Raw genomic sequence first — 56,414 nt, 5'->3', positions numbered from 1 at the left:
GCGCGCTGTGCACGCTACCCTCTCCGCGCCCCGGGGCCCACACGGACGTCCCCCACTCCCCCGTTCGCGCCCCCTCCGCCACTCCCCGCACACGCCCGGCGACCCGCCGCCGTACGGGTCGTACAGGGCGTCCCGGGCTCGCTCGTACGTCTCCTTCCCGCACAGGAGACGCACTAGGCGGCGCACTTCGGGGCAGGATGACGACGTGACCGCTTCCACGTCGTCGGGTGAGCAGCGTACGGAGCGCGGGGGTCCCCGGCTCCGGCGGACGCGTGCCGCCGGACGGGTCGCCGCGGCGCCCTTCGCCTCGACGGGCCGCCTCGTGCGGCGCGTGACGCACGCGCACGGCGCGGGCGAGTCGGGGCTCGGCAAGCTCATCGAACTGCACGGGGTCAACGGCGCGGGCGACGTGATGATCACGGTCTCGCTCGCCTCGACGGTGTTCTTCGCCGTCCCGACGGACGAGGCCCGCGGGCGCGTCGCGCTCTACCTGGCGATCACGATGGCGCCCTTCACGGTCCTCGCCCCGGTGATCGGCCCGCTCCTGGACCGGCTGCCGCACGGGCGGCGCGCCGCGATGGCGACCTCGATGCTCGCGCGCGCCGTCCTCGCGCTCGTCCTGTCGCACGCGGTGGTGAGCGGGAGCCTGGAGCTGTACCCGGCGGCGCTCGGGGTGCTGGTCGCCTCGAAGGCGTACGGGGTGGTGCGCAGCGCGGTCGTGCCGAGGCTGCTGCCGCCGCGGTTCTCGCTGGTCAAGGCGAACTCGCGGGTCACCCTCGGCGGGCTGCTCGCGACGGGCGCGGCGGCCCCCGTGGGCGCCGGTCTGCAACTGCTCGGGCCGCGGTGGCCGCTGTACGGGGCGTGTGCGCTGTTCGTGCTCGGCGCGTTCCTGTCGTTCCGGCTGCCGCCGAAGGTGGACTCGGCGAAGGGGGAGCGCAGGGCGCGACTGGTCCCGGACGAGCCGCTGCGGCTGGAGCCCGGCGTGCCGGTGCGGCTGGAGAAGGACGAGGGCGCGGGGGAGGTGCGGTACGAGGCCGCGCGGGGTGCCCCGGGAAGTGGGGCCGGGCGGGTGAAGGGGCTGCGGGCCGTCGGCTCGACCGTGCTCCTCGCCCTCGGCGCGAACGCCGCGCTGCGCGGCCTCTCGGGCTTCCTGATCTTCTTCCTCGCCTTCCTGCTCCGCGATCAGCCGCTCGGCGGACGGAGCGCGGCGGTCTCGCTGGGGATGGTCGGCGTCGCGGCCGGGGCGGGGAACGCGCTCGGCACGGCGGTCGGGGCGTGGCTGCGCACGCGTACGCCCGAGCTGATCATCGTGACGGTCGTGGGCGGGGTGCTCGGCGTCGCGGTCGCGGCGGCGTGCCTGTTCGGCCAGTTCTCGGTGGCGCTGCTCACGGCGTGCGCGGGCTTCGCGCAGGCGCTCGCGAAGCTCTCGCTGGACGCGCTCATCCAGCGGGAGGTGCCCGAGCAGGTCCGTACGTCCGCGTTCGCGCGCTCGGAGACGATGCTGCAGATGGCGTGGGTGCTCGGCGGCGCGATCGGCATCGCGCTGCCGCTGAACGGCGTACTGGGCCTCGCCGTCGCCGCGGCGATCGTCGCGACGGGCTGGCTGGGCACGCTGCGGGGCCTGCTGCGCTCCGGCCGGAGCAGGCACGGGGGCGCGCGGGTCGTGTGAAGGCGCCGGGGCCCTGGACGATCCGGGCTCGCGGAGGGCCGCGGCCTCGCGGAGGGCCGGGCTTCGCGGATGCCGTTGCCCGTGAGCCTGTGCCCCGTCCGCGGACGGGCCGCGCGTGTGCCGCCCGGCAGGCGGGTGATCTGTACGGGTTCGGTACGAGGCGTACGGCGACCTCCGCGCGCGGGGCCCGCTCCACCCCGTACCGCCAGGGCTTTCGCGGTCCCCTGACGGCGCGTCGGCGCGCACGGCACGCCGTACCCCCGCGCGGGTGCGCACGGCGGGAGCCATATAGCCTGCCCCCCATGACCTCCCCGCGTTTCCCGGCCAACCGCCGCCGCGCCGTGGCCGCCATCGGCGCCGTGTCCGCCGGTCTCCTCGCCCTGTCGGCCTGCGACAAGCCGACCCCGCTGGCCACCGTGACGATCGGTACGACCTCGGTGAACTCGGAGGCCACCTGCTACGACGACGGGCACGCCCTCGACACCTCGGCGCTCCAGAAGTGCCTCAAGGACACGAGCGACGCCAAGACGGTGAAGGTGGACCCGGACGCGACGGTCCGCTTCGGCGTCGACCCGGCCGTGGCCGACAAGGGCTGGACCTTCCTGCTCAACGGTCAGCAGATCACCGAGAGCAGCAAGAAGACCTACACGACCATCCCGGGCAACGTGTTCTTCAACGAGCAGTACGGCGGCCAGTCCTCGACCGGCACCGTCACGATCGTCGAGGGCGACGGCAAGAAGGCGTACGGCCTGTGGACGTTCAAGGTGAAGAAGGACGACTGAGCCACGTGACGACGAAGGACGACTGAGCCTCCCCATGCGCGTACTCATCGCCACCGCGGTCCCCGCCGAACGGGACGCGGTGGCGCGCGCGTTCCCGGGCCGACCGGTGCCGCGCACGCTGCCCGGCGGTCTCGAACTGCTCGCCGTACCCGATCCGCTGCCGAGCGATCACCTCTTCTTCGACCCGCTGCTCGCGGGCCCGCTGCCCGTCGCGCCGCCGCTCCCCGAGCGCGGCGCCGAGGCACCGGGCGCGGCGCAGGCCGTGCACCTCCTCGCGACGGGCGCGGGCCCCGCGGCAGCCGCGGCGGGCACGGCGGCGGCACTCGCGGTGGCGGCGCTCGACGAGCGCCCCTACGACCTCGTGCTGTCGGCGGGCATCGGCGGCGGTTTCGCTCCGCTCGCGCCGCTCGGGACGCTCGTGGTCGCCGAGGCGATGGTCGCGGCCGACCTCGGGGCGCAGACGGCGGAGGGCTTCGTGCCCGTCACGGACCTCGGCTTCGGGCGCGCCGTGCACCTGCCGCCCGCGGCGCTGCTCCGCGACGTGACGCGCGCGCTGAGCCCGGACGACGCGGCGGACGCCGAGGGCGCGCCCGAACTGCCGCCCGTCGTGGTGGGCGAGGCGCTGACCGTCTCGACCGTGACCGGGACGGCGGAGCGCGCGGCGGAACTGCGGGGACTGCGCCCGCGCGCGGCGAGCGAGGGCATGGAGGGCTTCGCGGTCGCCGAGGCCGCGTACGGGTACGGCATCCCGGCGCTCGAACTGCGCGCGGTCTCGAACCCGGTCGGCCCGCGCGACCGCGAGGCGTGGCGCATCCCGGAGGCGCTCGCGGTCCTGACCTCGGCCTTCGCGGCGCTGGCGCCGGTGCTCCAGGAGGCACGGCGGTACGTATGAGGGACGCCCGCCGCCTCGCGCGCCGCCCGGTGGGTGCACCATGAAGGGGTACGTGACGGGGGCGGACGAGCAGGAGGCGGCGGGATGACGGTGACGGAGACGGGCACGGGCGCGGACGGGACGGCGCCGGGCGGTGGACTGCCGGAGACGCTGCGCATCGCGTTCTCGCCGTGCCCCAACGACACCTTCGTCTTCGACGCGTGGGCGCACGGCCGGGTGCCCGGCGCCGCCGCGCCCGAGGTGACGTTCGCGGACATCGACATCACGAACGGGATCGCGGAGCGCGGCGGAGACGCCTCGCCGGAGGTCCTGAAGGTCTCGTACGCGGTGCTGCCGTGGATCCTCGACGAGTACACGCTGCTGCCCTGCGGCGGGGCCCTCGGTCGCGGCTGCGGGCCGCTCGTGCTGACGCGCGAGGCGGGGCAGGACCTGAGCGGCGCGAAGGTCGCGGTGCCGAGCGAGCGCTCGACGGCGTACCTGCTCTTCCGGCTGTGGGCGGCGGACACGGTGCCCGGCGGGGTCGGCGAGATCGTCGTCCTGCCCTTCGACCAGATCATGCCGGCGGTGCGGGACGGCCGCGTCGACGCCGGGCTCGTGATCCACGAGGCCCGCTTCACGTACCAGAACTACGGGCTCCACAAGGCCGCCGACATGGGCGAGCACTGGGAGTCCACGACGGGCCTGCCGATCCCGCTCGGCGCGATCGTCGCGAAGCGCTCCCTCGGCACCGAGCGCCTGCGCGCACTGGCCGACACGATCCGCACCTCGGTCCGCATGGCCTGGGCCGACCCGGAGGCGTCCCGCCCGTACGTCGCCGCGCACGCGCAGGAGATGGACCCGGCGGTGGCGGAGCAGCACATCGGGCTCTACGTCAACGAGTTCACGGAGGACTTGGGCGAGGACGGGTACGGAGCGGTACGGGGACTGCTCGGGCGCGCGGCGGAACAGGGGCTGGTGCCGGGGGTGGCGGGGGAGTCGCTGGACTTCGGGTGACTTGGGGGACCTCGGGGGGACCTCGGTGAAGGAGGGGCGGTTGGCCGGCTTCGGGTGACGGACGGGGCGGTCGGCCCGCTTCGGGTGAGGGCGAGGCGGTCGGCGGTCCGGGGGCGCGGGTCTGTGCGGTGCGTGCCGTTCCGCGCTCGCGGGGTGGGCGCCGGGCCTGGAGCGGGGTGCTGAGCTTGCCGCGCGGGGGCAGGGTGTTGGGCCCGCTGTTCCGGGGCGGGGCGCCGAGCCTGCCCGCTGTCCTGCAGCGGGCCCGCCGAGGCGGCACGTGTAGGGGGGCGCCCCGGTGCCGTACCGCCTCCGCGAGGGACCCGGTCAGACGTCGAGCTGGTCGGCGACCGCTCGGAGGAGGTTGGCGGTCTTGGCGCCGCTCGCGCGGTCGGGGTAGCGGCCCCGTTCGAGCTGCTGGGCGACGCCTTCCAGGAGGGTCGTCAGGTCCTGGACGATCGAGGCCAGCTCATCGGGTTTGCGGCGCTGGGCCGCCGCGACGGAGGGGGTCGGGTCGAGGACCGTCACCGTGAGCGCCTGATCGCCCCGCTGGCCCGCCACGACACCGAACTCGACGCGCTGGCCCGGCTTGAGCGTCTCCACGTCCTGTGGCAACGCCGAGGAATGGACGAAGACGTCACCGCCGTCGTCGCGGGAGAGGAAGCCGAAGCCCTTCTCGCTGTTGAACCACTTGACCTTGCCGGTAGGCACCTGCTCGTCCTCGTCCTCGCTCGTCCACGGCGGCCCACCACAGCGGGAGCCGCCCCTGTCTCCGCCCTCGCCCGCCACCGTGACCCCGCGCGCCCCGGACAGGGACCGGCGGGAGCCGCAGGTGGTGCGCGGGGCGGACCCCGGGCACCACGACGGCCCGCCGGCACGGCCCGAGGGCCCGTCAGCGGCTCTGCGTGGCCTGGAGAGCACAGCAGCGGGCCATCGGGACCCGCCGCCGTCCAGGCTAGGGGGTGTCCGGCGATTCCGTGCGGTCCGCCGGGTACTGCGCCGGGCAGTGCCCCGGGGCGCGCGCGATCGTCGGACGCCCCCTCGGGCGGGCCGCCCGGCGAGACGTCCCGGGTTCTTCCCCGGGCCTTGGAACTACCCTGGTGCGGTGCCTGACAAAACCCCTGCCCAGGAGCCCGGCCCCGGCGACCGCCTGGTCGTCGCCGGCGGAATCGTCTTCGCCATCGGCGCCGTCGCGACCCTCGTCACCCTCGCGCCCCTCTTCCTGCACACCGACCCCTTCCCGACGGTCGCGTACGCGGTGTGCATGTTGATGGGGGTGGGACTGCTGCTCGCGGGGGCGGGAGTGGTGCGGGGGATCATGGCGGGGAGGAAGGCGGCGGGGGTGTAGGGCGGGGTGGGGAGGGAAACCCGCACAACGCCTCACTCCTCCGAGTGAGACGCGTGCCGGTGACACGCGAGTTGTCCACAGGCGCTCAGCCGACGATCACACCGCAGCGCCGCCCGCACGGTCCGCGGCACCCGTACCGCCCGCAACGCCCTCACCCGCCCCGCCCACGTACTCCCCCAGCCACCCCGCGAACGCGTCGAGCGTCCCGAGGACCACGTCCGCCCCCGCCGCCCGCAGTTCCTCCTCGTCGCACGGCCCCGTCGCCACCGCGACCGACACCGCGTCCGCCGTACGGGCCCCGCGCACGTCCCCGATGTGGTCCCCCACGTACACCGAGGCGCCCTGCGCGCGCAGCGCCGTCCCCTTCGCCTCCGCCCACAGCCCGCCGATCAGCAGGTCGGGCTCCAGGCCGAGGTGGCTGAGGTGCAGCGCGGCGTGCGCGCGGTTCTTCGCGGTGACGACGAGTACGCGCCCGCCCGCGGCCCGTACCGCCGCGATCGCCTCGCGCGCGCCCGGCATCGCCGTCGTGTCGGCGATCGCGTGCTCGGGATAGAGCGCGCGGTAGCGGTCGCTCATGGCGACGACCTGCTCCGGCGGGAACCAGTTCGCCATCTCGTGCTCCAGCGGCGGCCCGAGCCGGCTCGTCACGAGGTCCACGTCGATGTCCGCGCCGGTCTCCGCCGCGAGCGCCCGGTAGACCGCGCCGATCCCGCGCCGCGAGTCGACGAGCGTCATGTCGAGGTCGAACCCGACGACCGGACCGCCGTCGGTGGTCTCGGAGAGCGGCACGGCGGAGGCGTCCGCTGCGAGGTCCTGGCTGGTCGCAAGGTCACTGGGGGCTATGTCCTGGGGCATGGTCCCAGTCTCTCAGGCGGTACGGGCACGCCGCCCGTCCAGCGCCTCCCCCCGCCCGGCGGACGGCCGCAGAGACCGTTGTCAGTGGCGGGTGCCATGATCGACGACAGCTCGCGGCCCCCGGGGGGCCATGGCAGAGAGGGCGGGGGCATGGGGAGGAAGAAGGCGTCTCCCGACGTCTGGGGGAGCCACGAGGCGCGGCGTCGCCGGGGCGGTCAGGGCTGGTGGTACGTGGTGGGGCTGCTCGCCCTCGCGGCCGTGCTCGTGGTCGCGGTGGGGCCGGGCAGGGTCGCGGCCTGGTTCGGCACCGAGGACACCTCCGCGCTCCCGGCCGAGACGGCCCGCCCCGAGAACGCCCCGGCGACGCCGCTCGCCAAGGGCCCGACCGGTGCCCATCCCTTCCGCGGCTCCCCGGCGGCGCGCTGGGCGGACGGCCGCGACGGCATCACCGTGCCCGGCGCGCGCGCCACGGGCTGGATGAGCAAGGCACAGGTCGCCGACGCGCTCGCCGACACGGTCGACTTCCTCGCCGCGTCGAACCTGGACCCCGCCGTGCTGCGCGGCGAGCGACCCCGCGAGGCGATCGCCCTGATCAACCCGCACCAGAAGGACATGCGGGAGTTCCTGGAGACCGCCTTCAGCGCGCCCACCCGCGAGCAGAACCCGCTGCACCTCTTCAGCCGCTTCGACACCACCCTCGTCCAGCCCGCGACGAAGGTGATCAAGACGCGCGGCCGGCTCGACTACCGCGCGGGGAAGAACGGCGCCGTCCAGGTCACGAGCGACGTGACGTTCGTGTACGCGCTGGAGCGGGCCGGGGGCGGCGAGGTGACCCGCACGATCGTGCGCCGCGAACTCGTCGTGAACTGGGACGACCCGAGCAGGATCATCACCGAACCGGGCACGTTCTCGCTCGTGTCGTTCACGTCGGTCTCGGCGAACGGCGGTTGCGACAAGGCGAAGCCGCTCTACGCGCCCACGTTCGACTCCGACCGGGCCGCCGGGAAGGACATCGAGGCGACCGGCCCCGAGAAGGACCCGTACGACCGCGGCGAGGACGTGGGCACCCTGTCGGATTCCGATAAGTGCGGCGCGGTCAGCAGGCTTTGAGCGGCAGGGGCGGAAGGCGCGGGCGCGCGGAGGCACATGATCTGATGGACCGATGAACAGCCCCCCCGGCCTGCACATCGAGCAGCCGCACGGTGACGACGCCCTCGGTGACTGGCGCCACGTCCACAACGCGGTCATCCCCGTCCAGCCCCTGAGCCTCGCGGAGGTACGGGAGCGGGCGGGACGGAACCACCTGGACCTCGCCCGCGCCGGAGGCGTCCTCGTCGGCTCCACGACGGTGCGCCCGCCGAAGGACGGCGTCGCCACGGTCATCGCGCGCGTCCTGCCGGCCCACCGCCGACGCGGGTACGGCACGGAGCTGTACGCGCACGCCCTGCGCCGGGCCCACGCGCTCGGCGCCACGGCCGTCGAGACGTGCGTCCTCGCCTCGAACGAGGACGGGCTGCGGTTCGCGCGCGCCCACCGCTTCACCGAGATCGACCGGTACGTGCTGCCGGGGAGCACGATTCCGTGGGTGGACCTGCGGCGGGAATGAGGGCCGGGGCGTGAGGGGGCAGGGCTCATCGCCGCGGCGCACCAGCCGTACACGCCGGTACGGCGCCCGCGATCCCGCCTCGGCTCTTCGTCAGCCCTTCGCCTTCGCCGTGCGCTGCGAGCGCCAGACGAGGAAGAGCGCGGAGGAGATCGCCGCGATACGCACGACAGACGGCCAGGTGTCGGCGATCGCCGCGTTCCACTCGCCCCGCGCGAGCGGCGCCCCCCAGCGGCCCTCGCCGCGTCCCCACAGCCAGACCGCACCGGCGGCCAGCGAGAGCGCGGGGATGCCGATCACGGCGACCTTCGACTCGTTCGTGCTGAGCCGGCGCGAGGCCCAGGCGAGAAGCCAGCCGGCCGCGAGCGGCAGCCAGGAGCCGAGGACCGCGCCGACCACGAGCGCGGCTGCCGCCAGGAGCAGCAGCGGATTGCTGAACGTGCCGGGACGCGGCACCCGCAGGCGCCGCCGGGCCTTCCCGGCGGGCTCCTCCACGACCACCACCTCGGGCTGCGCCTTCTCCTCCGCGTCCCCCGGTCGCTGCGTGGGGACCCGGGGCCGCAGGCCGAGCATCTCGGGCGCCTCGATACCGCCGACGAACCCGGCGACCTGATCGCCGCCGCCGAAGAAGCCGTGCGGCTCCGGGCCGCCCGCCTCGGTGCGCCACCACTCGGCGCCGCTCCCCGCACGGCTCTTCGCCGATCCACCGTCGTCGTAGTCCTCCAGGCCGCCGGTCCACGCCGTGCGCGGGCGCGGCACGCCGGGCGCGGCCGGGTCGGGGCCGCCGTCCGCCGGGGTCCCGGCGCCCTGCGAGGCGCTGTCCTTCGAGAAGCCCCGGAAGCGGGACGGGCGAGGCGCGGGAGGGTCCGGGCTGTAGGCGGACTCGTCGGATCGCGGCGCGGCCCCGGCACCTGTCGTGCCCGCGCCCGCCACGACGTCCTCCGGGCTGCCGAGCCGCGAGAGGATACGGCGCACGGCGGCGGGCGAGTCCGGAGTCGTCGGCCTGGCCCTGCTGCGGTCGATCTCCCCGCGCAGGCCCGCCACGAGCCGCATCCGCTCCCCGGCCGGCAACTGCTGTTGCTGCGCCAGATCCCCGACCCGGCTCAGGTAGTCGAAGACGAGCTGATCAGTCTCGATCCCCACCGCTGCCCCTCCACCACGTCCGACAGCCCTCGCGCATCCTGCTGCGACGACGGTACCGAACTCGGCCCGGCCGAAGGGGGTATCGGGCCCGGATCACCCCCTCGCACGGGGATACGGGGGCGCCTCCGGCGCAGGTGACGGGCGCGTGACGCGTTGACGGGAACGCGCGTCACCGGCGCCGGGGCGCGTCCCCCGTACGGGCGGCGGCCCGGCCCGCGCGGGCGGGAGGCCACCCGGGCCAGGCGCGGAAACGCCCCGTCCCGAAGCCGTCCGGAGCCCCGTCGCGGGACGGGTCCACGACACCCGAGCCGTCTCGCACCCACCCGCCGCCCCTCGCACCCGCTACCGTGGGCGGGATGAGCAGCCCTGCACCAACCGAGGACGGACCGGCCACGCGGCCGGGACCGCGTTCGCTCGCCGAAGCCCTGCGGGTACGTGACGACGCCTCGCTCGTCGCGCTGCTGCGCGCGCGGCCCGATCTGCTCAACCCGGTACCTGTCGACCTGACACAGCTCGCGACCCGTGCCGCAACCCGTGCCTCCGTACTGCGCGCGCTGGAACGGCTCGACCGTTTCGCCCTCCAGACGGCCGAGGCACTCGCCGTCGCCCCCGATCCCGCCCCCTACAGCCTGCTCGAAGGTCTCCTGACCGGCGACGAGGGCGACCCCGTCACCGTGGAGACCCTGCCGCGGACGCTGGCCCTGCTGCGCGAACGCGCCCTCGTCTGGGGCCCGGACGAGCGGCTGCGCCTCGTCCGCACCGCGCGGGAACTCCTCGCCCCGAGCGCGGCCCACCCCTCCCCCACCGGCCTCGGCCCGAGCCTCGCCGAGGCCACCGCCGGGATGTCCCCGGGGCGGCTCCAGGTCATCCTGACCGAGGCCGGACTGGGCTCGACGCACGACTCGGTGACCGCCGTCCAGGCGCTCACCGCGCTCTTCACCGACCCCGCGCGGCTCGGCGCGCTCCTCGACGAGGCCCCCGCCGACGCCGTCGAGGTGCTCGGCCGCCTCGTGTGGGGGCCGCCGTACGGGCAGGTCACCGCGCATCCGGCGACGCACCTGCGCTGGCTCCTGGACCACGGCCTGCTCGTGCCGACCGCGCCGGGGACCGTCGTCCTGCCGCGCGAGGTCGCCCTGCACCTGCGCGGCGGGCGCGCCCACCGCGCCGTCGAGCCCGAGCCGCCGGCGATCGCCGTCCGCGCCGTGCGCGAGGAACGCGAGGCGGACGCGGCGGCGGCCGGGCAGGCGTACACCGCGCTCCAGACGCTCGAGGACCTGCTCAAGGAGTGGGGCTCGCCGCGCCAGTCGTGGTCGCGGACGAAGGACGTCGGCCCGGCCGTGCTCCGCGCGGGCGGCCTGAGCCAGCGCGACCTCAAGCGCACCGCCGGATACCTGGAGACCTCCGAGGACATCGCCGCCTTCTGGCTCGAACTCGCCTACGCGGCAGGGCTCGTCGCCGCCGACGGCGAGGCCGACGAGCACTACGCGCCGACCCCGTACTTCGACGAGTGGCTCGATCTGCCGCCCGCCCGCCGCTGGGCCGTGCTCGCCACCGCGTGGCTCGGCGCGACCCGCACCTCGGGGCTCGTCGGCGGCAGCGACAGCAAGGACCGCACGCTCTCCGCGCTCGGCCCGCACCTCGACCGCACCGCGGCGCCCGAGGTCCGCCACCGCGTCCTCGCGCTCCTCGCGGAACTCTCCCCGGGCAGCGTGCCCGAGCCGGACTCGCTACTCGCCCGGCTGCGCTGGGAGCGCCCGCTGCGCGGCGCCGCGCACGAGAACGACCTGCGGACCCGAATCGCGGGCTGGACGCTCGACGAGGCCGAACTCCTCGGCGTCACCGGGCGCGGGGCCCTGACCCGGCAGGGGCGCGCGCTCCTGGCCGGGCAGGACACGGCGCTCGTCGACATGCTCGCCGAACTGCTGCCCCCGCCGCTGGACCACGTACTCCTCCAGGCCGACCTGACGGCCGTCGCACCGGGTCCGCTCCAGCGCCCCCTCGCCGAACGCCTCGCCCTCCTCGCCGACGTCGAGTCCAAGGGCGGCGCGACCGTCTACCGCTTCACGCCCGGCTCCGTGCGCCGTTCCCTCGACGCGGGCTACTCCGCCGAGGCGATCCACGAGTTCCTCACCACCCACTCCCTCACCCCCGTCCCGCAGCCCCTCGCGTACCTCGTCGACGACGTCGCCCGCCGCCACGGTCATCTCCGCGTCGGCGCCGCCTCCTCGTACGTACGGTGCGAAGAGGCCACCGTGCTCGACGAGATCCTCGCCGACCGGCGCTCGGAGACGCTGCGGCTGCGCCGCCTCGCGCCGACCGTCGCCGCCTCGCCCTCGGAACCCGCCGTGCTCCTCGACGGTCTGCGCGGCCTCGGTTTCGCCCCGGCCGCCGAAGGACCGGGCGGGGACGTCCTCGTACGCTCCAGCGCGCGGCACCGCACTCCGCCGCGCCGCGCCCCGGAGCCGGTCGGCGAGGGCGGCGCACGCCCGGGGCAGACGATGCTCGCGGCGGCCGTACGGGCCATCCGGGCCGGTGACACGGCGGTGACCACCCCTCCGCCGGCGCCCCCGGCCGGGCTCGTCACGCCCTCCGAACCGCCCCGCAGCTCCGCCTCCGAAACCCTCGTCACCCTCCAGAACGCCGTCCTCACGGGCGAGTCCGTCTGGATCGGCTACATCGACGCGGAAGGCGCCGCCGACCGCCGTCTCATCGCCCCGGTCCGGGTCGAGGGCGGCTTCGTCACCGCCTACGACCACACCGCCGAGGAACTCCGCACCTACCCGCTGCACCGCGTCACCGGCGTCGCCGAACTCCCCGCCCCGGCGGAGGGCGAACCGACACCGGCCTCGGGGCAGGGCGGGGGCGGCTGACGACGGGCGGCGACACCCGCACCGGCACCGCCCGGGCCGTGGCGCGGAACCGGTGCCCACAGGTGAGCGCCGACCGCGTGGGTCTCCCGCTCCTCGCGGGTCCTTCGTCGCTCGCGGTCCTCTCAGGCCGCGGGGCCGGAGAGTCCCGTCTTCGGCTTCGGCTCCGCCTCTGCGCCGCGGCGGGTGGGCAGGACGCGGGCCGTCGACGCGCGCAGGCGGGCGAGCCGCCCCGGGACGGCAGGACCCGCCGCAGGCTTCGCCGGGGCCTGGGGCCCCGGGACGGTCTCCGGCCGTGGGGCGGTCTCCGGTCGCGGGCCGGTCCGCTTCCGGATGCGGCGGACGCGGGACGGGCGGGGGTCCGTGCGGCGACGCAGCGAGCGGGACAGGCGGCGGCCGAGGAACGCGTACCCGAGCAGCGCCCCCGCCGTGTTCAGGATGACGTCGTCCACGTCGAAGGCCCGGCCCTCGATCACCGCCCCCTGCGCCAGCTCGACGAGCGACATGACGAGCAGGGTCACGACGAACACCCGCACCAGGCGCATCCTGCGCGGTACGAGGAGCGGCAGCAGGACCCCGAAGGGGGCACCGAGCAGCAGGTTCCCGCCGACCTGCTTGCAGGCCGCGAGGAACGTGTACTCCTCCGCGTACTGCCGCAGCGAGTGCCCCGGATGCAGGTTCGAGCCCGCGAGGCCGTCCGAGGCGGGCGAGGGGGTGAGCGTCAGCTTCGCGAGCACCGCCGAGAACGCCACGAGCAGCAGGAACGCCACCACCATCGTCAGTCCGAGCAGCAGTGCCCGGCCCCAGGACCTGCGCACCACCACAGCGCCGTCCCCGGCACCGTCCGCAGCCGCACCGACGGCAGGCTCCGCCCGGGGCGCCACGGAGGCCGGACGGAAGCGCCCACGCCGCGCCCACGCCTGCCACCGCCCGTGCCGTTCCGCCGCCCCGGACCCCGCGTCCGGCTTCGCCCGCTCGTCCCGCCCAGCCCTCGTCATACCGGCCGCTTACCCCAACGCCTCTCCCACACACGGCCGTTGCCCCCGCACGCCCGGCCGCCGCTCCGTCCCCGGGCCGAGGAGCGTCCCCGCCCCGCGACCGATGTGCGGGAAGGGACAGGAGTGCTGGGATGAGTCGGTGAACGCCCACCAGGACACACCCGGAAGACATCCCGCCGCAGACGCCGCCGACGGCCTCCCACAGCAGAGCACCGAGGCGGTACCGCGGCCCGGTCCACCGCGGCCGGGCGCAACGCTGGCAGGCCCGCCGGAGCCGGACCCGACGCTGCCGGGCGCACAGGCGTCCGCCGTGTCGGAGCCCTGCCCACCGCATCCGGAGGCATCCCAGCCCTTCGGCGCCCCGCACCCCTCGCCGGCACCGCACGCCTCCCCGGCGCCGGACTCGGAGGCCGCGACCCGGCTCGCCCGTGAACGCAACGTGTGGCTGTGCACCTCGCGCGCCAACGGCACCCCGCACGTGACTCCCGTGTGGTTCGTCCACCACCTCGGCCGCTGGTGGATCGGCAGCGACGAGCGAGCGGTCAAGATCCGCAACATACGGAGGTCGCCCACGGTGTCCCTCGCTCTGGAGGACGGCGACCACCCCCTCGTCGCCGAGGGCACGACACGCGTCCTCACGACACCGTTCCCGCCGGAGATCGTCGCGGCCTTCCGCGAGAAGTACGGATGGGACGTCTCCGCATCGCGCCCCGGCGCGGGCGCCCGCGTCCTTCTGGAGGTGCGCACTGTGCGCTGGCTCCTCGCCGGCACCGCCCAGTGACCACGCCGCGTGATCCCGCCCACCTCCGCGCCCCGAGGCCCGGCGGGCGGGAAGCGTGCGGAGGTAGACTTCCTTGTTTCGCGCGCAGACGCGGCCACGGCAGGGACAGGGCCCCGAAGGGGGCCCGCGACCGGCCTGCGGCGGCGCCGAGCGCGGTGCGGCACTCGTCGCGCGCCGGACGCCCGGCCAAGTCATCGGACGATCCCCGCCCACGGAGGGACGATCCCGCCCACGGAGGTATGCGTGTCCTGCCTGATCGTGCAGAGCGACAAGACTCTGCTGCTCGAAGTCGACCATGAGCGCGCGGACGCGTGCCGCCGGGTCATCGCCCCCTTCGCCGAACTCGAACGCGCCCCGGAACACATCCACACCTACCGGATCACCCCCCTCGGCCTGTGGAACGCCCGCGCCGCCGGTCACGACGCCGAACAGGTCGTGGACGCGCTCGTCGAGTACTCCCGCTACCCCGTCCCCCACGCGCTCCTCGTGGACATCGCCGAGACGATGGCCCGCTACGGCCGGCTCAGCCTCCACAAGCACCCCACCCACGGCCTGGTGCTGAGCAGCACCGACCGCCCCGTCCTCGAAGAGGTGCTGCGCTCCAAGCGGGTCCAGCCGCTGGTGGGGCAGCGCATCGACGCGGACACCGTCGCCGTGCACCCCTCCGAGCGCGGGCAGATCAAGCAGACCCTGCTGAAGCTCGGCTGGCCCGCCGAGGACCTCGCCGGTTACGTCGACGGGGAGGCACACGCCATCGACCTCGCGGAGGACGGCTGGTCCCTGCGCCCCTACCAGAAGCAGGCCGTGGACAACTTCTGGCACGGCGGCTCCGGCGTCGTCGTCCTGCCCTGCGGGGCGGGCAAGACGCTCGTCGGCGCGGGCGCGATGGCCGAGGCGAAGGCCACGACACTGATCCTCGTCACGAACACCGTGTCCGCCCGGCAGTGGAAGCACGAGCTGGTCAAGCGCACCTCGCTCACCGAGGACGAGATCGGCGAGTACAGCGGGACGAAGAAGGAGATCCGGCCCGTCACCATCGCCACGTACCAGGTGCTGACGACGAAGCGGAAGGGTGTCTACCCGCACCTCGAGCTCTTCGACTCGCGGGACTGGGGCCTCATCGTCTACGACGAGGTGCACCTGCTGCCCGCGCCCGTCTTCAAGTTCACCGCGGACCTCCAGGCCCGGCGGCGGCTCGGGCTCACGGCGACGCTGGTGCGTGAGGACGGCCGCGAGTCGGACGTCTTCTCGCTCATCGGGCCCAAGCGGTTCGACGCGCCGTGGAAGGAGATCGAGGCGCAGGGCTACATCGCCCCGGCGGACTGCGTCGAGGTACGGGTCAATCTCACCGAGTCGGAACGCCTCGCCTACGCGACGGCCGAGACCGAGGAGAAGTACCGCTTCTGTGCCACGACGCCGAGCAAGCAGCGCGTGACGCGGGAGCTGGTCAAGCAGCACCAGGGGGAGCAGACCCTGGTGATCGGCCAGTACATCGACCAGCTCGACGAGCTGGGCGCCGAGCTGGACGCCCCCGTGATCAAGGGCGAGACGAGCAACGCGCAGCGCGAGAAGCTCTTCAACGCCTTCCGCGAGGGCGAGATCTCCGTCCTCGTCGTGTCCAAGGTGGCCAACTTCTCCATCGACCTGCCCGAGGCGACGGTGGCCATCCAGGTCTCCGGCACCTTCGGCTCGCGGCAGGAGGAGGCGCAGCGGCTCGGCCGGGTGCTGCGGCCGAAGGCGGACGGGCACGAGGCGCGCTTCTACTCGGTCGTCGCGCGCGACACGATCGACCAGGACTTCGCCGCGCACCGGCAGCGCTTCCTCGCCGAACAGGGCTACGCGTACCGCATCGTGGACGCGGACGAGCTGTCGAAGGAGAGCTGAGCCGACGGGCGTCCGGCCGGGCGGCCCCCGGACGACCGCCCGGCCACGCCGCTCCGGTGGCGGGGCCCCGGCGGCGGGGCGGCGGGGCCGGGCTCCGGCGGGATGCGTGGCGGCCCCGTTCGCGCGCGCATCCCCCTCCGCCGCCTCGGCCCCTCTCGCCTTCCTCAGCCGGGCCACCGGGAGAGCCCTGAGTACGCCTGGCCCGTCGCGCCCCGTCGCCCAGCCCGCGCCCCCATTTGGGCTCCCACCGCCCTCTCCCCTACAATCGCGCGTCTGTCGCCTCCCTCCCGTGGAGTGCCGCCTGCCGGACGGAAACCGGCGGCAACTCGGCGACCGCGACCGCCCCGGCCCCTGGCCGGTTCCCGGCGGCCGGGCCGTTCGTCTCGTTCGTTCGCCGTTCGCGCGGCGCCACCGCCTTCCGCCCTGCGCGCGCACGTCGCGCCCACGCGCGCCGTGCCCGCGGGAGGTGGCGCACGGCCGCGCGCGCCCTTCCGGCAGGAGGCCGTACCGTGAGTCACCCGTCCGCGTCGTCACCGTCCACCGCACCCGCCGACCCCCCATCCGGCGGCACGCCCACGGACCCGCCGCCCGGCACCGTGCCCGCCGGTCCCCCGCCCGATACCGGCGGCGACCCCCTTGCCCGCGAGCGCGCGCACCTCTCCGTCTCCCGGGCCGCGCTGCGCGTGATGCGCGAGGAGACGGAGAACCTCGACATCCGCGACGTGACCGCGAACTGGGTCAACGCCGCCGTGCTCCAGGCGCAGATCGAGGAGCGCGTCAAGGCGCTCGCGGACCTCGCCGACACGCCGCTCTTCTTCGGGCGGCTCGACTTCACCCGCCCCCCGGGGCTCAAGGACGCCGAGGGCGCTGAGGGCGAGCGCTTCTACATCGGGCGGCGGCACGTGCACGACGCGGACGGCGATCCGCTCGTCATCGACTGGCGCGCGCCCGTGTCGACCGCGTACTACCAGGCGTCGCGGCAGCGGCCGATGGACGTCGGGCGGCGGCGGCGCTTCGGCTACACCGGCGGCGAGCTGACCGCGTACGAGGACGAGGTGCTCTCCGGGCCCGGTTCCGAGCAGAGCGATCCGGGGACGAGCAAGCTCCTGCAACGCGAGATCGAGCGCCCGCGCGTGGGTCCGATGCGCGACATCGTCGCGACGATCCAGCCCGAGCAGGACGGCATCGTCCGTAGCGACCTCAGCGGCACCGTCTGCGTGCAGGGCGGTCCCGGCACCGGGAAGACAGCGGTCGGTCTGCACCGTGTCGCGTTCCTCCTCTACGCCCATCGCGACCGGCTCGCCCGCACCGGAACGCTCGTGATCGGCCCGAACCGGTCGTTCCTGAGCTACATCGAGCAGGTGCTGCCGGCGCTCGGCGAGATGGAGGTGCGGCAGGCGACCGTGGCCGATCTCGTCGCCGTGCCGGGAGTCGAGGTGCGAGGCGAGGACGACGCGCGGGCCGCGACCGTGAAGGGCGACGCGCGCATGGCCGAGGTGCTGCGGCGGGCGCTGCGCGCGCACGTGTCGATGCCCACGGAGGGCGTGGTCGTGGTGCGCGGCTCGCGGCGCTGGCGCCTCGCGGTGTACGAGGTGGAGGAGCTGGTGCGCGAGCTGCTCGACCGCGACATGCGGTACGGGGCGGCTCGCGAAGCGCTGCCGCAGCGCCTCGCGCACGCCGTCCTCGTCCAGATGGAGCGGGCCGGGGAGGCGCCCGACGACCGGGTGCAGGCCACCGTCGCGCGCAATGCCGCCGTCAAGGCGACGGTCAACGCCGTGTGGCCGAAAGTCGAGCCCGCGAAGCTCGTCCTGCGGCTGCTGAGCGACCCGGAGTTCCTCGCGGAGCACGCCGAAGGGCTGCTCGACGCCGAGGAGCAGACAGCGATCCTGTGGCCGAAACCGGCCCGCTCCGTGAAGAGCGCGAAGTGGTCGGCGGCCGACGCCGTCCTCGTCGACGAGGCCCGCGACCTCGTCGAGCGCACCCACTCCCTCGGCCACGTCGTGCTCGACGAGGCGCAGGACCTCTCCCCCATGCAGTACCGGGCGGTGGGCCGCAGGTGCAGCACGGGCTCGGCGACGGTCCTCGGCGACCTCGCCCAGGGCACGACGCCGTGGGCGACGCGCACCTGGGCGGAGGCGCTGCGCCACCTCGGCAAGGAGGAGGCGCACATCGAGGAGCTGACCGCCGGTTTCCGCGTGCCGCGCGAGGTCATCGCCTACGCGTCGAAGCTGCTGCCCGCGATCGCGCCCGATCTCGCCGAGGTCCGCTCGGTGCGCGAGTCGCCCGGTTCGCTCCTCGTCCGGCACGTCGCCGAGGACGCGCGCGACGCCGCCGTTCTCGCCGCCTGCCGCGAGGCGCTCGGCCACGAGGGCTCGATCGGGCTCATCGCCGCCGACGCGCGCGTCCCCGCGCTCGCGGCGGCGCTGGCCGAGGCCGGGCTCGCGCACCTGGAACCCGGCACCGAGACCACGCGCGAATCGCGCCTGACCCTCGTCCCCGCCTCGCTCGCCAAGGGCCTGGAGTACGACTACGTCGTGCTCGACGAACCGGCCGCCGTCGTCGCGGGCGAGGCCGACGAACCGACCGGGCTGCGCCGCCTGTACGTGGCACTCACCCGCGCGGTCTCGGGCCTCACCGTGCTCCACGCGGAGGAACTGCCGACGGCCCTGGCCGCGGCCTAGCGCAGCGAGCCCGTACGGGGGACGGGGCGCTGTCGCCGTACGGCTGGCGGGGCGCCGTTCCCGTACGGGCCGGACTGCTTACGGGCCGGACTGCTTACGGGCCGGACTGCTTACGGGCCAGGGCGGCGCCCCCACGTACGAGCTCGCCACCGGCCCCGTACGGCCCCGCACCCCGGCCCCGCCCTCGCTCGACCCGCCCCTCCCCCTCAGCCCAGCGCCTCGCGCCAGCGTTCCACCGCAGCCGCGTCGACCGGCCCGTCCCAGCCCGCGGGGCGGGCCGCGCCGCCGATGTGGAAGGCGGAGATGCCGGCGGCGCGCAGGGCGGGGAGGTGGTCGAGGCGCAGGCCGCCGCCCACGAGAAGGCGCTGCGTGTAGCCGGGGCCGCCCTCGCGCGCGGCCTCCTCGCACAGCACGGTCAGCCCCTCGTCGACGCCGCCCGCCGCACCGGCCGTCAGGTAGGTGTCGAGGCCGGGCAGTCCGTCGAGCTGGGCGCGCAGCGCCTCGCGGTCGCGGCTGCGGTCCACGGCGCGGTGGAAGGTCCAGGCGCAGCCGTCGAGGACGTCGGCGAGGCGCTTCAGCGTGTCGAGGTCGGGGTCGCCCTCGGGGTCGAGGAAGCCGAGCACGAACTCCCGCGCGCCCGCCGCCCGCAACCGTGTGGCGCGGTCCACGAGCGCGGTCACGCCGCTCGTGCCGCCCGCCGCGAAGCCGTCGCTCAGGCGCAGCATGACGCGCAGCGGGAGGGCGACGGCGGCACGGATCTCGCGGAAGGTCTCGACGGTGGGCGTGAGCCCGTCGGCCGCCATGTCGCTGACGAGTTCCAGGCGGTCGGCACCGCCGTCCCGCGCGGCTCTGGCGTCCGCCGCGTCCAGGGCGATCACCTCCAGGAGTGCGGCTGTGCCTTCGGGCATGGTCATGGCCCCTCTTCCCGTCCGTCCCGTGTCCGGGCACCCTTCAGGGGCCCCCGTCTGCCGGGGCCCGCCGCGTCGCGGACCCGCCGTCGCGCGCGTCAGGGCAGGAACGGCCACTCCTCCGGAACCTCGCCCCGTCGCGAGGCCCCCGGGCGTCCCGCCGGGAGGAGAAGCGGTCTAGTCCAATCGCGCTGGAGGGCAGCCTACGCGGCGGCCGGGGCCCGGGGCAGCACCGTCCCGGGGCGTACGGGCGGCGGAACGGGGCGCGGGCGTCGCGGGTCCGGGCGCGCGGGGCCTCTCCGGCGGGGGCCGCCCCCGTGGCGCGCGGGGACGCGGGCGCGGCGGCGCGGGGGAGAATGGGCGCATGGACGGTGGGCGGGACCTCGCGGAATCCGGGCGTGCGGCGGCGTACGAGGAGCTGCGCGCCGCCTTCGCCGTGACGCTGCTGCGCGTACGGGGCGAGGCACCCGGGCCCGCCCCGGAGCCGTACGCCGACGAACTCCTCGCCCGCTGGGCGGAGCCCCAGCGCAAGTACCACACGCTCGACCACCTGCGGGCCGTGCTGCGGCACCTCGACACGCTCACCGCCGAGACCGCGCGGGCCGCCGCGCACGGCACGGCGGCGGAACGCGCGTGGGCCGCGACAGTGCGCGAGCCGGACACGGTGCGGCTCGCGGCCTGGTTCCACGACGCGGTCTACCGGCCCGACCGCTCCGAGAACGAGGAGCGCAGCGCGACGCTCGCCGAACGCGCCCTGCGCGAGGCGGGGCTCGCGTCCGGGCCCGTCGCGGAGGTGGCCCGCCTCGTACGGCTCACCACGGACCACGAGACGGCGGCGGGCGACGGGGACGGCGAGCTGCTGTGCGACGCCGACCTCGCGGTGCTCGCGGGCACGCCGGAGGAGTACGCGGCGTACGCCTCCGCCGTCGGCGACGAGTACGGCTTCCTCCCCGAGGAGCAGTTCCGCCGGGGCCGCGCCGAGGTCCTGCGTCACCTCCTCGCCCTGCCCCGCCTCTTCCGCACCCTCTACGGAAGCCGCCACTGGGAGCAGCGGGCGCGCGAGAACCTGGCGACGGAGCTGGCGCTGCTGGGCGGGTAGGGGCCGGGTCGCCCGGTGCGACGTGCCCGGCCGTCCGCCGGTCTACGGGTTCCGCCCCGCCTCCCCCCGTTCGCCGCGCGTCTTGCGGCGGCGCAGCCCCGCCGCCGTGAGGCGTGCCACGAGTTCCTTGCTGCCGATCCCGAGGGCTCCCGCCGCGAGGGCGTCCGCGTACCGCTGCGCCGGGAGGTCGTAGTGGTCGCGGTCGAAGGCGCGGCGGGGCACGCCGAGCGCCCGCGCGAAACGGTGCAGTTCCTCGTACGAGTCGTCGCTGACGAGGTGCGACCACATGCGGCCGTGCCCCGGCCAGTTCGGCGGGTCGATGTAGACGGTCACCGGATGCCCGGGACGGAGTCGAGGGCCCCGACCGGCGCGACGAGGACGCCCGCCTCCGCGCAGACCCAGTGCGGGTCGGGGCCCAGCTCCGGTTCGACGGCGAGGGCGTGCGGCTCGTCCTCGGTGCAGACGGGGCACAGCGGCCAGCGCCCGTGCTGCTCCAGGAGGCCGTCCTGCACGTCCTGCGCGACGAGTCCGGCGACGAACTCGGCGCCGTCCGGCCACTGCTCCACCCACCAGCGGCGCTGCGTCACCGCCTCCTCGACGAGCGAGACCACGCGCGCGTCGCTCACCTCGCTCGCGCCGAGGTCCGCGAGGACCCGGGCGCGCGCGGCGTGCAGCGTCTGCTCCAGGGGGCCGGGCTCGGGGGCCGCCCCGGACGTGCCGGAGGAGTCGGGAGTGGTCATGGGGCCATTGTGCGGCAGGCGCGCCGGGACCGGAAATGCCCCGTAGGCGTCCCGTAGACGAACCCTGAGACGACCCGTAGACGTCCTCGAACAGATCCCTGGAAGAACCCTGGGAAAGCCCCCGCCGGACCGGTCGGAGCGCCCTTCCCGGGCCGGCCGGGCCTCGATCGCCGGATCAGCCGGGCGTCCCTTCCCGGACCGTTCGGCCCTCCCGTCCGGTATCCGTTCCAGCCCTCGTTCTTGACCCCCGCGCCTTGCTGAAAGTAAATTTCACCCGTGACCAAGGACGTGAAGGATTTTGCCAACGGTGCCTCCGCGCTGAGCCGCCCCGCCGCCGGGCCCGGCCGCGTCGCGCGCCCGGCCGCCGCCTCCACCCCCGCCCCGGCCGCCTCGCACCGCGCCCCGGGCCGTGCCACGCCCGCGCCCGCTCGCCCCCACCCCGGCGCCGCCTCGCCCGCGCCGCCCGCTCCCGCCGCGCTCGCCGCGAAGGTGCGCACCCTCGCCCCCTCCATGACGCGCTCCATGCAGCGCGTCGCCGAGGCCGTCGCCGCCGACCCGGCCGGCTGTTCGGCACTCACCGTGACCGGGCTCGCCACGCGCACCGGTACGAGCGAGGCCACCGTCGTCCGCACCGCGCGCCTCCTCGGCTACCCGGGCTACCGCGATCTGCGGCTCGCCCTCGCCGGGCTCGCGGCGCACCAGGAATCGGGGGCGGCGCCCTCCGTCACCGCCGACATCGCGCTCGACGACCCGATAGCCGACGTCGTCACGAAGCTCGCCCACGACGAGCGGCAGACCCTCGCCGACACGGCGGCGAACCTCGACACGGCCGCCCTCGGCGCCGCCGTCACCGCGCTCGCACAGGCCCGCCGCATCGACATCTACGGGGTCGGCGCCTCGCACCTCGTCGCCCAGGACCTCGGGCAGAAGCTGCTGCGCATCGGCCTCTTCGCGCAGGCGCACGCGGACCCGCACCTCGCCATCACCAACGCGGTGCAGCTGCGCGGCAAGGACGTCGCCGTCGCCATCACGCACTCCGGTTCCACGAGCGACGTCGTCGAGCCGCTGCGCGCCGCCTTCGAACGCGGGGCCACGACCATCGCCATCACCGGCCGCCCGGACGGCTCCGCCGCGCAGTACGCCGACCACGTCCTCACCACCGTCGCGGCCCGCGAGAGCGAACTGCGCCCGGCGGCCATGTCGTCCCGGGCCAGCCAGCACCTCGTGGTGGACTGTCTCTTCGTCGGCGTGGCCCAGCGCACCTACGAGCACGCCGCCCCCGCCCTCGCCGCCTCCTACGAGGCCCTCGCGCACCGCCACCGGCCCCGGCCGGGTCTCGGCGACCACGCCTGACGCGGGGCCGTCCGATTCCGCCGCCCGCCTCCCGTCCCGCCGTCCGCCCGCCCGGCGACAGCGCTGTCACGCCGCCGTCCCGGCCGCCGCGCGACGCCACGCCGCCCCGCACACCCGCGCCCCGTACCCGGTACGGACGCGCCCGCAGACCTCCGGCCGTCCGGGCCGGACAGCACCGCCGCCACCACCCGCACCACCTGTCCCTCAGCACAGCGGAGAGCCGCACATGACGACCACCGGGCCCACCGACCGGGCCGCGCACCCCGACGCCCCGCACGGCCGGAACCCGATCCCTTCCGGGGACCGCGCGCCGGCCCCGGGAGCCGCCCCGTACGAAGAGCTGCGGGCGGAACTCGCCCACCTCACGACTGAGCAGTTCCGCCCGGAACTGGCCGAGATCGACCGGATGACGACCGAGGAGATCGCGCGGACGATGAACGGCGAGGACGCGACCGTCCCCGCCGCCGTCGCCCGCGAACTCCCCCGCATCGCCGCCGCGATCGACGCCGCCGCCGCCCGCATGGCACGAGGGGGCCGCCTCGTCTACGTGGGTGCCGGTACCGCGGGACGCCTCGGCATCCTCGACGCGAGCGAGTGCCCGCCGACCTTCAACACCGCACCCGGCGAGGTCGTCGGCCTCATCGCCGGCGGTCCCTCCGCGATCATCACCGCGGTCGAGGGCGCCGAGGACGACACCGAGCAGGCCGCCGCCGACCTCGACGCCCTCGGCCTCGGCCCGGACGACGTCGTCGTCGGCATCTCCGCCTCGGGCCGCACCCCCTACGCGGTCGGCGCCGTACGCCACGCGCGCACCGTCCGCGGCGCGCTGACCATCGGCCTGTCGTGCAACGCCGACAGCCCCCTCGCCGCCGAGGCCGACCACGGCATCGAGGTCGTCGTCGGCCCGGAGCTGATCACCGGCTCGACCCGCCTCAAGGCCGGTACGGCGCAGAAACTCGTCCTCAACATGCTCTCGACGATCAGCATGATCCGGCTCGGCAAGACCTACGGAAACCTGATGGTCGACGTCCGCGCCTCCAACGAGAAGCTCCGCGCCCGCTCCCGGCGTATCGTCGCCCTCGCCACCGGCGCGGACGACACCGAGATCGAAGCCGCGCTCGCCGCGACCGGCGGTGAAGTGAAGAACGCGATCCTCGTCCTCCTCGGCCACGTCGACGGCCCCGAGTCCGCCCGCCTTCTCCAAGCCCACGGGGGGCACCTGCGGGGCGCGCTGGGAGAGGCGGGGAAGGGCTGAGGCGGAGGAAGGGCTGAGGCGGGGGCTTCTGCCGGGAGCGGGCGGGGCGTCAGAACGGGGGACGGGCGGCATTGGCAGTGCGCCCGGGGTTCCGGCGGGCCGGACACCTGAGGCCGCAGCCGGGGTGGTGCCCCTCCCCCGCCCCCTTTCACTCCCCCGCCCCCGCGAGCCTCCGCCCCCTCCCCCACCCGCTCCCGCACGCTCGGACCACGGCCCCGGCGCGCCCCGCGCCAGGGGCGTCGGTGGCGGCGGCGGAAGGCGGCTGGGCGATGGCCGGGAACGAGCACGTTGCGACGGCGGCGGCGATCCTGCCCCTGGTGGGTGGTGCCGCCAACGTCACCTCGGTCACCCACTGCATGACCCGGCTGCGGCTCGGCCTCGGCGACCGCTCGCGGGTCGACGACGCCGCGCTGCGCGCACTGCCCGCCGTCCTGGGCGTGGTCGAGGACGGCGACTCGTACCAGCTCGTGCTGGGCCCGGGGAAGGTCGCCCGCGTGACCCCGGAGTTCGCCCGCCTGGTCGACGAGAGCGCGGACACCGCCCCCGTCGCGGACGCCGCCACCAGAGCCGCCACCGGAGTCGCCCGCTCCGACAACGGCGCCGCCTCCACCGCCGACGCCCTCGCCTCGCGCGGTGCCGAGATCCGCGCCGAGCGCCGTTCGCGCAACCGCACCCCCCTCAAACGCTTCCTCCGCCGCATCGCCGACATCTTCGTGCCCCTCATCCCCGCGCTGATCGGCTGCGGGATCATCGCGGGACTGGGCGGACTGCTCGTCAACCTCGGCTGGGCGGGGGGTCTCACGTCGGCGCTGACCGCGGTCTCCTCCGGTTTCATGGCGCTCATCGCGGTGTTCGTCGGCTACAACACGGCCAAGGAGTTCGGTGGCACGCCCGTGCTCGGCGGAGCGGTCGCGGCGATCATCGTCTTCCCCGGCGTGGCCAAGGTGGAGGTGTTCGGCACCCCGCTCGTGCCCGGTCAGGGCGGAGTACTGGGCGCGCTCGGCGCCGCCGCTCTCGCCGCGTACGTGGAGCGCTGGTGCCGACGCCGGGTGCCCGAGGCCGTCGACGTCCTCGTCACTCCGACCCTCACGGTGCTCGTCTCGGGTCTCGTGACGCTCTACGGCCTGATGTACGTCGCGGGGGAGGTCGCCGAGGGGATCGGTACGGCGGCGGACTGGCTCCTCACGCACACGGGCGCGTTCGCGGGCTTCGTACTCGGGGGCCTCTTCCTTCCTCTCGTGATGCTGGGCCTGCACCAAGCGCTCATCCCGATTCACACGACGCTCATCGAGTCGCAGGGCTACACGGTGCTCCTTCCGGTGCTGGCGATGGCCGGGGCGGGGCAGGTGGGCTGCGCGATCGCGGTCGCGCTGCGGCTGAAGCGGAACACCTCCCTGCGCAAGACCGTCAGATCGGCGTTGCCCGCCGGGGTGCTGGGTGTCGGCGAGCCACTGATCTACGGTGTCTCGCTGCCGCTGGGCCGGCCGTTCATCACGGCGTGCGTGGGGGGCGCGGCGGGCGGCGGGCTCGTGGGGCTCTTCTCCATGCTCGGTACGAAGGTGGGGGCGACCGCCATCGGGCCCTCCGGGTGGGCCCTCTTCCCGCTGCTCGCGGGGAACCGCGGCCTCGGCACCACCGCCGCGGTCTACGGTCTCGGCCTGCTGGCCGGGTACGGCGTGGGCTTCGCCGCCACGTACCTCTTCGGCTTCGACTCCGCGACCTTGCACGAGCTGAACGCGGACACCCTCCCCGCGTCCGCGTCCGCCTCCGCACCGGCAGCCGCGCCTGCCGCCACGGGCATCGCGGAGCCGAGCCCCGCCCAGCCCTCGGAGCCCTGAGCCACCGGATGCTGAGGAGCCCTGTGCCACCGGGTCCTGACGCGCCGACGCATCCGACCGACGCGGCCTGAACCGTTGTGACCGCCTGTACGCCGTGGCACGCCCGTACCGGGATCGGGCGCCCGCAGCGCTGCGACGCGACAGGGCCTTGAGCCGGGAGGGCCCGGAGTGACTCCGGCTCAGGTGCGTATCCTCGCAGTGTTTCCCCTCGGAAAGATCACAGCCGCCGCACAGGCGTACGTCGAATCCCCCACGGTCACCTCACGGACCCCGTCAGGGCGCTCGTTCTCCGTGTGCGGCAAGGCTAGTTGCCTCGTACATGAATTATCGGGCGAGGATCTTGACGCTGCCATGCCACGGGCCGAGGATGGCTTCGCCGAAGCAACGGGCGGCTGCGAAAGGGCAGATGGATCCGCGTAGAGGGCGTTCGCGCGCTGCTCGCACGCGGTCACGCGCGCCCTTCACTCCCCGGCCCGCGCTCCGACTCCCCGCACCTGCGGGACGTGCCCCCGGGGCCGTGTCGCGCGGCCCGCGCCCGTCCCTCCCGCGCGACCCCCCAAGGAGAGGAGAGCAGCTCGTGTCACCCAGCAAATCCCGGCCCGCGGTGGCCACCGCCCGTCCCGCGACGACCCCCGAACCCCCGGGCGCACCCGTACAGGTGGCCGATCCCGGCGGTCTCGGTCTCGGCGCCTTCGCCCTGACGACCTTCGTCCTCAGCGTCTTCAACGCGGGCCTGCTCAACGACTCCGTCGAGAAAGTCGTCCTGCCCCTCGCGCTGTTCTACGGGGGCCTCGCGCAGCTGCTCGCCGGGCTGTGGGAATTCCGCAGGAACAACACCTTCTCGGCGACGGCGTTCGTCTCCTACGGCGGTTTCTGGCTCGCCTTCGCCCTCTACGTCGGCAAGATCGCGCCCGGCCTGGACCCCGCCTACGCGGACAAGGCGACGGGTCTCTTCCTCCTCACCTGGGCGATCTTCACCGCGTACATGACGGTCGCGGCGCTGCGCACCAACGGCGTCGTCATCGGCGTCTTCGTCTTCCTCACGCTGACGTTCGCCTTCCTCTCGGCGGGCGCCTTCGCCGGGTCCGACGGCGTCGACCACGTCGGCGGCTGGCTCGGACTCGTGACGGCGGTCCTCGCCTGGTACGGGTCCTTCGCGCACGTCGCGAACAGCACGTGGCGGCGTGAAGTGATCCCGACCTGGCCGATACGGGGCTGAGGAGCGGCGACGGGGGCCCGTCGGTTCCCGCTGACCCGCGCTGGCCGCACCGGGCTTCGCCGGGCCACCGGCCTCACCAGGCTCACCAGGCTCACCAGGCTCACCAGGCTCACCAGGGCGATCATCGGGTTTACACAGTGGGATGGTCACACTTTCCCGTGAAAGTTTTCACACAGAGTAGTTGAGGGGTACCTTCCTGTCACGGCGGTGGTTCCGGTACGACGGCACCGCCCCGTGACAGGAGGAGAAGCCTCGTCATGCACACCCAGTCCCCCCAGCCCCGGATCGCGCCCGCGGCACCGCCCGCCCCCGGTGCCCCCACCCATGCCTTCCCCGCGGCGCAGGGGACCGGGCAGGTGCCCGCGCTGCCACCAGAGGTGGCCGGGGTCGCGATCACGACGGTGGACACCGCCGGGATCACGCGCGTCAAGGCGGTGCCGGCGGCGCGCCTGGCCCGAGCGGGACAGGACGGGGTCGGCCTCTCGCCGGTCTTCGACGTGGCCCTCGTCGACGACTCCTTCACGAGCAGTACGTACATCGGCGGCCCAGAAGGCGACCTCCGCGTCGTGCCCGACCTGAGCGGGCTCACGGTCCTCGCGGGCCAGCCCGGCTGGGCCTGGGCGCCAGGGGACAGGTACGAGCAGTCCGGCGCCCCCGCGGCGGCCTGCCACCGGTCCTTCCTGCGCCGGGTCACCACCCGCGCGGAGGCGGCGGGGCTCTCGCCGCTCATGGGTTTCGAGACCGAGTGGATCGTCACCCTCCCCGCCGGCGAGACGGGGTCCGGGGGTTCCGCCGACGCGGAGGCGGAGCCACGCCCGCCCGCGCCCGGCGGCGCGTACGGCATGACACGCCTGGCACCGCACGGCGACTACCTGCGGGACATCCTCGTCGCGCTGGAACGGCAGGGGGTCGAGGTACTCCAGATCCATCCGGAGTACTCACCCGGCCAGTTCGAACTGTCCGTGGCCCCGGCCGCCCCCGTCCGCGCGGCCGACCTCGTGGTCCTCGTCCAGGAGACCATCCGCGCCGTCACCGTCCGGTACGGCTGGGAGACCAACTTCGGGCCCAGCGTCCTCGCCGGCCAGGTGGGCAACGGCCGGCACCTGCACCTGAGTCTGTGGCGCGACGGGGTCAATCTGTGCGGCGGCGGCGAAGGCCCGAGCGGGCTGCGCCCGGAGGCCGAGTCGTTCCTCGCGGGCATTCTCGGGGAGCTTCCGGCCCTGCTCGCCATCGGCGCACCCAGCCCCGCGAGCTATCTGCGCCTCGCCCCCTCGCGCTGGACGGGCGCCTTCCAGTGCTGGGGACCGGAGAACAGGGAGGCGGCGCTGCGCCTGATCCCCGGTGCGCCGGGCCGGGCCGAGACGGCGAACGCCGAGGTCAAGTGCCTCGACGCGGCGGCGAGCCCGTACCTCGTCGCGGGTGCGGTGCTCGCCGCGGGTCTCGGCGGCCTGGAGCGCGGCGAACGGCTCCCGGCGGCCACGGCCGGGGACCCGGCGGACCTGGGAGAGGAGCAGAGGCCGGCCCGGCTGCCGAGCAGCCTGACGGAAGCCGTGGCCAGGTTCCAGCAGTCGGAGGTGCTGCGCGCGGCGCTCGGCGACCCGCTCTTCGAAGCGATCGTGGAAGTACGGGAGGCCGAGGCGGCCCTCTTCGCGGGGTACAGCCCACAGGCCCTCGCCAACGCCACGCGCCGCGCCTACTGACACCCCCGCGCCGAGGACGGCCGCCGATGGCCCTTCGCCCGCCGGTGGCCCCTTCGCCCCCCGGTGGCTCAGCGTCCGGGAGTCTGCTCCAGGCGACTGTGCAGGAAGCCGAGGGTCGACTCCCAGGCCTGGGCGGCAGCCTCGGCGTGGTACGTCTCGCGACGGTCGTTGAAGAAGGCGTGACCCGCCGGGTAGAGCCGGAGATCGGGGGTGATCCCGGCCTGCTTCTCCAGCGCGGCGCGCAGCGCGTCGAGGGAGTCGGGCGGGACGGAGCCGTCCTGCTCGCCGTAGTGCCCGAGAACCTCGGCGCGCGTCCCGGTGAAGTCCGGGAGTTCGCCCTGGATCACGCCGTAGAAGGGAACGGCGGCGCTGACGCGGGGGTCGGTCGCCACCAGTTGCAGGACGAAGCCGCCGCCCATGCAGAAACCGACCGCGCCCACGGAGGAGGAGGTGACCTCGGGAAGGCCGAGCAGGTAGTCCACCGCCCCGGAGAGCAGTTCCACGCCGCGGTCCACGGGCAGGGCGCCCATCATCCGGCCGGCTTCGGCGGCGTCGTGGGCGACGGCACCGCCGTAGAGGTCCGGGGCGAGGGCGGTGAAGCCCTCGGCGGCGAGACGGCGCGTCACGTCGGCGATGTGCTCGGTGAGCCCCCACCACTCCTGGATGACGAGCACCGCGGGGCCGCGCCCGGCGGGCGGCAGAGCCAGGTAGCCGTGGGCGGTGCCTCCCGCGCTCGGGAAGCTGACGTTCTGCTGCGGCTCACCGGCCGGGCGCGGGGCCGGAGTGGCGGAAGGGGACGGTTCGGACGCGGGCATGGACACTCCTCCCCCCGCCGCGGACCGTGCCCGCGCCGGGGCTGCTGACGTGATGACGGCTGCGTGCCGTACTCACTGACGCTACGACGTCCGGGGAGACGAAGCGGAGGAGGGCTCCCGGTGTCGGTGGCGTTTGAGGGGAGGGATGGCTCACGAAGTACGGGGCGGCTGCCGCCCGAGCGCAACGGGGACGTGGCGGCTGCCGCCCGAGCGCAACGGGTGCGGGCCGACCGGGCCCGGCCCGGCGGCGCGCGACTCTGGACTGCCGTTGGCGGCGGTCAGTGGTCTCGGCGGTCTGCGGTCCTGAGGGGCGGCCGTCTGCCGTCCTGGGGGGGGACGGCGGTCTGCGGTCCGGGGAGGCGGCGGCCTCGGTGTCGGCGGGCGTTCGCGTCGGCGGGCGGTTTCGCGCCGGGCTCTCAGGTCCGGGGTCTCCGTCGGGGGCCTCCGTCAGGGGCCTCCGTCAGGGGCTTTTCGTGTCGGCGGGTGCGGAGTGGGCGGCGCGCTCGGCGAGGGCGGTGAGCGCGCGGGCGGTGTCGAGGTTGACGCGACCGAGGTCGAGGAGAGGGGTCTGTGCCTCTCCGGAGCAGGAGGGGAGGTCGAGACGGAGCGACGGCAGCTTGATGCCGGCGGCGATGAGGGCGGCGCGGAGGCGTTCCAGGTGGTCCTGGGCCTCGTACATACCGGTCAGTTCCCGCGTGCCCTGCTCGGTCATTCGTCCACGCTCCCGTTCGTCGTCACTCGTACTGCCACACCCCCGCGCGGCGCGCTGCCGCCGACGCGCTCCCTCCTGCCGATCCGCCTGCCCGCCGTCCGGCCACCCGGAGTGGTGGGCGGCCGGACGGCGGGGCTCCCAGGAGCGGGAGGCTCCCCGCGGAGGCGAGGCTGTGCAGGAGTTCATCACCCCGGCCGGGCGTGCCGCCACGGCGCCACCGGGCGATTCACCATTTCGGCGCGGCTTCGGGAGATTCCCCGGCGCGTCGCGGGGAGACCGGTTAGCCTGCCGCGCCGGGGGGCGCGGGATGTGTGCGACAGGGGCGTGCGGTTCAGAGCGTGCGGGTGAGGAAGACGCTGAGCGGGTCCTCGCGGTAGGTGCCGAAGGGCGGGCAGGGGCGGAAGCCGAACTTGGCGTAGAGCGTGCGGGCCGGGAGGAAGAAGTCGTCCGCTCCGGTCTCCAGGCTGACGCGGTCCAGCCCGGCGCGCCGCGACTCGTCGAGGGCGTGCCGCAGCAGTGCGGAGGCGACGCCGGAGCGGGTGCGGGTGGGGTCGGTGCGCATGGACTTGAGTTCGCCGTGTCCGGGGGCGATGCGCTTGACGGCGCAGCAGCCGACGATCTCGCCGCTCTCGCGCGCGGTCCAGAAGGTCACTTCCGGTACGCGCAGTCCGTCGAGGTCGAGTGCGTGGGTGCTCTCGGGCGGGGAGAGGGCGCGAAGCTGGGAGACGTGTGCTTCCAGGAAGGCGGCGATGGCGGGACCGGCCAGGTCGTCGACTGCTATGTCCATGTCCGGCGAGCCTAGCCGTCTGACCTGCGGCGCAGCACGGATTGTGGTGGTCCTCACGGGCCGGCCGCGCCGCAGGGCGTGAGGCGGCAGGGCGTGAGGCCGCAGGGGGCGTGAGGCCGCAGGGGGCGTGAGGCCGCAGGACGGCACGAGCCGTACGGCGCTGGTCGCCGGGCCCGTACCGGCGCGTCACAGCACGCGGACGTGCCGCAGCGCCGGTTTCCCCTCCCGGTCGACGGGCACGCCGGGGCCGAAGCCCGCGCGCGCGAGGACGGCGCGGGACGCGGTGTTGCGGACGTCCGTGTCCGCCCATACGCGGGACAGGCCGAGCGATGCGCCGGCGAGGGCGCACAACTCCCGCACGGCGGCGGTGGCCAGTCCGCGCCCGGTTGCCCCGCGCGCGAGCCGGTAGCCCAGTTCGCCGTCCTCGCCCGTGACGATGTCCATGAGGTTGAAGCGGCCGAGCACGGTGCGGGCGTCGTCGTCGAGCAGAACGTGGAAGCGGCAGGCGCCCGCGTCCTGTTCGGCGAGGAGCGCGGCGTGCCGCGCGGCGAAGCCCTCGGCGGTGAAGTACGCGTCGCCCCGGTCCGGCACCCACCGCGCGAACCACTCCCGCTCGGCCCGCTCGAACTCCAGCACCGCCGACGCGTGCGCGACGGTCAACCGCTCCAGTCGAGGCATGCCGCGACCGTAGCGGCGGTGCCGGGGTGGCGGCACCTGAATTACGGGCACCTGATCACGGGTTGCGGCAGGCGGCACATCCGGCCTGTGGACAGCGAATTCCTCTCACTCGGAAGAGTGAGCGCTTTTTTGGGGTCGCGGACTTTATCCACAGATGTGGGCTGAGGGCGGCTGGGGGGTGGCGACTTGCGAAAGACTGGTATCGGGGTCGCCCCCCGGGTGGGTGGGGGTGTGCCCCGGCACAGCAGCACAGGCCCGACCACGCCCGCCGCCGTCCCGCCTTGCCCTGCCTCACCCCCCTCGCCTCACCCCCGCCCTGCCTCGCCCCGCCTCACCTCACCGCGCCTCGCCCAGCTACCTCCCCACTCGCGCCACATCCCCACCCCAAGCAGCCCTCGCTCCCCGCCCCCACCCCCCAGCCGACGCCTCGCCCCCCACCCGCCCGCCCGCCCGCCCGCCGCCGATCCCCGGGGGGACAACCGGGACAACTCCCAAGCCCAAGGCCCCACCCCCACACCCCCATGCACCCCCATGCACCCCCACCCACCCCATCCGGACCCCACCCCTCCGTTCCCTCTTCCAGTGGGCTCCCCGGTGCCGTAGCGTCTTCCGTATGCGTATCACCGCCCCCCGTCTTTACGGCGGCCTCGCGGCGCTCGGGGTCCTCGTCGTTCTCGCGCTCCTCATGTGGCCGGTGGGCGGGAGCGGTTGCGGGAGCGTGCTGGGGACCGGGGAGTCCGGTGGGCCCACCGCGAGCGCGTGCAACGCGGACCATCACCGGCAGGCCAATCTCGCCCTCGGCTTCGCCGTGCCGACCCTCGTCCTGGGCGGCCTCTACCTCCGCGCACAGCGCCGCCCCTGACACGCCTACGCGCACATCCCCCGCGCGCACCCCACGCCCCCCCGACGCCCCACCAGGGCAGCACCCGCCACCGCAACCCCACCCACACCCCGCACGCGCGCCCCCGCCCGTCCTCCGTGCGACCCACCACCGCAGTCCCCACCACCGCGCCCCCACCCCAGCTCCACCCACACCCACCCCACCCCCTCACGCGCCCCCCCACAGACCGCGCCGCCGCTCCCCCACCCCCCGCAAGGGGGGACTCCCGGTCCCCGGACAAGTGCGGCCTTCATCCCCCTCGCCCCACGGGGCACTCTCGATGACGTAAGCGAAAGCCCACGCGAACGTCTACGGAGCACCCCATGACCGACAACCACACCACCCACGACGCCGCCAGCGCCTCCACCGCCCCCGGCGCCCCGACTCCCAAGATCACCCTCGTCACCGGCGCCAACCGGGGGCTCGGCAAGGAGGCCGCGCTGCACCTCGCCGCGGCCGGGCAGGACCTCCTCCTCACCTACCGCTCGCACGCCGAGGAGATCGAGGCCGTGCTCGGCGAGGTGCGCGGGCTGGGGCGTACCGCTGTGGCCTTCCGGCTCGACACGACCGAGTTCGGCGCGTTCCCGGCCTTCGCCGCGGAGGTGCGGGCCGCGCTCGGCGAGCACTGGGGGCGGGACACCTTCGACCACCTCCTCAACAACGCCGGTTCCGCCGCGATGGCGACCGTCGCCGAGACCACCGAGGCGCAGCTCGACAGCATGTACGAGGTCCACTTCAAGGGCCCGTACCTGCTCACCCAGGCACTCCTGCCGCTGCTCGCCGACAACGGGCGGGTGCTCAACGTCTCGACCGGGCTGACCCGTTTCACGCAGTCGGACGCCGCGCCGTACGCCTCGATGAAGGGTGCCGTGGAGGTCTTCACGCGCTACCTCGCCAAGGAGCTCGGCCCGCGCAGCATCGCGGTGAACGCGATCGCCCCCGGCGCGACCGCGACCGACTTCGGCGGCGGCTACCTGCGGGACAGCGAGCAGGTACGGGAGGGCCTTGCGAACGTCATCGCGATGGGCCACGTCGGCGACCCGGTCGACATCGGCGCGGCCGTCGCCTCGCTGCTCGCCGACGGCACCCGCTGGATCACCGGGCAGCGCATCGAGGCGAGCGGCGGCATGCTGCTGTGACCCCGGTCGGCACGCGGCCGTGAACCCCACGCCCCACCCCGGCGGCACCCCCGCCTCCCCCACGCCACCCCGCTTCACCGCGACAGCACCCCGTCCCGCCGAGGCGTCCCCTCACCCCGCCTGAGCGGCACCCCACCGGAGCGGCCTACCACCGGAGCACCCCACCAGGGCGGCACTCCACCCCACCGGGCCGTCCCTTCACCCCGCCGGGGCACCCCCACCGGAGCCCCGGGGGGCGGCACCCCCACCGGAACCCCCCGAAGCGCCACCCCACCCCGCCGGGGCACCCCCACCGGGCACCCCCGCCGGAGCCCCCGGGGGCGACACCCCACCCCCACCCCGCCGCAAGCACCCCCACCCGCCCGGCATCATCGACATCACGACCGCCAAAGACGCCCCCTGAGGAGGACCGCCGTGGACCGGGCTCAGCTCGCCGACTTCCTGCGCACCCGACGGGCCGCGCTGCAACCCGAGGACGTCGGGCTGCCGCGCGGTCCGCGCCGCCGTACCGGGGGGTTGCGGCGTGAGGAGGTGGCGGCGCTGTGCGAGATGTCCGCCGACTACTACACGCGCATCGAGCAGGAGCGCGGCCCGCAGCCCTCGGAGCAGATGCTCGCCGCGATGGCGCGCGGGCTGCGCCTCACCCTCGCCGAGCGCGACCACCTCTTCCTCCTCGCCGGTCACAACGCGCCCGCCCGCACAAGCCGTACGGACCACATCACGCCGGGGCTCATGCGCATCCTCGACCGCCTGGAGGACACCCCGGCACAGGTCCTCTCGGGGGTCGGCGAGACGCTCAAGCAGACCCACGCGGCGACGGCGCTGCTCGGGGACCAGACCCTTTTCACCGGTCTGGAGCGCAGCATCACGTACCGCTGGTTCGCCGCGCCCGGGACGGTGCGTCCGCTCTACCCGGCGGAGGACCACACGCTGCGCGGCCGGTTCTTCGCCTCCGAGTTGCGCGCCGCGTACGCGCGGGAGGGGAAGGGCGGGCGCGCCGAGGAGATCGCGGAGGCGCTGCTCGCGCGCAGCGAGGAGTTCGCCGCGCTGTGGGCGGCGCACGAGGTCGGTCTGCCGCAGACCGAGACGAAGCGGGTGCGGCATCCGGATCTCGGGGTGCTCGATCTGTACTGCCAGGTGCTCATCGATCCCGCCCAGTGGCAGTCGCTCCTCGTCTACACCGCGACCCCCGGCACCGGCAGCCACGAGAAGCTCCAGCTCCTCAACTCCCTCCCGGCCCGCGCCCCGGGAGCCTGACCCGGCGACACGGGAGCCAACCGCTCCCCACCCAGCCCCTCCCGGGCGAACCCCTCCCGCGCGAACCGCTCCCGGCCCAGCCGCCCCCGCGCGAAAGCTCCCCGGCCAAGCGCCCCACGCGCCCCGCCCCCGCACGGCCCGCCCCGCCCCGCCCCGCAGGCAGCTCACAGCACGCCCGTCTCCCGCGCCCGCAGCACCGTCGCGAGCCGGTCCCTCGTCCCGAACTTGCGGTAGAGGTGGGCGAGGTGGCGGTGGACGGTGCGGGGTGAGATGCCGAGGCGCTGTGCGATGGCGCTCGCGGTACGGGCCTCGGCGAGCAGGGCGAGGACGGTGATCTCGCGCGGGGTGAGGCCGAGTGCGGCGGCGCGTTCCTCCCGTACCGTCGCCGCCTCCGGGCCGCCGGGGGTTGTGCGCCAGGCGCGCAGGTGGGCGGCGTGTGCCTCGACGGCGGCGATGACGGGCTGGGCGCGGCGGGCGTAGGCGAGGTGGGCGGGGGTGAAGGGGCGGCGGCCCGTGCGGTGCAGGAGGCAGCCGTGGATGGCGCCCTTCTCCGGGCGCGGCAGCGGCAGGCCGAGGATGTCGGTGGAGCCGAGCGCGTCGCGCAGTTGTCCGGCGGGGGCGGCGTGGCGCCAGGCGTGGGCTCCGGCGGTGGCGCGCGCGGTGAGGGGTTCGAGGGGGTGGCCCGCGACGTAGTGGTCGACGAAGGGGTAGCCGGTGCGGATCACGTCGAGCTGTTCGGGGCCGAGGAGGTGGTGGGCGGGACCCTCGGGGGTCCAGAGCCGGACGGTGCCCTCGCCGGGGCTCCACTCCTCGGCCTTGCGGACGGCGAGGTCGGCGTCGAGCGCGTCGAGCAGTTCGGTGAAGGCGAGGGACCACAGCTGTTCGGGGCGGGTCTCGTGGAGTGCCGCGACGGCGAGTTCGAGCAGCCGGGCGAGCGCGACCGGGTCCGCGTCGGCTCCGTCCATCGTCCCGTCCCCTCCGTGAGGTGTGCGGTCCGTGCGTCCGGGCGGCGCCCTGCCGGCCACGGCCGCGTCTGTGAGTACAAGTACTCATACCCTGCCGCGCTCGTCCACGGCATCCTGTCCCGGTGACGACCGTCCGGAACGGGGCGGTGGTACCGGGCTGCCCGCCCGCGCCGGATTCGGGGGAAGCGACGCGGGCCGCGCCCGGCACAGCCGCCGCCCCTGGGGGAACGCGGACGGTCGGCCACACGAAGAAGCGGCACCTCCTGGACCGGGAGGTGCCGCTTCTTCGTGTACGGGTACGGGCCGCCCGACGCCGGACGGATACGGGCCCGCCCCAACCGGACGGGTACGAGCCCCGCGAGACCTAACGGCTACGAGCCCCCGAGACCGATCCGGTACGCCCCCCGAGACCGAACGGGTACAGGCCCATCCCCCGACGAACGGGCACGAGCCCCGGCGCCGAAGGGTCACGGGCCCCCGCCGGACGGACACGATCGCCGAACAGCTACGCCCCAAGCCCCCGCAGGCGAAGCCCCCGCACGCGGCCGGGGCCCGCACGTCCGCAGACGTACGGGCCCCGGGGAACCCTCATCCAGTCCGGCCCTGGGGCCGGTGGCCGGATCAGAAGTCCATGTCACCGCCCGGCATGCCGCCCGGGGCGGCCGGGGCGGCCTTCTCCGGCTTGTCGGCGATGACGGCCTCGGTGGTGAGGAAGAGCGCGGCGATGGAGGCCGCGTTCTGGAGGGCGGAGCGCGTGACCTTGGCCGGGTCGAGGATGCCCTCGGCGATCATGTTCACGTACTCGCCGGTCGCGGCGTTGAGGCCGTAGCCGACCTCAAGGTTGCGGACCTTCTCCACCACGACGCCGCCTTCGAGGCCGGCGTTGACGGCGATCTGCTTGAGCGGGGCCTCCAGGGCGGTACGGACGGCGGCGGCGCCGGTCGCCTCGTCACCCTCGAGCTCCAGCTTGTCGAAGACCGCGGAAGCCTGGAGCAGGGCCACGCCACCACCGGCGACGATGCCCTCCTCGACGGCCGCCTTGGCGTTGCGCACGGCGTCCTCGATGCGGTGCTTGCGCTCCTTGAGCTCGACCTCGGTCGCGGCACCGGCCTTGATGACGGCGACGCCACCGGCGAGCTTCGCCAGGCGCTCCTGAAGCTTCTCGCGGTCGTAGTCCGAGTCGCTGTTCTCGATCTCGGCGCGGATCTGGTTGACGCGGCCCGCGACCTGCTCGCTGTCGCCGGCGCCGTCCACGATGGTCGTCTCGTCCTTGGTGATGACGACCTTGCGGGCGCGGCCGAGCAGCTCGATGCCGGCGTTCTCCAGCTTGAGGCCGACCTCCTCGGAGATGACCTGGCCACCGGTGAGGATGGCGATGTCGCCGAGCATGGCCTTGCGGCGGTCACCGAAGCCGGGGGCCTTGACCGCGACGGACTTGAAGGTGCCGCGGATCTTGTTGACGACCAGGGTGGAGAGCGCCTCGCCCTCGACGTCCTCGGCGATGATCAGCAGCGGCTTGCCGGACTGCATGACCTTCTCCAGCAGCGGAAGGAGGTCCTTCACGTTGCTGATCTTGGAGTTGGCGATGAGGATGTACGGGTCGTCGAGCGACGACTCCATGCGCTCCATGTCGGTGGCGAAGTACGCCGAGATGTAGCCCTTGTCGAAGCGCATACCCTCGGTGAGCTCCAGCTCCAGACCGAAGGTCTGGGACTCCTCGACGGTGATGACGCCTTCCTTGCCCACCTTGTCCATGGCCTCGGCGATGAGCTCGCCGATCTGGGTGTCGGCGGCGGAGATGGAGGCGGTGGAGGCGATCTGCTCCTTGGTCTCCACGTCCTTGGCCTGCTCCAGGAGCGCGCCGGAGACGGCCTCGACGGCCTGCTCGATGCCGCGCTTCAGGGCCATCGGGTTGGCGCCGGCGGCCACGTTGCGCAGGCCCTCGCGGACCAGGGCCTGGGCCAGGACGGTCGCGGTCGTCGTGCCGTCACCGGCGACGTCGTCCGTCTTCTTCGCGACCTCCTTGACCAGCTCGGCGCCGATCTTCTCGTACGGGTCCTCGAGCTCGATCTCCTTGGCGATGGAGACACCATCGTTGGTGATCGTGGGGGCGCCCCACTTCTTCTCCAGGACGACGTTGCGGCCCTTGGGGCCGAGGGTCACCTTGACGGCGTCGGCGAGCTGGTTCATACCGCGCTCAAGGCCGCGCCGCGCCTCCTCGTCGAACGCGATGATCTTGGCCATGTGAAGTGGTCCTCCCAGGACACGGGGTGGGCTGAGGGACCGTGTGGCGCCCGCGACGGACGGCCTGGGACCCGCGCCGAATTCCTTGCCACGGCGGGGCCTCCGGGCCTCACCGACCCGGTCTCTCTGTCACTCTCACCATCAGAGTGCTAACGCTAATGATTAGCACTCTGCCCCATCGAGTGCAAGCCACTTGAGTGCGCCCTACCCGACCCGGACCCGTCCCATGCCACCCGGGCGTGTACGCGCGCGGGCGTGGCGGCGACGGACGCCACCCACCGCCCCGGCGAACCGCGGGACGGGGGACGAGACCCCGCCCACCCGCGCGAGCAGGCACGACGCGGACCCGCCCCGGCCCCTGGCAGCACGCGCGACGCGGACCCCGCCCCCGCCCGCACGCGCGACGAGGGCCCGCCCCCGTCTCCGGGTGCGGGCCCTCGCCCGTGCTCGTCATGTCGTGCCGTACGCGGCCGTGCGGCCCCGTACCGGTCGGAGCGCTGTTCAGGCGGCAGCGCGGACCATGTCCGCCTGCGGGCCCTTCTGGCCCTGCGAGATCTCGAACTCGACCCGCTGACCCTCCTCCAGGGTGCGGTAACCGTCCATCTGGATCGCGCTGTAGTGGACGAATACATCCGCACCACCGTCGACCGCGATGAAGCCGTAGCCCTTCTCCGCGTTGAACCACTTGACGGTGCCCTGAGCCATGCCTAACTCCCCTATTACTGGCCCTTGCACAGGAACGCACTTCGCGCACCCGGGTCAGACCTCACCCCCGCGGGACCTTGGGGGCGTGCGCCGGAACGCGTCGACCGCCGCTGAATGTATCTGCCCAACTGCCGTCCGCAACAGGTCAGTCGGACGAGAAATCGGCCCGGATCGCATCCCGACATGGCCGGAGAATTCACGGAAGGTCGGGACACGTCGGGCCTGGCAAAAGGAACGCAAAGCCGCAAATGGGCGGCGCGGAAAGCGGAATTGATTCCCAGGATTCCGACAGGTGCGCATGCGGCGCTCGGGGTTTCCTGGAGCCGCCGTGAAGAAAGGGGCGGAGCAATACCCCGACTCTACTCCTGCGAATCCCATGGAATTGCCCCCTCCGCTTGTGGTGCGGAGGGGGCAGGGGTGAGACGAGAGGTGCGGGCGGTTAGAGGACCGCCAGGCGCGGGGGGCGCGTACGGCCGCGACCACCCCCTTGCGGGGGGCGCGTACGACTCGGGGACCCGCCCCATGCGCGGGGGCGCGTACAGCCCGAGGCCGCCCCCGCAGGCGTGCGTACGGCCCCGGGACCGCCCCCGCGCAGCGGCTCAGCAGCCGCCGGCGACCGCCGGGATGATCGAGATCCCCGTGCCGTCGGGGGTGGCCGTGTCGAGGCCCTGCTCGAAGCGGATGTCGTCGTCGTTGACGTAGAGGTTCACGAAGCGGCGGAGCTTGCCGTCGTCGTCGAGGACGCGGGCGGAGATGCCGGTGTGGTGGCGCTCCAGGTCGGCGATGACCTCGGCGACGGTGGCGCCCTCGGCGGGGACCTCCGCCTGGCCGCCGGTGTAGGTGCGCAGGATGGTCGGGATACGAACGGAAACGCTCATGGCGTGGCCTTTCTCGGGCAGCGCGGGAGAGGAGAGTGCGAGGGGGACGGGGCTCAGCCCGCGAGACCGGCGGCGCGGAAGGCGTCCAGGTCGGGGCGGATGGTCGCGGTGGGCCCGGTGGTCGGGGCGACCGCGTCCAGGGTCTTGAGGCCGTCGCCGGTGTTGAGGACCACGGTGGTGAGGGCGGGGTCGAGCTGCCCGTTCTCGATGAGCTTGCGCGTCACACCGACCGTGACGCCGCCCGCCGTCTCCGCGAAGATGCCCTCGGTGCGCGCCAGGAGCTTGATCGCGTCCACGACCTGCTCGTCGTCCACGTCCTCGACGGCGCCGCCCGTACGCCGGGCGATGTCGAGCACGTAGGGGCCGTCCGCCGGGTTGCCGATCGCGAGGGACTTCGCGATCGTCTTCGGCTTCTGCGGGCGCACGACGTCGTGCCCGGCCTTGTAGGCGGTCGAGACCGGCGAACAGCCCTCGGCCTGCGCGCCGAAGATCTTGTACGGCTTGTCCGCGACGAGACCGAGCCTGATCAGTTCCTTGAGGCCCTTGTCGATCTTCGTGAGCTGCGAGCCGGAGGCGACCGGGATGACGATCTGGTCGGGGATCTCCCAGCCGAGCTGCTCGCAGATCTCGTACGCGAGCGTCTTCGAGCCCTCGCCGTAGTACGAGCGCAGGTTGACGTTGACGAAGCCCCAGCCCTCGCCGAGCGGGTCGCCGATCAGCTCGGAGCAGAAGCGGTTCACGTCGTCGTACGTGCCCTCGATGCCGACGAGGTCGCCGCCGTAGACCGCGGCCATGACGACCTTGCCCTGCTCCAGGTCGTGCGGGATGAAGACGCAGGAGCGGAAGCCGGCGCGGGCCGCGGCGGCGCCGACGGCGCCCGCGAGGTTGCCCGTGGAGGAGCAGGACAGCGTCGTGAAGCCGAAGGCGCGCGCGGCCTCGACGGCGATCGCGACGACGCGGTCCTTGAAGGAGTGCGTCGGGTTCCCGGAGTCGTCCTTGACGTAGAGGCCGCCGGTGACGCCGAGTTCCTTGGCGAGCCGGTCCGCCTTCACGAGTTGCGTGAGTCCGGGGTTGGTGTTGGGGTGGCTCGCCACGTCCGCGGGCACGGGCAGCAACGGTGCGTAACGCCAGATGTTCTTGGGGCCGGCCTCGATCGTGCGGCGCAGTTCCTCGACGTCGCCGGAGGGCAGCTCGTAGGCGACCTCGAGGGGTCCGAAGCAGCTCTCGCAGGCGAAGACCGGGCCGAGCGGGAAGCGCTCGCCGCACTCGCGGCACGAGAGCGCGACAGCGGGGCCGAGGTCGACGGCGGAGGTGGTGTTCTGCGGGATTTCGGCGGCTTGCACAGCCATGGGGAGGCCCTTTCTCCTCATCTTCCCCGCGGCGCATCTCGCCGCGAGACGGAATTGGCACCTTCCCGAGCCAGGGCCTTCGGTGGCGGTATCGGTGAACCGCGCGGAGACTGGCTGGAGGGTTGCCGGGGCTTCAACGGGCCGTATCCCTCTGCCCCTCTGGATGAGCGTTGTGGCACCCGGGCTTCGGACCCGGGGCGTTTGTGACACAAGGTGACAGCGCACCCCGACATGGGATGGTCACCCGCGTTGTTCAAGACTGTAACCGAAGCCCTGGATCGTGGAGAGAGCCGTCCGCACGCCGAGATGAAGGTCTCATCGGCGCCCTCCGCAAGGGGCGGCAGTCGAAGGGCCCCCAGCGGGTCCGCACGCACGAGGGGACAGACGCCGTGATCGAAGAGGTGGAACGCTGGCTGGAGCACCGCTCCTGGACCGCGAACGACTGGCCCGTGGAACGTCTCGCCGCGCTCAAACGCGCCACGGGGGCCTCGGTGGCCGTCGTCCTCCCCGCGCTGAACGAGGAGGCGACCGTCGGCGCGATCGTCGACGTCATCCGGCGTGAACTCGTCGAAGCCGTCCCGCTCGTCGACGAACTCGTCGTGCTCGACTCGGGCTCCACGGACCGCACCGCGGAGCTCGCGCGCGCGGCCGGGGCGCGGGTCGTGCACAGGGACGCCGTGCTGCCGCGCCTGCCCGCCCTGCCGGGCAAGGGCGAGGTGCTGTGGCGCTCGCTCCTCGCGACCGACAGCGACCTGATCTGTTTCGTGGACGCGGACCTCAAGGACTTCAGCTCCGCCTTCGTGACCGGCATCCTCGGCCCGCTCCTCGCCGAGCAGGACGTGCACCTCGTGAAGGCGATGTACGACCGTCCGCTCGGCGCGGAACCGGGGCAGGGCGGCCGTGTCACCGAACTCATGGCGCGCCCGCTGCTCAACATGCACTGGCCGCGGCTCTCGGGTTTCGTGCAGCCGCTGGGCGGCGAGTACGCGGGGCGGCGCTCCCTGCTCGAACAGCTGCCGTTCCCGGTGGGGTACGGCGTCGAGCTGGGCCTCCTCGTGGACGCGCTGCACACCGTGGGGCTCGACGCGCTCGCGCAGGTGGACGTCGGGGTGCGGGTGCACCGCCACCAGGACGGGCAGGCGCTGGGCCGCATGGCGGCGACGATCTACCGCACGGCGCAGGTGCGGCTCGCGCGCGGCCATCTCGTACGCCCCGAGCTGACCCAGTTCGACCGCCTGCCGGAGGGCGGTTTCGAGGCGCACACGCACGCGGTGGACACGGAGGAACGGCCGCCGATGCGGGAGATCCCGGAGTACACGGAGCGCAGGGCGGCGGCCTGAGGCGGGGCGCCACCGGAGGGGTGCGGGGGTGCCGCCGGGCCCGCGGGGGCGCGTCACCGGACGCGTACGGGGAGTGCCGCCGGGCGGGTTCCCGCGGCGGCGCCCGGGGCGGGGCCGCGCAGGTGGCGCGGCGGAACACGGCGGTGGGGGCGGATGCCGATTCCCGCACAGTTCGCACGTTTGAGCCCATGATCCCGAGGCGAGGAATGCACCATGCCTACTGACGACCCCACCCGCCCCACCGGCACCGGCGCCGCCGTCCTCCTCGCCTCCAACCGCGGCCCCGTCTCGTACGCGTTCGACGCGCACGGCGAGCTGACGGCCAAGCGCGGCGGCGGGGGGCTCGTCTCGGGGCTCTCGGCGATCGGTCCCGAGGTCGACGCGGTGTGGGTGTGCGCCGCGCTGAGCGACGCGGACCGCGAGGCGGCCCGGCGCTCGGGCGCGGAGCTGGACCCGGCGGACACGGGCGGGCGCCGTGTCCACATGCTGGGGATCGATCCGCGTACGCAGCACGAGGCGTACAACGACATCGCCAACTCCGTGCTGTGGTTCGCCCACCACATGCTGTGGCAGACCCCCTTGGAGCCCGCCTTCGGCCCGGAGTTCCGCGCGCGCTGGGCCTCGTTCGAGTCGTACAACCGCGCCTTCGCGCAGGCGCTCGCGGCGCAGGCGGCGGAGGGCGCGGCGGTGCTCGTGCAGGACTACCACCTCGTGCTCGTGCCGGGGATGCTGCGCGCGCTGCGCCCCGATCTGCGCATCGCGCACTTCTCGCACACGCCGTGGGCGCCGCTCGACTACTACCGGCTGCTGCCCGACGACGTGGCGGAGCAGGTGCTGCGCGGGATTCTCGGCGCGGACCACGCGGGTTTCCTCACGCGCCGCTGGGCGGACGCCTTCACGGCCTGCGCGGACGCGCTCGTCGGGGGCACGGGCCGGACCGAGGTCGCGGTGCACGGGCTCGGCGCGGACGCCGACTTCCTGCGCGACCGCGCGCACCAGGAGGACGTCGACGAGCGGATCGCTGCGCTGCGCCGGGAGATCGGCGGCGAGGGGCGGCGCACGATCGTGCGGGTGGACCGTACGGAGCTGTCGAAGAACATCGTGCGCGGACTCCACGCGTATGGGCGCCTGCTGACGGACCGCCCGGACTGGCGCGGGCAGGTCGTGCACCTCGCCTTCGCGTACCCGTCCCGGCAGGACCTGGAGGTGTACCGGGCGTACACGGCGGAGGTGGAGCGGGTCGCGCAGGACATCAACGACGAGTTCGGCACGGCGGACTGGACGCCCGTCCTCCTCAAGGTCGACGACGACTTCCCGCGCTCGCTCGCGGCGTACCGTCTCGCGGACGTCGCGCTGGTCAACCCGATCCGCGACGGCATGAACCTCGTGGCGAAGGAGGTCCCGGTCGTCTCGGACGCGGGCGTGGCGCTCGTGCTGTCCCGGGAGGCGGGGGCGTACGAGGAGCTGGGCGCGGACGCGGTGGTGGTGAACCCGTACGACGTCTCGGCGACGGCCGAGGCGCTGCACACGGCGCTGACCCAGGACCCGGAGGCCCGGTCGGCGCGCACGAAGCGGCTGGCGGAGGCCGCGACGGCGCTGCCGCCGGCGAAGTGGTTCATGGAGCAACTGGAGGCGCTGGGCGGGGCGTAGGCCCGCCCAGGCCCCCCGGGGGTCAGGACAGCGTGTCGGCCAGAGCGGACAGGAAGGCGACGACCTCTTCCGGGCCGCCCGCGAGGGGGAGGTCGGCGCGGTCGGTGAGTTCGGGGACCTCGGTGCCGGAGGCGAGGAGGAGGCCGGGGCGGGCGGGGCGGCCCGCTTCGACGGCGGCGTAGGCGGCGAGGTCGCCGAGGTCGTCCCCGGCGTAGAGGACCGAGGCGGCGCCGACCTCGTCGAGGTAGGTCGTGAGGGCCTTGCCCTTGTCCATGCCGGGCGGGCGCAACTCCAGGACCATGCGGCCCGGTTCGACGATGAGGCCGTGGCGTGCGGCGAGCGCGGTGAGCGGGGCGAGCAGTGCGTCGTACGCGCCCTGCGGGTCCTCGGCGCGGCGGGTGTGCACGGCGACGGCCTGGCCCTTGTCCTCGGTCCACAGTCCGGGGAGGTTCCCGTGCTCGGCCAGGACGGCGGGGAGTTCGGCGCGCGCGGCGGTGAGTCCGGGGGGCGGGGGCGGGGCGGTGAGTTCGCCGCTCGCGGCGTCCCAGCGCTCGGCGCCGTACAGGCCGAGGACGACGAGGTGTTCGAGCCCGGGGACGTGCGCGAAGCCGCCGTAGCGGACGGCGGTCTCGGCGGGGCGGCCGGTGACGACGGCGAGGGAGCGGACGTGCGGCGCGAGGCGGGCGAGCGCGTCGACGGCGCCGGGGCGGGCGCGCGCGGAGTCGGGGTCCGGGACGATGTCGGCGAGCGTGCCGTCGAAGTCGAGCGCCACGACGGCGGCCGAGGGCTGGTCGAGAACGGCGCGCAGCCCCGCCCGCCCGGCCTCGGTCACGGGCTCGGGGAGCGGGGAACGGGAGGAGTGCGGGTCAGGCGCTGCGGTCATGCGCCGACTCTAGGCCGCCCGGCGGGCGTCCGCCTCACCGCTCCGCACGGCGTGCCTCCCGGACGCGGCGCAGGCGGTGGACCGTGACGGGGGCGTGCGCCTCGGCGGCGGGGTCGTCGAGCAGGGCGTTGAGGAGCTGGTAGTAGCGGGTCGGCGACATGCCGAGGCGCTCGCGGACGGCCCGCTCCTTGGCCCCGGGCCCGGTGAAGCTCTCGCCTTCGAGGGCGAGGACGTCGCGGTCGCGGGCGGAAAGGGGGGCGGGCTCGGGCGGGGCGGCGGACTCGGGCGGGGTGGCGACGGACTCGCGTCCGCGCTCCCCGTCCTCGGGTACGGGCTCCCCGCCGACCGCCTGCGGTGCGGACTCGCCGGAGACCGCCTGCCGTGCGGACTCCCCGGGGACCGCCTGCCGTTTGGGCTCCCCGGTTTCCAGTGGGGGCTCCCCTGTCTCCGGTGGGGGCTCCTCGGCCCCCGTTCCCCGGGCCGGTTCCTCGTGCGCGTCGTTCATTCCCCGCAGCCTAGAGCGCCGTTCCGACAGCCCCGCTCTCCCCTTCGGTCTCCCGTTCCGGCAACTTCGCCACGCGAATGGACTAGACCTCTCCCAGTTGAGACGCCAAACTGTTTCACGTGAAACATGTCATCGCCCTCGATGTGGGCGGCACCGGGATCAAGGCCGCCCTGGTAGGGGCGGCGGGTGAGCTGCTGCACGAGGAACGGCGGCGCACCGGGCGCGAACAGGGGCCCGGGGCGGTGGTCGAGGGCATCCTCGCCTTCGCCGCCGAGCTGTTCGCGTACGGCAGCGAGCAGTTCGGCGAGGGGGCGAGCGCGGTCGGCATAGCGATCCCCGGCGTGGTGGACACCGAGCGCGGGATCGCCGTCTTCTCGGCGAACCTCGGCTGGGAGAACGTGCCGCTGCGCGCCCTGCTGGGCGAACGGCTCGGCGGAGTCCCCGTCGCGCTCGGCCACGACGTGCGGACCGGCGGTATCGCCGAGGGGCGGCTCGGCGCGGGACACGGGGCCGACCGCTTCTTCTTCCTCGCCCTCGGTACCGGCATCGCGGGCGCGTACGGCATCAACGGCGTCATCGAGCCCGGCGCGCACGGTTCGGCCGGTGAGCTGGGGCACGTCGTGGTGCGTCCGGACGGGCCGCCGTGCGGCTGCGGGCAGCGCGGCTGCCTGGAACGGCTCGCCTCGGCCTCCGCCGTCACCGCCGCGTGGGCGGAGGCGAGCGGCGACCCGCGGGCGACCGCCGCGGACTGCGCGAAGGCCGTGGTCGCCGGGGACCCGCGCGCGCTCACCGTGTGGGAGGAGGCCGTCGCGGCGCTCGCGGACGGGCTGCTCATCGGCATCACCCTGCTCGACCCCCGGACGCTGATCATCGGTGGCGGGCTCGCCGAGGCCGGGGAAACCTTGTTCACACCGCTGCGCGCGGCCGTCGCCGAGCGCGTCACCTTCCAGGCGCTCCCCGAGATCGTGCCCGCCGCCCTCGGGGACACGGCGGGCTGCCTCGGCGCCGGCCTGCTCGCCTGGGACCTACTCGCCACGGAGGTAAGCGCCTGATGGCTGCCAGCACCGAGTACACCGTCCTGACCGGCGCCACCGTGGTCCTGCCCACGGGGCAGGTGCCGGACGGCAGGCTCGTCGTGGCCGGGGAGCGGATCGCGGAGCGCGCTCCCGAGGGCGCCCCGGAGATCGATCTGCGCGGGCACTGGCTCGTGCCCGGCTTCGTCGACATCCACAACCACGGGGGCGGCGGGGCCGCGTTCGGCGCCGGCGACGTCGAGGACGTACGGACCGCGCTGCGCACGCACCGCGCGCACGGCTCGACGACGGTCGTCGCCTCGACCGTGACGGGGGAGCTGGACGGGCTCGCGGAGCGCGCGGGGCTGCTGTCGGAGCTGGCGGAGGACGGTGAGCTGGCGGGCATCCACTTCGAGGGGCCGTTCATCTCGCCGTGCCGCAAGGGCGCGCACAGCGAGGCGCTGCTGCGCGACCCGGACCCGGCGGAGGTCGCGAAGCTGCTCGCGGCGGCGCGCGGGCAGGCGCGGATGGTGACGCTCGCGACGGAGCTGCCCGGTGGTCTGGACTCGGTGCGGCTGCTCGTGGAGCAGGGCGTGATCGCGGCGATCGGGCACACGGACGCGACGTACGAGCAGACCGTGGAGGCGATCGACGCGGGCGCGACCGTGGCGACGCACCTGTTCAACGCGATGCCGCCGCTCGGTCACCGCGAGCCGGGCCCGGTCGCGGCGCTCCTGGAGGACGAGCGGATCACCGTCGAGCTGATCAACGACGGCACGCACCTGCACCCGGCGGCGCTGCGGCTGGCCTTCCATCACAAGGGCGCGGACCGGGTGGCGTTCGTGACGGACGCGATGGACGCGGCGGGCTTCGGTGACGGGCGCTACCGGCTCGGGCCGCTGGAGGTCGATGTCGTGGACGGTGTCGCGCGGCTGACGGAGGGCGGTTCGATCGCGGGCTCGACGCTCACGATGGACCGCGCGCTCAAGCGGGCCGTGACGGTCGACGGGCTCGGCGTCGAGGCGGCGGTACGGGCGCTGAGCGCGAACCCGGCCCGCCTGCTCGGCCTCTCGGACCGCGTGGGCTCGCTGGAGCCGGGCAAGAACGCGGATGTCGTGGTGCTCGACGCGGGCTTCGACGTGGTGGGGGTGCTGCGCAAAGGCCGGTGGATCGTGACACCGGAACCGGCGGTCGCGGCGACACGGGGCTGAGGCGGGGCTGGCGGAGGCGACCGCGACACCGGGACGGCGGGGGCCGGGCCCGGCGAGGGCGGGGCGGTCCGGGCCGCGCGAAAGCCGACGGCTTCCGTTCCGGTGGCGCCACGGCCACCGTGCCGATCGGCCGAGGAGAGCCGCCCGCCCCCCGCGCGGGCGGCTCGTCCCCCTACCGCTCCCCCGTGCACGCCGTTGTGACGGAGTGAGGGCGGGAAACGTTCGGTCCCGTCCGGGGCGGTCCGCTCCGCTCCCGCCTCTGGGCGGGCGGGGTGCGGCTTTGGCATGATCGGACCTCGTGCCGGTGCCGGGTCGCACCGGACCGTGAGGGGGAGGGGGTGCGCGGATGCTGCTGACCGTCACGCTCAATACCGCGCTCGACCTGACGTACCGCGTCCCCGCGCTCGTGCCGGGGGCGAGCCACCAGGTCCGCGAGGTGAGTGAACGCGCGGGCGGCAAGGGCCTCAACGTGGCCCGGGTGCTCGGCGCGCTCGGGCGGCACGTCACGGTGACGGGGCTCTGCGGCGGGCCCACGGGGGAGCGCATACGGGAGCTGCTGGCCGGGGCCGACGGGGTCACGGACGCGCTCGTGGAGACGGCGGAGCCCGCGCGGCGCACGGTCACGGTGACGACGGAGCCGAGAGGGCGCGTCGTGTCGCGGGCGGCGGCGCGGGCCGCCGCGACGGTGCTGCGGGAGCCGGGACCGCTCGTCTCGGCGGCGGAGTGGGCCGCGTTCCGGCACACGTACGCGGCGCTGCTGCCCGCCGCGACGGCGGTCGCGCTCTGCGGGAGCCTGCCGCCCGGGGTGCCGGTGGGGGCGTACGCGACGCTCGTGCGGGAGGCGCGGGCGGCCGGGGTGCCCGTCGTCCTGGACACGAGCGGTGAGGCGCTGCGCCGGGGTGTCGCGGCGCGCCCCGACATCCTCAAGCCCAACGAGGACGAACTCGCCCAGCTCACCGGGTCCCGCGAACCGGCCCGCGCGGCCCGCGACGCCCGCCGCCGGGGGGCGGGCGCGGTCGTCGCCTCGCTCGGCGAGCGCGGTCTGCTCGCCGCGACCCCCCTGACCACCTGGCGCGCGGCCCTCCCCCGCCCCCTGCCCGGCAACCCGACGGGCGCGGGCGACGCGGTCGTCGCCGCCCTCCTCGCCGGTCTCGCCGACGCCGAGCCCTGGCCCGCGCGGCTCGCCCACGCGACCGCCCTCGCGGCGGCGGCGGTCGCCTCGCCGGTGGCGGGCGAGTTCGACGCGCGGGCGTACGCGCGGCTCCAGGGAGAGGTGAAGGTGGCGGAGGTGGGGTGAGGGAGCGGGGCACGTGCCAGGAAAGGCGTGCCGGGGCCCGGCCGGGAGGCGTACCCCCGGGTCCTCCTACTTCGTGACGTGACCCGCCTTCAGCCACACCCGGTCGAAGTTGGCGTCGCAGGTGTCTCCCTCGTCGCACGAGAAGGAGATCGCGTTGGTGCCCTTCGTCAGGTTGGTGAAGACGTAGGAGGTGGTCCAGCCCTTCTTCCAGTCGCCCTCCGGGGCCTGCGCCCAGTTCTTCAGGGAGAGGTCACGGCGGTCGCCGCCGTTGACGTAGAGGCTGGCCTGCTGGTCCTTGCCGGGGACGCCGTAGTCGAGGAAGACGGTGTACTCGCCGCCCTTGGGGACGCTGACGTTCCAGGTGAGCTTGGCGCCGGGCTTGTTGAACCCGGCGACGTAGCTGCCGCCGTCCGCCTTCGCGCCCTCGACGTCCGAGGCGACCGAGGGGCCGCCCGAGAGCTGGAGCGTCTTCGCGTCCGCCTTCGGGAGTTCCTCCTGCGGCTCCTTCGACGCGTCGTCGCCGGACTGCTTGCCGTCGTCCTCGCCGCCCTGGCCCTGCGAGGCCGTGGCGCTGGGCGCCGGGTCCTTCGCGGCCTGCTTGTCGTCGCCCGAACCGCCCGTGACCACGGCCACGGTGATGCCCACGGCGACGGCGCACACGACCGCGACCGCGCCGATGAGGAGCCCCTTGTTGTTCGGCCCGCGGCCCCGGCCACCGCCCTGGCCGCCCGCCGCGCGACGCCCGCCGCCCGCCGGGGGCCCGCCGGGAAGGTTCTCCGGCGCGGCGTAGTGGGCGTTCTGCTGCTGGGGGTACGCGGCCGTCGGGGCGCCCTGCTGCGGGGCGCTCTGCTGGCCCTCCTTGGGCGGGTACCCGTACCCGTACTGCCGCTCGCCGACCGCCCTGACCTGGTGGTACGAGCGCGGGCCGGGGTAGCCGTAGCCGCCGCCTCCCGGGGGCCTGGCCCCGGCGGACTGGCCGTCGGCGTACAGGTAGCCGAAGGGGTCGTCCTCCTCCGTGCCCGCTGCCCCCGGGTTCTCGCCCTCGGGCGGGTTCGCACCGTTGTTGCCGGGGGGACCGGGGGTCATCGCTGGCTCACTCCTTGACGTGCTGGAACGTGACGTGCTGGGACGTGCTGGTCGCGGTACGGACAGGCGTGCCGGGGGCGCGCGAGCGGCACCGGCCGGTCCCGGCGAGCCTACCCGCTCCGCACGAACCCACCGCGTGGCCGGGACCACAGGGCGCCCGGGGGCCCGCCCGGCGCCCGGCAGGGGCGGCACGGCGCCCGCGGGAGCGTGCGGGTCAGATCGCGCGCCGGTGCTGCCGCGACCGCGAGCGCTTCTCGACGTACATCCGCTGGTCCGCCGACTGGAGGACCTCCTCCGGGCTCTCGCCGCAGCGCGCCCAGCCGATGCCGAAGCTCGCCCCCACCCGTACGGAACGCCCGTCGGCCCTGATCGGTTGCGTGATCGCGGTCCGCAGTCGCACGGCGAGGTCCTCCGCGTCGCTGCGCCCGACGCCGTCCGCGAGCACGACGAACTCGTCCCCGCCCAGCCGCGCCACGGTGTCCCCGTCGCGCACGCCGCCGCTGAGCCGCCGCGCGACCTCGATGAGGACGGCGTCCCCGACGTGGTGGCCGTAGCGGTCGTTGATCGGCTTGAAGCCGTCGAGGTCGCAGAAGAGCACGGCGAGGCCCTTCACGCCGTTGTCGGGCAGCCCCTCGGGCGGCGGCGCGACGGCGTGGGTGTGCGTCTCGTAGCCCCCGGCCGGGGCGGCGGGGCGCCCGGCGGCGTCCGGGCCGAGGTCGTACGTGTGGCCGCCGGAGTCGGTCACGGGGTGCGGCGTGTACGGGCTCGGCGCCTCGTACGGCTGCCGCGCCTCGGTCCCGTACGGCGGCTCGCCCCCGTACGGCCCGTACGGCGCGACGGCGCCCGTCCCGTAGGGCTCGCCCGCGTAGTGCGCCGCCGCGTACTCCTCGTAGCTCTCGTAGTTCTCGTGGCGCGCGAAGGCGTCCGGGCGGTGGTCGCCGTAGGCCGCGTCGAGGCTCTCGACGGGGGTCGGGGGTCTCGACGAGGGGCGTTCGCACAGGCGGGCGGCGAGGCGGGAGCGGAGTTCGGCGCTGTTGGGGAGGCCGGTGAGGGCGTCGTGGCTGGCGCGGTGGGCGAGGTGGAGTTCGCGGCGCTTGCGGTCCTCTATGTCCTCGACGTGCGTGAGCAGGAAGCGCGGCCCGTCCGCCGCGTCGGCGACGACGGAGTTGCGCAGGTGCACCCACACGTAGCTCTCGCCGCTCTTCTCGCGGCGCCGCAGCCGCAGTTCGGTCCGCCCGCCCTCGGCGGAGGTGCGCAGCAGGACGCCGACGTCCTCGGGGTGGGCGAGGTCGACGAAGGACCAGCGGCGCAGCGCGGAGGCGGAGCGGCCGAGGAGGCGGCACAGGGCGTCGTTGGCGCGCAGGACGCGGCCGTGGTGCTCGCCGCCCAGTTCCGCGATGGCCATGCCGCTCGGCGCGTACTCGAACGCCTGCCGGAAGGATTCCTCGCTCGCGCGCAGCGCCTGCTGCTCGCGCTCCAGGCGGACGAGCGCGCGCTGCATGTTCGAGCGGAGGCGGGCGTTGGCGATGGCGGTGGCGGCCTGGGCGGCGTACATCTGGAGCGCCTCGCAGCCCCAGGCGCCGGGGCGGCGGCCGTCGCGGGGGCGGTCGACGGCGAGGACGCCGACGAGGTCCCCGGCCTGCCCGGACTCGTACATCGGGGCGAGGAGCTGGTCCTCGGGGTGCCACTCGTCGGCGAAGCGCGGTTCGGGGCCGGGGGTGTACCAGGCCGGTATGCCGTCGGTCTCCAGCTGGCGGGCGATGTCGTGGCGCAGGAAGCGCAGCGCGCCCCACTGCTCTCCGGCGGCGAGCCTGCGTTCCCAGGCGGTGCGGGAGCCGATACGGCCGGTCAGGAGGGAGTCGGCCGCGTCGCTGCCGGAGAGGGCGGCGACGACGAGGTCACCGTCGGGCTGGACGATGTTGACGGCGGCGAGTTCCCAGCCGATGCCGTTGACGACGCCGTCGACGACGGCCTGGAGGGTGTCGGCGAGGCTGCGGGCCGTCGCGAGGTCGGAGACCGCCTGGTGGAGCTGCCGCATGGTCGCAAGACGGACGTAGGGCTCCGACTCGGTCTCCATGCTCGTCTACTCCCCGAGACCTCGACAGCGACTCCAGGACGCGCGCCTCCCCCGGACCACCGGCGGCACGGATCATCACACCCGACAATCCGGCCGCTGATCATCCGATCACATCAGCACATTGGCCACTCCCCCACTGAATCACAGTGAGCTGTGCGCCCGGTACTCACGGTCAACTAAATGTGAGTGCTGTGACTCAAGTCACAGCGAAATCTGTGGCCTCATGCGCACTCTCTGTACGCCGACTGTGCGTTTTCGACCGCTTGAGCACCGCTTGGCGACACGTGGCGACACAGGGCGACTTCCGGCCACACCCGTCACCTTCCATCTCACCCCGCCGCTCGTCCCCTGCCCCCGTGCCGCCGGGGAACACCGGTGCGGTCTTAGGACCTCCGGTTCGGCCGCTGGTCCGATGCGGTGAGTGCTACCGGCGAGTTAGCGTGCATGACGTGTTCAGGACCGACGCCCCATCCCCCGCCGCCCCCGCCACCCCTCATGCTGTGGGGGTGAGTGACGAGGAGTTCAAGGCCGCGCTCGGCCGGCTCGCGGCCGGAGTCGTCCTGGTGACGGCCCACGAGCCGCAGACCGACCCGGACGCGCCGCGCGGCGAGGACGCGGGGATGACGGCGACGGCCTTCCTCTCCGTCTCGCTCGATCCGCCGCTCGTCATGGTGAGCCTGCGGGCCGGCTCCCGCATGGACGACCTCCTCGACGAACAACCCCTGTGGGGCGTCTCCCTGCTCGCCCGCAGCCAGCGCCACATCGCGGGCCGCTTCGCGATGCGCGGCCGGGTCAGCGACCGCCTCCTCTTCGAGGACCTCCCCTACCGCCGCGGCGCACACACCGGCGCCCCCCTGATGGGCGGCGCCCTCGCCACCCTGGAGTGCCGCACCGAGCAACGGGTCGAAGCGGGCGACCACATCCTCGTCATAGGCCGCGTACTGAGCGCGGACCTCCCGAGCGAGGACGGCGAACCACTGGTGTACTTCCGGGGGAAGTACCGGGCGCTGGGGTAGGGGGCGCGGGGACGGGGGGTGATCCGTCCGGGACGCGGCGGGCTCTCCGCCGGTCGTACGCGGGCTTCCACGTCCGTACGCGGTCTCCTGCGGCGGCACCCGGGCTCCTGCGGCGGGTACGGACCGGAGCGGCGTCGCGCCGACCGCTACCCCCAGTCCTTGCCCGACCTGCCCCGCTTGCGCTCGCCGTGTTGTTTCTTCTCGCGGAGACGGCGTTCGTTGATGCCCTTGGGGATCTTGCGCTTGCGGCGGGCCGCCGGGGGCGGGGCCGTGGCCTCGGCGAGGAGGGACGTGAGGCGGGTGGCCGCGAGTTCGCGGTTGCGCCACTGCGAGCGGTGCTCGGAGGCGCGGACGGCGAGGACCCCGCCGTCGCGCAGGCGCGGGGCGAGGCGTTCGAGGGCGCGGGCCTTCCAGACCTCGGGCAGCGCCTCGGTGGCGGCGAGGTCGAAGAGGACCTCGACCTGTGTGTCGGAGGTGTTGACGTGCTGGCCGCCGGGCCCGGAGGAGCGCGAGAAACGCCACTTCAGCTCCGCCTCGGGCAGGACGACCGAGCCACGGATGACATGGGGACCGGACATGCCTCCATGGTCGCGCGTCCCGGGGCGTGCGGCACGCGCTTTTCACGCCGGGGGTACCGACGGGGCGCGCGAGGCCCCTGCGCGCACCGGGTCCGCCGAGATTCGTAAAGAAAGCAAAGGAGCCAGGAACCTTGGCAGCGTGCCCCCGCGTTCATAGAAATGACGACGGTCCCGCCGAAGGCGCGGGGCCGTGATCGTTCGACGAAAGGGACACATCCCATGGCTGTAAGCCTGTCCAAGGGCGGCAACGTCTCGCTGACGAAGGAGGCCCCGGGCCTGACCGCCGTGACAGTCGGCCTCGGCTGGGACGTGCGCACCACGACCGGTACGGACTTCGACCTCGACGCCTCCGCGATCGCGGTCAACACGGAGGGCAAGGTCTACTCCGACGCCCACTTCGTGTTCTTCAACAACAAGCAGACCCCGGACCAGACGATCGTCCACACCGGCGACAACCGGACGGGCGAGGGCGCGGGCGACGACGAGGCGATCAACGTCAACCTGGCGGGCCTGCCCGCCGACGTCGACAAGATCGTCTTCCCCGTCTCGATCTACGACGCCGAGACCCGCAACCAGAACTTCGGCCAGGTCCGCAACGCCTACATCCGCATTGTCAACCAGGACGGCGGCACCGAGATCGCGCGCTACGACCTCTCCGAGGACGCGGCGACCGAGACCGCGATGGTCTTCGGCGAGCTGTACCGCAACGGCGCGGAGTGGAAGTTCCGGGCCGTGGGCCAGGGCTACGCCTCGGGCCTCGTCGGCATCGCGCAGGACTTCGGCGTCAACGTCTGACAGGACGCCTGAGGGCGGAGGCACGGGCCGGGCGGCGCCGGTACGGGGCGCGCCCGGCCCGTACCGCCCGCCCGGCCCCTCCTCGGGGCTCCGCCCCGGACCCCGCTCCTCACTCTCCCCCGGCCTCCGGCCGAACGGTCCCCGCAGAGGGGCCGGAAGGTGTTTCCGCGGGCCGGTGCAGTTCCTCGCGGAAGGTGTGGGCCGGGTACACGCCGAGTTCCCGCAGCTCGGCCGAGAAGAACGACAGCTCCTCCAGGGCCCGCACGAAGCCGGGGTCCTCGGGGTGCCCCTCGACGTCCACGTAGAACTGGCTGGCGTAGAAGCTGCCGCCGAGCTGGTAGGACTCGATCTTCGTGAGGTTGACGCCGTTGCTCGCGAAGGCGCCGAGCGCCTTGTAGAGCGAGGCGGGGATGTTGCGGGTGCGGAAGAGGAGGCTCGTGACGTACGCGACGCCCTCGACGCGCTCGGGGCGCGGGGTCTCGTCGGCGCGCGCGAGGGCGAGGAAGCGGGTCGTGTTGTGGTGCTCGTCCTCGACCTGCTCGGCGAGGACCCGCAGCCCGTAGAGGTCGGCGGCGGCCGGGGGCGCGAAGGCCGCGTGCGCCGGATCGCCCAGCTCGGCGACCTCGCGCGCCGCGCCCGCGGTGTCCTCGGCGACGCGCGCCGTCCAGCCGTGCTCGCGGGTGATCCTCCGGCACTGGCCGAGCGCGTGCACGTGGCTGCGGACGGTCTTGACGTCCTCGATCGTGGCGCCGCGCGGACCCACGAGGTCGAAGTGGATCGGCTGGAAGTACTCGGCGAACATCCGCAGCCCCGACGAGGCGAGGAGCTGGTGCACGTCGGCGACGCGGCCCGCCGAGGAGTTCTCGATCGGGATGAGCGCGACGCGCGCCTCGCCCTCGTTCACCGCGTGCAGCACGTCGGCGAAGGTCGCGCAGGGCAGTGTGGGCACGCCCGGAAACATGGCCGCGCTCACGGCGGCGGAGTTGGACCCTGGTTCACCTTGGTACGCGACGGCGGAAACGCTGCTCATGGTGCCAACGTACCGAAAGCGGGTGGGGCGACGCGGCGCTGTCCACGTGGTGAGGCACCGGGGGCGGGTACGGGACCTACGCTCCGCCCCATGCTCATCGAAACGCTTCTGCCCCCGGCCGACGACCCGCTCGCGCTCCCCGCCCCCGTCCTGCTCGAACTGACCGAGCTGTACGCCTCGGACAAGGAGTTCCAGCAGCTCAGCGGCGACTTCCCGGACCCGGAGCACATCCGCCCCGAGCAGGTCGCCGCCTCGCTCGCCGAAGAGCTCTCGCACCCCGACGCGGAAGTCCTGCTCGCCCGCTCGCGCGGCCGGCTCGTCGGCCTCGCCGCGACCCTGCGCCACCACCCCTCGCGCCCCGACGACCCGGACCCGTGGATCGGCCTGCTGATGATCGACGGCCGCGCCCGCCGCCAGGGCCACGGCCGCCGCCTGACCCGCGCCGTCGAGGACCGCTTCCGCGAGGAGGGCCGCACCGGCGTCCGCCTCGCGGTCCTGCGCGGCAACGCGACGGCGATGGCCTTCTGGACCGCGCTCGGCTACGAGGTCGTCGACGAACGCCCCGACCTGCGGCGGGGACGGCCGACGTACGTCCTGCGCAAGGACCTGCTGGGAGAGCCGGGAGTGGACGGGCAGGCGGGAGGGGCGGGGTCGGAGGGGAGCGGCGCGTAAGCGGAGGGCGGCGCGCAACTGGGCAGGGGCACCGGGCGGGGCAGGGGCGCCGTACCGGGCAGGGGCGCCGGGACCGGCGGGGGTCCGGTGGCGGAGGGGTGAGGGGCCCTCACTCCAGTACCGCGACCCCGACCGGCCGCGTCCCGCCGGGGAGCCACCGCGTCTTCCCCGTCCGCAGGTCCACCGCCGTGACCCCGTCGCGCCAGCCCTCGCGCGTGTAACCGGCGGTCACGTACGCCGTGCGGCC

General features: G+C 74.5%; 51 protein-coding genes and 1 riboswitch (1 of these 52 running past the window's edge). Of the genes, 28 read left to right on the top strand and 23 right to left on the bottom strand.

Features of this window, described 5'->3' with window-relative positions; all coding sequences use genetic code 11:
* Window positions 1-205 precede the first annotated feature (205 nt).
* The 4 genes from STTU_RS18185 to STTU_RS18170 all read left to right on the top strand — a co-directional run bounded on the left by STTU_RS18185 (window position 206) and on the right by STTU_RS18170 (window position 4,336).
* The gene (locus STTU_RS18185) at window positions 206-1,669 is read left to right on the top strand and encodes an MFS transporter (protein ID WP_007825508.1); all 1,464 of its coding nucleotides are present in this window, start codon (window positions 206-208) and stop codon (window positions 1,667-1,669) included.
* Between the two features lie 302 nt (window positions 1,670-1,971).
* The gene (locus STTU_RS18180) at window positions 1,972-2,451 is read left to right on the top strand and encodes a hypothetical protein (protein WP_007825503.1); all 480 of its coding nucleotides are present in this window, start codon (window positions 1,972-1,974) and stop codon (window positions 2,449-2,451) included.
* A gap of 34 nt (window positions 2,452-2,485) precedes the next feature.
* Entirely contained in the window at window positions 2,486-3,343 is an 858-nt protein-coding gene (locus STTU_RS18175) for a futalosine hydrolase (protein ID WP_007825501.1), read from the top strand.
* A gap of 84 nt (window positions 3,344-3,427) precedes the next feature.
* Entirely contained in the window at window positions 3,428-4,336 is a 909-nt protein-coding gene (locus STTU_RS18170; protein ID WP_043255598.1) for a 1,4-dihydroxy-6-naphthoate synthase, read from the top strand.
* Window positions 4,337-4,660: 324 nt separating this feature from the next.
* On the opposite strand, the gene STTU_RS36100 is transcribed toward STTU_RS18170, so the two are convergent.
* The gene (locus STTU_RS36100; protein WP_009066836.1) at window positions 4,661-5,044 is read right to left on the bottom strand and encodes a cold-shock protein; all 384 of its coding nucleotides are present in this window, start codon (window positions 5,042-5,044) and stop codon (window positions 4,661-4,663) included.
* 394 nt (window positions 5,045-5,438) lie between these two features.
* Here STTU_RS36100 and STTU_RS18160 point away from each other — a divergent pair, with 394 nt between their 5' ends.
* Window positions 5,439-5,681 (top strand): hypothetical protein, encoded by a 243-nt coding sequence (locus tag STTU_RS18160; protein ID WP_007825488.1) that lies wholly within the window; start codon window positions 5,439-5,441, stop codon window positions 5,679-5,681.
* Between the two features lie 96 nt (window positions 5,682-5,777).
* Here the strand turns inward: STTU_RS18160 and STTU_RS18155 are convergent, their stop codons facing one another.
* Window positions 5,778-6,536 (bottom strand): HAD family hydrolase, encoded by a 759-nt coding sequence (locus STTU_RS18155; RefSeq protein WP_010276481.1) that lies wholly within the window; start codon window positions 6,534-6,536, stop codon window positions 5,778-5,780.
* 150 nt (window positions 6,537-6,686) lie between these two features.
* Between STTU_RS18155 and STTU_RS18150 the strand changes: the two genes are divergently transcribed.
* Both STTU_RS18150 and STTU_RS18145 read left to right on the top strand, forming a co-directional pair.
* Window positions 6,687-7,646: a hypothetical protein gene (locus STTU_RS18150; protein ID WP_007825485.1), complete on the top strand. Its 960-nt coding sequence runs from the start codon at window positions 6,687-6,689 to the stop codon at window positions 7,644-7,646.
* Window positions 7,647-7,698: 52 nt separating this feature from the next.
* Complete coding sequence (locus STTU_RS18145; protein ID WP_007825484.1) at window positions 7,699-8,142, top strand: GNAT family N-acetyltransferase; 444 nt, start codon at window positions 7,699-7,701, stop codon at window positions 8,140-8,142.
* Window positions 8,143-8,232: 90 nt separating this feature from the next.
* On the opposite strand, the gene STTU_RS18140 is transcribed toward STTU_RS18145, so the two are convergent.
* Entirely contained in the window at window positions 8,233-9,282 is a 1,050-nt protein-coding gene (locus tag STTU_RS18140; protein ID WP_007825483.1) for an HAAS signaling domain-containing protein, read from the bottom strand.
* A 356-nt stretch (window positions 9,283-9,638) separates the two neighbouring features.
* Between STTU_RS18140 and STTU_RS18135 the strand changes: the two genes are divergently transcribed.
* The gene (locus STTU_RS18135) at window positions 9,639-12,152 is read left to right on the top strand and encodes a helicase C-terminal domain-containing protein (RefSeq protein ID WP_043255594.1); all 2,514 of its coding nucleotides are present in this window, start codon (window positions 9,639-9,641) and stop codon (window positions 12,150-12,152) included.
* 122 nt (window positions 12,153-12,274) lie between these two features.
* On the opposite strand, the gene STTU_RS18130 is transcribed toward STTU_RS18135, so the two are convergent.
* Window positions 12,275-12,973, bottom strand: coding sequence for a VanZ family protein (locus tag STTU_RS18130; RefSeq protein WP_420713555.1), 699 nt, complete (start codon window positions 12,971-12,973; stop codon window positions 12,275-12,277).
* Window positions 12,974-13,457: 484 nt separating this feature from the next.
* Here STTU_RS18130 and STTU_RS18125 point away from each other — a divergent pair, with 484 nt between their 5' ends.
* The 3 genes from STTU_RS18125 (at window position 13,458) to STTU_RS18115 (ending at window position 18,493) form a co-directional block, all read left to right on the top strand.
* The gene (locus tag STTU_RS18125; RefSeq protein WP_007825478.1) at window positions 13,458-13,928 is read left to right on the top strand and encodes a pyridoxamine 5'-phosphate oxidase family protein; all 471 of its coding nucleotides are present in this window, start codon (window positions 13,458-13,460) and stop codon (window positions 13,926-13,928) included.
* Between the two features lie 243 nt (window positions 13,929-14,171).
* On the top strand, window positions 14,172-15,812 hold the full coding sequence (locus tag STTU_RS18120; RefSeq protein WP_007825477.1) for a DNA repair helicase XPB: 1,641 nt from the start codon (window positions 14,172-14,174) through the stop codon (window positions 15,810-15,812).
* A gap of 596 nt (window positions 15,813-16,408) precedes the next feature.
* Window positions 16,409-18,493 (top strand): HelD family protein, encoded by a 2,085-nt coding sequence (locus STTU_RS18115; protein ID WP_007825476.1) that lies wholly within the window; start codon window positions 16,409-16,411, stop codon window positions 18,491-18,493.
* Between the two features lie 206 nt (window positions 18,494-18,699).
* On the opposite strand, the gene STTU_RS18110 is transcribed toward STTU_RS18115, so the two are convergent.
* Window positions 18,700-19,407 (bottom strand): copper homeostasis protein CutC, encoded by a 708-nt coding sequence (locus STTU_RS18110; RefSeq protein ID WP_010276445.1) that lies wholly within the window; start codon window positions 19,405-19,407, stop codon window positions 18,700-18,702.
* Window positions 19,408-19,765: 358 nt separating this feature from the next.
* Between STTU_RS18110 and STTU_RS18105 the strand changes: the two genes are divergently transcribed.
* The gene (locus tag STTU_RS18105; protein ID WP_007825474.1) at window positions 19,766-20,500 is read left to right on the top strand and encodes a hypothetical protein; all 735 of its coding nucleotides are present in this window, start codon (window positions 19,766-19,768) and stop codon (window positions 20,498-20,500) included.
* Window positions 20,501-20,542: 42 nt separating this feature from the next.
* Here STTU_RS18105 and STTU_RS18100 read toward each other — a convergent pair whose 3' ends face one another.
* Both STTU_RS18100 and STTU_RS18095 read right to left on the bottom strand, forming a co-directional pair.
* Window positions 20,543-20,833, bottom strand: coding sequence for a DUF4031 domain-containing protein (locus STTU_RS18100; protein ID WP_043255592.1), 291 nt, complete (start codon window positions 20,831-20,833; stop codon window positions 20,543-20,545).
* Window positions 20,830-21,240, bottom strand: a complete 411-nt coding sequence (locus tag STTU_RS18095; protein WP_007825472.1) for a hypothetical protein — start codon at window positions 21,238-21,240, stop codon at window positions 20,830-20,832. The genes STTU_RS18100 and STTU_RS18095 overlap by 4 nt, the downstream gene beginning before the upstream one ends.
* Window positions 21,241-21,516: 276 nt before the next feature.
* Here STTU_RS18095 and STTU_RS18090 point away from each other — a divergent pair, with 276 nt between their 5' ends.
* The 5 genes from STTU_RS18090 to STTU_RS18070 all read left to right on the top strand — a co-directional run bounded on the left by STTU_RS18090 (window position 21,517) and on the right by STTU_RS18070 (window position 28,605).
* Window positions 21,517-22,593 (top strand): MurR/RpiR family transcriptional regulator, encoded by a 1,077-nt coding sequence (locus STTU_RS18090; protein WP_007825470.1) that lies wholly within the window; start codon window positions 21,517-21,519, stop codon window positions 22,591-22,593.
* Between the two features lie 226 nt (window positions 22,594-22,819).
* Complete coding sequence (gene murQ / locus STTU_RS18085) at window positions 22,820-23,848, top strand: N-acetylmuramic acid 6-phosphate etherase (RefSeq protein WP_078519002.1); 1,029 nt, start codon at window positions 22,820-22,822, stop codon at window positions 23,846-23,848.
* 269 nt (window positions 23,849-24,117) lie between these two features.
* Window positions 24,118-25,686, top strand: coding sequence for a PTS transporter subunit EIIC (locus STTU_RS18080; protein ID WP_043255590.1), 1,569 nt, complete (start codon window positions 24,118-24,120; stop codon window positions 25,684-25,686).
* A gap of 577 nt (window positions 25,687-26,263) precedes the next feature.
* Window positions 26,264-26,905: an acetate uptake transporter gene (locus STTU_RS18075; protein ID WP_043255588.1), complete on the top strand. Its 642-nt coding sequence runs from the start codon at window positions 26,264-26,266 to the stop codon at window positions 26,903-26,905.
* Window positions 26,906-27,162: 257 nt separating this feature from the next.
* Window positions 27,163-28,605, top strand: coding sequence for a glutamine synthetase family protein (locus STTU_RS18070; protein ID WP_234019262.1), 1,443 nt, complete (start codon window positions 27,163-27,165; stop codon window positions 28,603-28,605).
* Window positions 28,606-28,673: 68 nt separating this feature from the next.
* Here the strand turns inward: STTU_RS18070 and STTU_RS18065 are convergent, their stop codons facing one another.
* The 4 genes from STTU_RS18065 to STTU_RS18050 form a co-directional block, all read right to left on the bottom strand.
* Entirely contained in the window at window positions 28,674-29,420 is a 747-nt protein-coding gene (locus STTU_RS18065; protein ID WP_007825464.1) for a dienelactone hydrolase family protein, read from the bottom strand.
* A 460-nt stretch (window positions 29,421-29,880) separates the two neighbouring features.
* On the bottom strand, window positions 29,881-30,132 hold the full coding sequence (locus STTU_RS18060) for a hypothetical protein (RefSeq protein ID WP_007825463.1): 252 nt from the start codon (window positions 30,130-30,132) through the stop codon (window positions 29,881-29,883).
* Between the two features lie 331 nt (window positions 30,133-30,463).
* The gene (locus STTU_RS18055) at window positions 30,464-30,919 is read right to left on the bottom strand and encodes a GNAT family N-acetyltransferase (RefSeq protein ID WP_007825462.1); all 456 of its coding nucleotides are present in this window, start codon (window positions 30,917-30,919) and stop codon (window positions 30,464-30,466) included.
* Between the two features lie 186 nt (window positions 30,920-31,105).
* A complete protein-coding gene (locus tag STTU_RS18050; protein WP_007825460.1) occupies window positions 31,106-31,597 on the bottom strand; it encodes a GNAT family N-acetyltransferase in 492 nt (163 codons plus the stop codon).
* A 613-nt stretch (window positions 31,598-32,210) separates the two neighbouring features.
* Here STTU_RS18050 and STTU_RS18040 point away from each other — a divergent pair.
* The 3 genes from STTU_RS18040 (at window position 32,211) to STTU_RS18030 (ending at window position 34,873) form a co-directional block, all read left to right on the top strand.
* On the top strand, window positions 32,211-32,459 hold the full coding sequence (locus tag STTU_RS18040) for a hypothetical protein (protein ID WP_010278256.1): 249 nt from the start codon (window positions 32,211-32,213) through the stop codon (window positions 32,457-32,459).
* Window positions 32,460-32,800: 341 nt separating this feature from the next.
* A complete protein-coding gene (locus STTU_RS18035) occupies window positions 32,801-33,616 on the top strand; it encodes an SDR family NAD(P)-dependent oxidoreductase (RefSeq protein WP_007825458.1) in 816 nt (271 codons plus the stop codon).
* Between the two features lie 414 nt (window positions 33,617-34,030).
* Window positions 34,031-34,873 carry a helix-turn-helix transcriptional regulator gene (locus STTU_RS18030; RefSeq protein WP_007825449.1) on the top strand — a complete coding sequence of 281 codons (843 nt, stop codon included), beginning with the start codon at window positions 34,031-34,033 and terminating at the stop codon, window positions 34,871-34,873.
* Window positions 34,874-35,037: 164 nt separating this feature from the next.
* Here STTU_RS18030 and STTU_RS18025 read toward each other — a convergent pair whose 3' ends face one another.
* From STTU_RS18025 to thrC, 5 genes are all read right to left on the bottom strand, one after another.
* A complete protein-coding gene (locus STTU_RS18025; RefSeq protein WP_007825448.1) occupies window positions 35,038-35,838 on the bottom strand; it encodes a helix-turn-helix transcriptional regulator in 801 nt (266 codons plus the stop codon).
* A gap of 621 nt (window positions 35,839-36,459) precedes the next feature.
* The gene (gene groL / locus STTU_RS18020; protein WP_007825444.1) at window positions 36,460-38,082 is read right to left on the bottom strand and encodes a chaperonin GroEL; all 1,623 of its coding nucleotides are present in this window, start codon (window positions 38,080-38,082) and stop codon (window positions 36,460-36,462) included.
* A gap of 501 nt (window positions 38,083-38,583) precedes the next feature.
* Window positions 38,584-38,787 carry a cold-shock protein gene (locus STTU_RS18015; RefSeq protein ID WP_008747198.1) on the bottom strand — a complete coding sequence of 68 codons (204 nt, stop codon included), beginning with the start codon at window positions 38,785-38,787 and terminating at the stop codon, window positions 38,584-38,586.
* Between the two features lie 599 nt (window positions 38,788-39,386).
* A complete protein-coding gene (locus STTU_RS18010) occupies window positions 39,387-39,665 on the bottom strand; it encodes a MoaD/ThiS family protein (protein WP_007825438.1) in 279 nt (92 codons plus the stop codon).
* 53 nt (window positions 39,666-39,718) lie between these two features.
* Entirely contained in the window at window positions 39,719-41,014 is a 1,296-nt protein-coding gene (gene thrC / locus STTU_RS18005) for a threonine synthase (protein ID WP_007825436.1), read from the bottom strand.
* Window positions 41,015-41,028: 14 nt separating this feature from the next.
* A riboswitch (SAM riboswitch) is annotated at window positions 41,029-41,184 on the bottom strand.
* Window positions 41,185-41,403: 219 nt separating this feature from the next.
* Between thrC and STTU_RS18000 the strand changes: the two genes are divergently transcribed.
* Both STTU_RS18000 and STTU_RS17995 read left to right on the top strand, forming a co-directional pair.
* Entirely contained in the window at window positions 41,404-42,354 is a 951-nt protein-coding gene (locus tag STTU_RS18000; RefSeq protein WP_007825433.1) for a glucosyl-3-phosphoglycerate synthase, read from the top strand.
* 213 nt (window positions 42,355-42,567) lie between these two features.
* Window positions 42,568-44,004 carry an alpha,alpha-trehalose-phosphate synthase (UDP-forming) gene (locus STTU_RS17995; RefSeq protein WP_007825431.1) on the top strand — a complete coding sequence of 479 codons (1,437 nt, stop codon included), beginning with the start codon at window positions 42,568-42,570 and terminating at the stop codon, window positions 44,002-44,004.
* A 22-nt stretch (window positions 44,005-44,026) separates the two neighbouring features.
* Here STTU_RS17995 and otsB read toward each other — a convergent pair whose 3' ends face one another.
* The gene (gene otsB, locus STTU_RS17990) at window positions 44,027-44,887 is read right to left on the bottom strand and encodes a trehalose-phosphatase (RefSeq protein ID WP_007825429.1); all 861 of its coding nucleotides are present in this window, start codon (window positions 44,885-44,887) and stop codon (window positions 44,027-44,029) included.
* A 34-nt stretch (window positions 44,888-44,921) separates the two neighbouring features.
* Entirely contained in the window at window positions 44,922-45,392 is a 471-nt protein-coding gene (locus STTU_RS17985) for a DUF3263 domain-containing protein (RefSeq protein WP_007825427.1), read from the bottom strand.
* 119 nt (window positions 45,393-45,511) lie between these two features.
* On the opposite strand from STTU_RS17985, the gene STTU_RS17980 reads away from it, so the two are divergent.
* The 3 genes from STTU_RS17980 to STTU_RS17970 all read left to right on the top strand — a co-directional run bounded on the left by STTU_RS17980 (window position 45,512) and on the right by STTU_RS17970 (window position 48,913).
* A complete protein-coding gene (locus STTU_RS17980; protein ID WP_007825425.1) occupies window positions 45,512-46,444 on the top strand; it encodes an ROK family protein in 933 nt (310 codons plus the stop codon).
* The gene (nagA, locus tag STTU_RS17975; RefSeq protein ID WP_007825423.1) at window positions 46,444-47,616 is read left to right on the top strand and encodes an N-acetylglucosamine-6-phosphate deacetylase; all 1,173 of its coding nucleotides are present in this window, start codon (window positions 46,444-46,446) and stop codon (window positions 47,614-47,616) included. Before STTU_RS17980 ends, nagA begins: the two co-directional genes overlap by 1 nt.
* Window positions 47,617-47,962: 346 nt before the next feature.
* Window positions 47,963-48,913, top strand: coding sequence for a 1-phosphofructokinase family hexose kinase (locus tag STTU_RS17970; protein WP_007825421.1), 951 nt, complete (start codon window positions 47,963-47,965; stop codon window positions 48,911-48,913).
* A gap of 66 nt (window positions 48,914-48,979) precedes the next feature.
* Here STTU_RS17970 and STTU_RS17965 read toward each other — a convergent pair whose 3' ends face one another.
* Window positions 48,980-49,999, bottom strand: a complete 1,020-nt coding sequence (locus tag STTU_RS17965) for a CBM35 domain-containing protein (protein ID WP_007825419.1) — start codon at window positions 49,997-49,999, stop codon at window positions 48,980-48,982.
* A gap of 214 nt (window positions 50,000-50,213) precedes the next feature.
* Complete coding sequence (gene cdgB, locus STTU_RS17960; RefSeq protein ID WP_007825417.1) at window positions 50,214-52,076, bottom strand: diguanylate cyclase CdgB; 1,863 nt, start codon at window positions 52,074-52,076, stop codon at window positions 50,214-50,216.
* Between the two features lie 506 nt (window positions 52,077-52,582).
* Here cdgB and STTU_RS17955 point away from each other — a divergent pair.
* Window positions 52,583-53,092, top strand: coding sequence for a flavin reductase family protein (locus STTU_RS17955; RefSeq protein WP_007825415.1), 510 nt, complete (start codon window positions 52,583-52,585; stop codon window positions 53,090-53,092).
* Between the two features lie 146 nt (window positions 53,093-53,238).
* Here the strand turns inward: STTU_RS17955 and arfB are convergent, their stop codons facing one another.
* Window positions 53,239-53,670, bottom strand: coding sequence for an alternative ribosome rescue aminoacyl-tRNA hydrolase ArfB (arfB, locus tag STTU_RS17950; protein WP_007825413.1), 432 nt, complete (start codon window positions 53,668-53,670; stop codon window positions 53,239-53,241).
* Between the two features lie 219 nt (window positions 53,671-53,889).
* On the opposite strand from arfB, the gene STTU_RS17945 reads away from it, so the two are divergent.
* Window positions 53,890-54,465 carry a TerD family protein gene (locus STTU_RS17945; protein ID WP_010278495.1) on the top strand — a complete coding sequence of 192 codons (576 nt, stop codon included), beginning with the start codon at window positions 53,890-53,892 and terminating at the stop codon, window positions 54,463-54,465.
* A 109-nt stretch (window positions 54,466-54,574) separates the two neighbouring features.
* Here STTU_RS17945 and STTU_RS17940 read toward each other — a convergent pair whose 3' ends face one another.
* Window positions 54,575-55,495 carry a prephenate dehydratase gene (locus tag STTU_RS17940; RefSeq protein ID WP_007825404.1) on the bottom strand — a complete coding sequence of 307 codons (921 nt, stop codon included), beginning with the start codon at window positions 55,493-55,495 and terminating at the stop codon, window positions 54,575-54,577.
* Window positions 55,496-55,585: 90 nt separating this feature from the next.
* On the opposite strand from STTU_RS17940, the gene STTU_RS17935 reads away from it, so the two are divergent.
* Window positions 55,586-56,167: a GNAT family N-acetyltransferase gene (locus tag STTU_RS17935; RefSeq protein WP_007825400.1), complete on the top strand. Its 582-nt coding sequence runs from the start codon at window positions 55,586-55,588 to the stop codon at window positions 56,165-56,167.
* Window positions 56,168-56,276: 109 nt separating this feature from the next.
* Here the strand turns inward: STTU_RS17935 and STTU_RS17930 are convergent, their stop codons facing one another.
* On the bottom strand, window positions 56,277-56,414 hold the final stretch of the coding sequence (locus STTU_RS17930; protein ID WP_043255579.1) for a YncE family protein. It continues 1,083 nt past the right edge of the window; the window shows 138 of its 1,221 coding nt (coding positions 1,084-1,221); its start codon lies off the right edge, out of view; its stop codon occupies window positions 56,277-56,279.

The organism is Streptomyces sp. Tu6071 (genome assembly GCF_000213055.1).
Lineage (GTDB): Bacteria > Actinomycetota > Actinomycetes > Streptomycetales > Streptomycetaceae > Streptomyces > Streptomyces evansiae.
Note: the sequence above shows the minus strand (reverse complement) of the source record. Positions and strands in the feature narration are given on the sequence as shown.

Coding starts and splice junctions, on each gene's coding strand:
- STTU_RS17965 (WP_007825419.1), bottom strand. CDS start 49,999: ATGACCCCCGGTCCCCCCGGCAACAACGGTGCGAACCCGCCCGAGGGC.
- STTU_RS18055 (WP_007825462.1), bottom strand. CDS start 30,919: ATGGACATAGCAGTCGACGACCTGGCCGGTCCCGCCATCGCCGCCTTC.
- STTU_RS18070 (WP_234019262.1), top strand. CDS start 27,163: ATGCACACCCAGTCCCCCCAGCCCCGGATCGCGCCCGCGGCACCGCCC.
- STTU_RS17935 (WP_007825400.1), top strand. CDS start 55,586: ATGCTCATCGAAACGCTTCTGCCCCCGGCCGACGACCCGCTCGCGCTC.
- STTU_RS18025 (WP_007825448.1), bottom strand. CDS start 35,838: ATGGACGGAGCCGACGCGGACCCGGTCGCGCTCGCCCGGCTGCTCGAA.
- STTU_RS18095 (WP_007825472.1), bottom strand. CDS start 21,240: ATGACCACTCCCGACTCCTCCGGCACGTCCGGGGCGGCCCCCGAGCCC.
- STTU_RS18040 (WP_010278256.1), top strand. CDS start 32,211: ATGCGTATCACCGCCCCCCGTCTTTACGGCGGCCTCGCGGCGCTCGGG.
- STTU_RS18155 (WP_010276481.1), bottom strand. CDS start 6,536: ATGCCCCAGGACATAGCCCCCAGTGACCTTGCGACCAGCCAGGACCTC.
- otsB (WP_007825429.1), bottom strand. CDS start 44,887: ATGACCGCAGCGCCTGACCCGCACTCCTCCCGTTCCCCGCTCCCCGAG.
- groL (WP_007825444.1), bottom strand. CDS start 38,082: ATGGCCAAGATCATCGCGTTCGACGAGGAGGCGCGGCGCGGCCTTGAG.
- STTU_RS18105 (WP_007825474.1), top strand. CDS start 19,766: ATGGACGGTGGGCGGGACCTCGCGGAATCCGGGCGTGCGGCGGCGTAC.
- STTU_RS18065 (WP_007825464.1), bottom strand. CDS start 29,420: ATGCCCGCGTCCGAACCGTCCCCTTCCGCCACTCCGGCCCCGCGCCCG.
- STTU_RS18180 (WP_007825503.1), top strand. CDS start 1,972: ATGACCTCCCCGCGTTTCCCGGCCAACCGCCGCCGCGCCGTGGCCGCC.
- arfB (WP_007825413.1), bottom strand. CDS start 53,670: ATGTCCGGTCCCCATGTCATCCGTGGCTCGGTCGTCCTGCCCGAGGCG.
- STTU_RS18145 (WP_007825484.1), top strand. CDS start 7,699: ATGAACAGCCCCCCCGGCCTGCACATCGAGCAGCCGCACGGTGACGAC.
- STTU_RS18170 (WP_043255598.1), top strand. CDS start 3,428: ATGACGGTGACGGAGACGGGCACGGGCGCGGACGGGACGGCGCCGGGC.
- cdgB (WP_007825417.1), bottom strand. CDS start 52,076: ATGGAGACCGAGTCGGAGCCCTACGTCCGTCTTGCGACCATGCGGCAG.
- STTU_RS18150 (WP_007825485.1), top strand. CDS start 6,687: ATGGGGAGGAAGAAGGCGTCTCCCGACGTCTGGGGGAGCCACGAGGCG.
- STTU_RS17940 (WP_007825404.1), bottom strand. CDS start 55,495: ATGAGCAGCGTTTCCGCCGTCGCGTACCAAGGTGAACCAGGGTCCAAC.
- STTU_RS17970 (WP_007825421.1), top strand. CDS start 47,963: ATGCTGCTGACCGTCACGCTCAATACCGCGCTCGACCTGACGTACCGC.
- STTU_RS17945 (WP_010278495.1), top strand. CDS start 53,890: ATGGCTGTAAGCCTGTCCAAGGGCGGCAACGTCTCGCTGACGAAGGAG.
- STTU_RS17995 (WP_007825431.1), top strand. CDS start 42,568: ATGCCTACTGACGACCCCACCCGCCCCACCGGCACCGGCGCCGCCGTC.
- STTU_RS18015 (WP_008747198.1), bottom strand. CDS start 38,787: ATGGCTCAGGGCACCGTCAAGTGGTTCAACGCGGAGAAGGGCTACGGC.
- STTU_RS18035 (WP_007825458.1), top strand. CDS start 32,801: ATGACCGACAACCACACCACCCACGACGCCGCCAGCGCCTCCACCGCC.
- STTU_RS18175 (WP_007825501.1), top strand. CDS start 2,486: ATGCGCGTACTCATCGCCACCGCGGTCCCCGCCGAACGGGACGCGGTG.
- STTU_RS18050 (WP_007825460.1), bottom strand. CDS start 31,597: ATGCCTCGACTGGAGCGGTTGACCGTCGCGCACGCGTCGGCGGTGCTG.
- STTU_RS17985 (WP_007825427.1), bottom strand. CDS start 45,392: ATGAACGACGCGCACGAGGAACCGGCCCGGGGAACGGGGGCCGAGGAG.
- STTU_RS18010 (WP_007825438.1), bottom strand. CDS start 39,665: ATGAGCGTTTCCGTTCGTATCCCGACCATCCTGCGCACCTACACCGGC.
- STTU_RS18135 (WP_043255594.1), top strand. CDS start 9,639: ATGAGCAGCCCTGCACCAACCGAGGACGGACCGGCCACGCGGCCGGGA.
- STTU_RS18080 (WP_043255590.1), top strand. CDS start 24,118: ATGGCCGGGAACGAGCACGTTGCGACGGCGGCGGCGATCCTGCCCCTG.
- STTU_RS18110 (WP_010276445.1), bottom strand. CDS start 19,407: ATGACCATGCCCGAAGGCACAGCCGCACTCCTGGAGGTGATCGCCCTG.
- nagA (WP_007825423.1), top strand. CDS start 46,444: ATGGCTGCCAGCACCGAGTACACCGTCCTGACCGGCGCCACCGTGGTC.
- STTU_RS18060 (WP_007825463.1), bottom strand. CDS start 30,132: ATGACCGAGCAGGGCACGCGGGAACTGACCGGTATGTACGAGGCCCAG.
- murQ (WP_078519002.1), top strand. CDS start 22,820: ATGACGACCACCGGGCCCACCGACCGGGCCGCGCACCCCGACGCCCCG.
- thrC (WP_007825436.1), bottom strand. CDS start 41,014: ATGGCTGTGCAAGCCGCCGAAATCCCGCAGAACACCACCTCCGCCGTC.